Source organism: Vibrio sp. YMD68 (assembly GCF_029958905.1).
Taxonomy (GTDB): domain Bacteria; phylum Pseudomonadota; class Gammaproteobacteria; order Enterobacterales; family Vibrionaceae; genus Vibrio.
This window is the reverse complement of the sequence record NZ_CP124614.1, coordinates 1,150,286-1,207,956: the sequence shown is the minus strand read 5'-3', so window position 1 is coordinate 1,207,956 and position 57,671 is coordinate 1,150,286. Positions and strand designations below refer to the sequence as shown.

Genomic DNA, 57,671 nt, shown 5'->3' with positions numbered 1-57,671 from the left:
ACCTTAATCATGGCAATCGTATCTGGCCCAGTCGGCTCGAGAACTTCTAGCTTTAAATCCAACAGCGTCGAAGCGGTTGTATCTTCGCCTTGGGAGTCACTAATATGTTCTGGTCTTAGCCCAATCACCACTTCTTTTCCGTCTTGCTGACGCATCGATTGAGGTAACTTAATATGATGCTCTTGATCATTTGACCCGGTTACTCGTATGATCGGGTTGTCTTCGTTATCCAGATCGACCATGGTTTTAATAAAGTTCATTGACGGTGACCCCATGAAACCTGCAACAAACATATTGTTCGGTTTGTTGTAGATCTCTTTAGGTGTCCCTAACTGCTGCAACTCACCATCTTTCATGACCGCAATCCGATCCGCCAACGTCATGGCTTCAATCTGATCGTGGGTTACATACACAATGGTGGTGTTGAGCTTTTGGTGTAGGCGCTTAATTTGATGGCGCATTTCAACGCGTAATTTGGCATCCAAATTCGACAACGGCTCATCAAACAGATACAGCTTAGGTCTACGAGCCAGTGCGCGCCCCATGGCCACACGTTGTCGTTGCCCACCCGAAAGCTGAGACGGCTTACGGTCAAGCAGCTGTTCTATTTGCAGCATTTCAGCCACGCGGTTGACTTCTGCATCGATTTTGACTTGCGGCATTTTTCGGATTTTCAAACCAAACGCGATATTCCCCCTTACCGTCATATTTGGGTACAGCGCATAAGACTGAAACACCATCGCAATATCACGGTCTTTTGGCTCTACGCTTGCGACATCAGTACCATCGATAACAATCTCACCTTCATTAATATCTTCGAGTCCAGCGATGGTATTCATCAGCGTTGATTTCCCGCAGCCTGAAGGGCCAACCAAAATCAAAAACTCACCGGATTCGATACTGATATCGATGCCTTTCAATGTTTCTTGGTCCGCTTTTGGGTAGGTTTTGCGGATCTGTTTCAGTTCTAGTGTTGCCATAATAATTATCCTTTTACCGATCCTGCCGTTAGGCCACGAACAAAGTATTTTCCTGCTAATACATAAACCAATAAGGTAGGAAGCGCGGCAATGATAGCGGCAGCCATGTCTACGTTATATTCCTTAATGCCGGTACTGGTGTTGACCAAATTATTCAACGCGACAGTAATGGGTTGTGTTTCAGAGCCTGAGTACACCACACCAAATAAGAAGTCATTCCAAATGGCGGTAAACTGCCAGATGACCGTGACCATAATAATCGGCGTGGAAAGCGGTAATAAAATCTTAAAGAAAATTGTGAAAAAGCCCGCTCCGTCGAGTTTGGCGGCTTTAACCAGCTCATCGGGAATGCCTAAATAAAAGTTTCGGAAAAACAGCGTGGTAAAAGCCATGCCGTATACAACGTGCACAAAGATAAGACCCGTATTTGTATTCGCTAATCCTAGCTTGCCAAGCACCGCCGCCATGGGTAACAACACCACTTGAAATGGAATAAAGCAGCCAAATAGAAGCAGACTGAAAAAGAGGTTAGAGCCTCTAAATTGCCACTTGGTCACCACGTAACCATTGAATGCGCCCAGAAGTGTGGAAATAGCCACCGCTGGAATCACCATTTGAAATGAATTCCAAAAATAGCCTTTCACACCTTCACATTTCACTCCTGTACAAGCGCCATCCCACGCTTTATACCAGGCATCAAACACCCACTCTTTGGGTAAGCTCATCAAATTACCCGCCTTAATATCAGGTAACGTTTTAAATGAGGTAATCACCATGACGAATAAAGGCATTAGATAAACTAAGCAAAAGAAGATCAGAATCGAGTAAATAAACAGTCGACCCACATTAAGCTGATTACTCATGATTTTTTCTCCCTAAGTTCGGAGTAGAGATACGGTACTAAAATCGCGAGTATTCCCGCTAACATCATCATTGCACTCGCCGCACCTAAACCAATTTGTCCGCGTGTAAATGAGTGTGCATACATAAACAAGGCTGGCAGATCCGATGAATAGCCTGGGCCTCCGGCAGTCATGGCGGTCACTAAATCAAAGCTCTTAATAGCAATGTGTGACGTTATGATGATGGCGCTAAAAAAGACCGGGCGTAAACACGGCAGAACAATTTTCATGTAGATGGCTGGTAAACCTGCACCATCGATTTGCGCGGCTTTAATTATCGATGAATCGATGCCACGAAGCCCCGCGAGGAACATCGCCATGACGAATCCAGAGGATTGCCAAACCGCCGCAATCACCAAGGTATAAACCGACATTTCAGAATTGACGAGCCAATCAAATTTGAAATCGACGAACCCCCAATCCTGCATCATTTTTTCAATGCCTAATCCAGGATTAAGAATCCACTTCCATGCCGTACCCGTCACGATGAACGATAACGCCATTGGGTAAAGATAGATGGTACGAATCGCCCCTTCTTGGCGAATGTTTTGGTCAAGAAAAATGGCAAGAAAAACACCAAGCCCAATGGCGACCAACATGAACAGGCCACCAAAAAGACCAAGGTTAGTGATCGAGGTAATCCAACGATCATTGTCTAACAGCTTTTCGTATTGAGCCCAGCCCACAAAGTTAAAACTGGGTAAAAATCGAGAATTTGTGAATGAAAGAGTCGCTGTCCAAAAAATGTAGCCGTATATGCACACCACTGTCATGAGCATCGTTGGGGCAAGTACAATCTTTGGTAGCCAATGCTGTAACCTATCGGTGAATTTAGGCTTCACTGCTGGTTTTTTTGTTGACTGAGTCAAAACATGCTCCATAACGTTTCCTTGTTATATAACCAACCAAAACAAGCAGTGTTGAAAAAGACAGTGCGTGCGTTGGTAAAGTATGAATAGGCCATGACAGCCTATCCACACTGGGGGTCTTTACTAAAGCCTTATTTAACCAAGGCTAAGGGTAAACGTTAGATCGCCGCTTTAACTGCTTTCGCTAGCTTCGCTGCGGCTTCTTTAGGATCGGCTTTCGGGTTATTAAAGAAGTTGGTAACGACATCGTAAATGGCTCCTTGTGCATAGCTAGTGGTTGATAAACCATGCGCCATACTCGGAACAAGATCGCCCGTTGTTGCACTTTCTTTAAAGGTTGCCATAGAGTCCAAAGCACACTGATCAAACTTCGACATATCCATATCTAAACGGACAGGAATTGAACCTTTGTTAAGATTGAAGACCTCTTGGAAGTCCTTAGTAAGAATGGTTTTTGCAAGATCTTGCTGCGCTTGTTGATTCGCTGTTTCACTTAGCTCGAAGAACGCAAAACTATCAATATTGAAGGTGAATTGACCGCTGGTGCCTGGCGCTGGAGCACAGATGTAATCTTTACCCGGCACTTTGCCAGCGGCGGTAAATTCACCTTTCGCCCAATCGCCCATGATTTGCATTGCCGCTTCGCCATTAATGACCATGGAGGTGGCTACGTTCCAATCACGACCTGGGGAGTTTGAGTCGATGTAGTCACGGATCTTCTTAAACTTAGTGAACACTTCCGTCATTTTGTCGCCAGATAACACGCTCATGTCTAAGTCCACGAACGCTTTGTTATAGTCTTCACTGCCTAACACTTCAAGAGCAACAGCCTCGAATACCGTCGCGTCTTGCCAAGGCTGACCACCATGCGCTAAAGGAATAAAGCCAGCGGCCTTAATTTTGTCGCCCGCAATAAAGAACTCGTCAAGCGTAGTCGGAACTTCAACTCCGGATTTTTTAAGCACTTCAGGGTTTGCCCAAAGCCAGTTTACACGGTGAACGTTAACCGGCACGGCAACATATTCACCATCGAATTTCATCACGTTAGTCACAACCAATGGAAGAATGTCATCCCATTTTTCTTGCTTGGCTGTTGCGTCAAGAGAGGTTAAAAAGCCTAATCCACCCCATTCTTGAATATCATGCCCTTTAATTTGAGCCGCCGAAGGAGGATTGCCTGATACCGCGCGGGTTTTCAGAACCGTCATGGCACTTTCACCACCGCCGCCAGCCACCGCAAAATCTTTCCACGTATGACCTTGTTGTTCGATCATGTCTTTTAAAACAGCAGCCGATTTAGCTTCGCCACCAGCGGTCCACCAGTGAAGAACTTCAACTTCACCCGCGTGAGACAGTGAAGAAGCAGACAAAGAGGCAGCAGACAAAAGAGATAAGGTAAGTAGGGTTTTATTCATTTTCATTATTATCTTCCATGTATTGGATTAGTCATTGCTCATTAAGAGCGTTACTTAACTGAACAACAATAAACGAGCGTTCATACTCGAATACTGGAAGTCTAACCAATCACCGCCGAAGTTCTGAAACAAACCGTAACCGCAACGTAACAATCTTGTTACATTACACATCTAGACCTCGTGGAATATAGATTTGCGCTTTTAAGCCACCGCTATCTAGATTACTAATTATGAGATCTCCACCATGTCCGTGAAGAATATTGCGGCAAATTCCTAGCCCTAACCCATGACCATCTTCGTCTGTGGCGATGCGAAAATAAGGTTCAAATACCGCTTCGAGCTTGTCCTCTGGTATCCCTGGGCCATGATCAGTCACAATGATTTTTATCCATTCATCGGTTTGTGTTGTGACCACTTGCACTCGCTCACCATACTTAACCGCGTTATCGATGATATTGGTCAGCACCCTTTTAATCGCGAGAGGCTTGGCCACAATCGTACCCAGATCAATCGGGTAAAATGAGACTTTTTCCTCATATTGGTTATGAGACTCAATAACCGATTGAATCGCATGATTGATGTCGATATACGCATTATTTTCATGCAGGTCAGTATCTCGAACACATTGCAGCGCCCCTTTGACCATGATCTCTAACTCATCAAGATCGTTATTAAACTTGTTTCTTTTCACGTCACTTTCGAGTAATTCCGCCCTTAACCTCAGTCGAGTTATCGGCGTTTTCAAATCGTGAGAAATTGCAGAAAAAAGATGCTCTCTATCAGAAACATAGCGTCGAATACGGCTTTGCATGCGATTAAAAGCACGGGTAGCGGTCACTAACTCGCTGGCCCCTTCTTCTCTCAGCGGAGGCTGATCGATGTCCATACTCATCTCATTGGCCGCTTTGGCTAACCGCTTCAAGGGTTTCACTTGTCGCCTAACCAGCAAGTATGTAAGCAAAAGCAATATGAGAGTCGATAAAACCAAAAATAGGATCTGTTCACGCCCCAAAATCGTGTCATGCAAGGTGACATAAGGAGCAGGAAGAAGCGCAGCGATATAAAGCCATTCATCGGTCGCCAATTCAATCTGGACGACCAGTATCGGTGGGTTAATTGGGCCCAGAGTCAACGTGTGATGGGCCCAAGATTTGGGAAGATCACTCAGGTAAATATCATTTTTTAGCAACCTCAGATTATCTGGGCGAGAAAAATCGACCGAAACCGATTTTACTTTATTGAGCTTATCTTCGAGAACTTGAGTCACCGCACTGACCGAAGCCGCCTTTAGACGAGTATTTGGAATGCCTTCAACCAATAGCTTTTCTTTATTAAACGACACAAAAAAACGGGTTCCACCCATATTACGTATTTGGTCTAGAACAATGTGTCGATAGTTAACAGGAAGGGATTGAAAGAAGGTCACTGTCGATGCAAACATGGTTGCCATACTGGAAGATGCCGAGTGAATGCCTTCCACTTCTTTCTGTTTTGACTCAAAGTACCAAATTGACGTTGCAATACCCTGAGCAATAACCACAGCAAGCAATGTGAGCCAGAGTGTTCTAGCAACTAAAGAATTGGGTTTTAATTGAAGCTGTGGGCTCATTGTCAACCACCACTGGAAACGGGAACGGCCAATAGATAGCCATTACCGCGCATGGTTTTAATGTAATGAGGAAATTTAGCACTGTCTCCCAAACGATTCCGTAACCGGCTTAATTGAACGTCGATACCCCGTTCAAAAGGTAACGATTCTCTGCCTTTGGTTGCAAAAGAAATGGTGTCTCTATCGAGTATCTCGTTGGGCCTGCTTAGAAACAACATCAGTAAGGAAAAATCGCTCCCTGACAAATCATGCGATTGTTGAGTGTCCAGGTTAACAATTCGATGCGCCAAGGTATCTAAGCTCCAATCACCAAACACAATAGTCTTGGGCATAGCATCACTGGGTGGCTCATGAGCGATCTGAGCGCGACGCAATACCGCCTTAATCCTCGCGACAAGCTGCCTTGGATTAAACGGTTTGGCAATATAATCATCTGCCCCTATTTCTAAGCCAATGATTTGATCCGTTTCATCAGACACCGCCGTGAGCATAATAATGGGAACCGTTGAGGTTTTTCTTAACTGTTGGCACAGAGTAAAGCCATCGTCGCCCGGAAGCATGACATCCAATAAAATTAAATCAGGAAAGCCCTGCTTCTCGATATACTCGTGTAAGCAATTGCCATCCTCAACAGTTGAAACACTAAAACCGGATTTATTCAAATACTCATCAAGCAACTCTCGAATTTCTACATCATCATCAACGACTAGGATGTGTGCTTTCGCCTGCATCTATGTTACCTACTACCAACAAATGTTTTACATAGTGTATAGATTAGTCAAGATGAGGCTTATTGATAGCTTTATAAATTTTGAATCTGTCACAGACCATGATCACATCTCGATAAAACGGCGATTGGGGTTCAGATCGTAAATGACGGGCAAGCAGTGATGAGGAAGACATGATGAGGAGCAAAGAACAACAGCGAGAATGGGGCTTGCAAGTAAGAGAACATACCTAAAATGACACCGCATTCATAATAGGCTTCTCCTGGTTTTGATGGTCTTAATTAATTTAAAGATTAACGGATTCACTTATTTTAAGACGTTCACTCTACTCACAATTCAAATCAAATCAATGGTTACGAGATGGCTAAAAGGATGCTCAAAACCGAGAACAATGAAAATAAGCAAGTGCGGCTAACGACGCCGAAGTTCGAGGGTTGAATCATTTCTTGATGTTGTTCCATAAACGCTCCGAGTTTCTATGGCAGTGTCATTACAATATGATGAATTTACGAAAATTTCACAACCACATTAACGTTAACTTTTTATGACAGAAGCTAAATTAACTCGATGTTTAAGCCATCGCGTAGTATCACAAACCGAGTAGATACCCAGTTCATGGCGATGGCTTATTCCGTTCTTAGAGTCGCGTTAACGGATCACTTATATACCAAACGTATCGTTAATATTTCACTTGATAGTTCAGCGTATAAGTACGGCCACGGCCTTGATATTGGTACATATCAGGCCCCCCGCTATACCACTGTGTTGCTCGTTGACTCCACGTTGTCAGATAGTCTTCGTTGAATAAATTTTTAACCCCGAAACCAATCGTGCCGACAGGCAGTTGGTACGTACCTATCATGTCAACAACGGTGTAACCCTCCAGTTTTAGAGCGTTCGCATCTTCATAATCAAAGGCGGTTAAACTTTGTAGTTTCACGCTGTAGTCAGCGTCATACCAACCAATCCAAGTGCTGGCTTTTGATGTACTGGCTTCTCTCGCATCGTCGTCTTCCCAGCCGTTGTCGCCTTTTTCTTCAGAAACGACATAGTGTCCAGACGCACCGAGCTGCAGGTTATCCATCACCCAATATGAGATTTGCGCTTCTGCACCGAAGACTCGAATAGGGTTGGAAATACCTTTAATTGATTGGTCATCCGCGTATTCAACGGAACCATCAGAGTATGAATGGTACGCAGCCGTTTGAAATGAAAGTTTGTCGAAATCATAACGGTAGCCTAGCTCGTAGCTGTCGGTTTTAATGCCTTCTAGTTTAGTGTCATTAACATTAACACTGGCATCTTTACCGTAATATTTCGCAGGGTTCGCCAGGTCAAAACCTTGAGAAAAATTAGCCCACACCTGAGAATTTTCCGTTAGATGGTAGACAGTCCCGACATTGAATAATCCCTCTGAGTAATCTGTTTCTCCACCGGGAACAAAATCTGAATTTGAACTTTTTTGGAAATCCGATACTTCTGTATTCATGTACTGATAACGATAGCCGCCTTGCAGTGTCCAGCTATCTGTTAGCGCATACTCCGCCTGTAAAAAGCCCGCAAACGCTTGAGTATCAATACCAGGATAACGCCCTGCCATAGACTCTATCTGGTTAATCAGCCCGCCCGACCCTTCTGTAACCGATTGGTTATAAAGCGCGTTATCACTGTCAAAGCTGTCCACAAAGCCATCAATACCATAGGTAAGACTGAGTGCATCAAAGGATTTATTCAACGCGGCTTTTAACGAGATAATATCGGTATTTTGACTTGATGAACTGGTTGCTAACGTGGTTCTACCTGCCGATGTGTATGGCATGAATGTGTGTTCTTCCGAACGATAGGACAGCTCCGCAATCAGTTGATGGCTAAGGAAATCACTGTGATTATACGCAGCACTTAGCATAATACGCTCAGTACCTTGCTGGCGATCGGCGGCGTAACCGTCTCTAACATCGACGAATTGATATTTTCCATCCGCGTCTTTTTCGAAATACAAACCGTAAGGGGTGTCTTGCTGGCTATCGTAATACTGTGCCAACAACTGCAAGTTTTGGTTTTCAGCAAGGTTAACCTGTAGACTCCCCATCAAATCAATCGTTTCGTTAAATTGAGTTGAGCCTTGAGTGATGTCAGGAGTGACCATGTCACCGTTTGCATCGTAGTACCCTTGAGTACTGGTATAAGCCACAGACGCACGACCTTGAACTTTCTCATTTCCACCCGCTATTGACTGCGCGAGTTTATAATCAAAATCTTCACTTCCGTTAAAACCAGAGGTACCACCAACGTACGTTTCGAACTCTATCTCGCCACCCAGTGCTTTTTTGGTCACGATGTTAATCACACCACCACTCGCACCTGCGCCATAAATAGAACTCGCACCCGACAGTACTTCGATACGCTCGATATTAAATGGGTCAATAGAATCGAGTTGACGACTGATAGAGCGCACCGATTGCAATGACACACCATCGATCATCACCATGATGCTGCGACCACGTAAGTTTTGACCTGCATGAGTACGACCACCGCTGCTCACATCCAAAGATGGAACCGTTGCGGCTAGAATTTCATCCAGGCTTTTACCACCACGGTATTCTTGTTCAATTTGCTCGGCATCAACGTACCAAACGGTACCTGGGATCTCACTGATCGCTTTCGGTGTACGGCTTGAAACGACGACCATTTTTTCTTGGGTTGTTGTGTACTCTTCAGCTTGGACGACTGAAGGGGCAAAAAAGCCAGTAGCTGACGCTATCGCAACTGAAATGACAGACAGTTGAAACGTTCCTTTGTTAACTTTCATTACTTTTCTCTTGTTATTTAATGTAACCACACATATGGTAATGATAATGATACTCATTAGCCACTTCATTACCACTTATTTATACATTATTTTTATATGATCTCGTGTAAAAACTTTATGCTGTGGGGTATTGGGTGTTAACTGTTAGGTATGAATGACTAAGCCTCAACAAGGTCTTTCACCCGCACCGCGGATAGCCAGTCAATGAGTCCTTTATCCGACTTAATATCGTAGACCTCTCGTCCAGCCAAACTGTTGATGATCTTGGCGCTGCGCCACGCCATCAAACTGAGTTGTGGTTCAGCAATGCCGTGGCTATGCATACCTGCGTTAACCGCAAAGATTTTGTTCTCTGGGCTTCCTTTCCACTTGAGCTCGAAGTTAGAAGTCAGTTGGTATCGTCCTTGTTCATCGAGATCCAACATTGGCATAATGTCTTTAAGGCAAGCCGGATATGGCGCCTCAAACCCAGTAGCAAGAATCACGACATCCGCCTCATGACGTTCAATATGCTCACTTAACGCATTTCCCACACTTAGCGCATACCCCGTTTCTAATGGATGCATTTCAGTCAACGTGCGATGAGGTAACAAGCGAACCCATTTTTCTTCTTTGAGAACATCAAACCGATGATAAAGCTCACGATAAATATCCAATAAGGCCAACTGCGTGATGCCATCAGAAGTCAACTTTTGAGTCGTCACTTCTGAATGTTTGACGCGAGGATTCAGCCCGACGAAGGCTTCCACGTAATTTGGTGTAAAGAATTCGTTGGTAAAGGCCGCTTCATCCAGCGGCTGAAAGTTTGGGCGACGCGACACCCAATCCAGTGACGCCGCTTTTCCCCACTTGCCTCGCAGCACGTTTAAGAAGATATCAGCGCCGGTTTGCCCGCCGCCAACAATCATGACGCGTTTACCGGTGAAGTCTCGATCTCTTAATCCAACTTCGGCCGCGTGAAAGACTTTATCGCTGATAAACTTCTTCGCGCACTCCGGCATCAATGGCACTTTACCTGTGCCAATGCATAGATTTTTTGCTTGGTAAACACCGCTGCTAGTCTGAAGGTGGAAGAGCCCTTCTTTAAAATCCACATGCTCAATGTTGGTTGAGAACTGGACATTATTCATTTGATTGGCCGACCACGCCAAATAGTCAGAAAACTCATGTCGGCTGATACAATTTAATTCAGCCGACAAAAATCGATAGAATTTTTTTGTTTTCACTAAGTAAGAGAGGAAAGAATATTGGCTTTGAGGATCCACCGCCGTGACCAAATCTTTCAGATACATGGTTTGCATATTCGTGTCATCAAGTAACAAACCCGGATGCCAAGAAAAGGAGTCTCGACTCTCAAAAAACGTCGAGCGAATATTTTTGTGTGGATCCAGCAGCGCCGCAACACTCAGATTAAACGGGCCGACACCAATACCGGCAATATCAAGACCAGTAATACCAAGTTTGACGTTGTGTTTATTGTTATCCATTTTATGTATTCCTATTGATTTAAAGCCTTGTAGAGCGGGTTATCTAGCCTGTCATCCATATCCGGTAACATGCGAGACGCACTTGAATCGGTACTGTGTCTAAACTTCGCTAGATTGAGTCCAATTCGAAGAATTCTAGGTTTGAAAAGATCGAGCCGTTCAAAACGCTCTTCCATCTCAGGATCACTTTGAATGCATTTCTGCATGTACTGTTGAATAGAGCGCCCAAGCAGCTCATAAAATGTCATTTCAGGCAGGCCTAACCGAGCAACTAAGGGGGAGATAAAACGCAGTACCGTAACAAAGTGTCCCGTTTGTAAGTCGTGAATGATCAAGTCTTCTGGTAGCTTCACGGTAACGTCTTTAACGCACTGAGCGAGTGATGACTGCTCAGGTAATACCCTATCGACAAGCCTCATGTCTCCTTGGAAGTCTTTCAATAAGATTCGTTTTGGAATCGAGTTTTCAAGCACCAACGTAACGTTTTGTCCGTGCGCGATCAGCGACACTCCGTACTTACACAGCAAGTGATAAAATGGAATAACGACCGCATCAAATAAGCAGGTTAGCCACTCACTGTTGTCGAGGCCTGAACTGGCGATGTACTCCTCAATTATCGGTGCCCCTGATGCATCACATTCCATAAGAGCCGCCATCAAAATCGCGTGTTCGTTCTCCTTTAATTTGGAATAGGCCGATTCTCGCCAAATCACGCCCAATAGCTCGTGATACCGGTAAGGCGCATCAATTAGCCCTTGATAGTCACTTTGCCCAACGAACGCCGCAGCCGGCTCTTGCAATACTTCAGCCTGTTTTTCTATCAGCAACGGATCGGACTTAAATAGTGAATCAATCCAGTCTGATGCAATGGGGCCTGCCAATATGTAACGACCAGGGATACCTCGGTAGCATGAAGTGTTCATAATCGTCAGAGGCAGCTTAATGTCGTAGCTCATCGGCCTATCAACATTGCTTAGCGTTCGAATCGACAATTGTGGTAGAAAGCGATCCCCATGCTCTCCAATATAAATCAGTGATTTTTCCGCGAGTTCACGGGCAAACAACAACGACAATTTTTGATCCCACTGCCATGGATGAACGGGGACATAGGTGTATTCACTGCAATCCACATCAAACGAAGACACGATTCGATCCATTGCCTGATAGTCCACATGATCAAGAGCGGTGTACAGAAGCTGCTGCCAGTTAACGCGCTGATTGGTGGCTTGCTGAATGATAGAATGGTGAACCGCAACCCAAGTCAGCTGAAATGTTTTTTCTGATTCGGGAGCGTATCGATTTAAATCGCTACTTCCCCACCCTCGTCTTCCTTTATTAAAAGCAAATTTGGGATGCCCATCGAATAGGCTTTGCTGCTGTTCGCAAGGAAGATAAGCTAAATCTCTTGCGGTCATATTCGCCTTTCGTAACGCTAATTTACAATCACCCAACAGGGTCGAATTGAGGTCTTCAAAGTGCTCAGCCAGAGCCTCATCGGATATGCCAATCAGTGTTTGGATATCTCTCATGAACGTTGTTGCCAGCACTGTTCCTTGATCTTTGTGCTGTTGGTGATCGGGAGCAAGCCTCACCACAGACTCGGGATCGATGTTGACTTGCCCCCAAATGTTCACTTTCCCTAAAAACTGATAAGTCACTTCCTTGGTCAAGGCTAAGGAAAATACACCTTTGTCTTTATCTATATCTTCACCTTCATCGCCAACAAGATTAAACGCTTGTTCGTAGGCCAGTTCACTGATCAGCTTAGCCACCAAGTGTCGATTCATCGGTAACCAGTACCGCTGTAACGCTATTTGGTCCATTACCACTGCTCCTTAAAAAAAGCGTTTCGCTCTAGCATTAATAGGGATGAACGTTTGTGTGGAAAATCGAATTCAAAACAGGTTTTATAGCCTACCTGCTCAATGCGCTTGAACAGCCTGATGTTGTCTGACCTTGGCTCTAATACAATTCGACGGGTTCGAATATCATCAATAAACAGATAGTGACTGATGGCCTTCATCCAACTCGTGAAGTATTTGGGCCCTCGAAATTGTTGTTCCCCGACAAGTAGATGAATACCACGGTCATAAGGTTCCACTGAGTAATAGGGACTCAACCTGTCTTCACTGACCCAGTACACCTCGACATAGCCAAAAGGTTGGCCGTTAAACTCGCCAATCAAAGGAATAATGTGTGCATCCGCTAAACGTTCTTGCGCAAACTGCCTAAGCTTATCTTCGCTCCAGGCTTGCTCCCAAAAGTCGGCGACTCTCGGATCATTCATCCATTGAGTAAACAGAGGCATGTCTTTATCGATATCAAACACTCTGAATGAAACCGTCACATCGGCCTCATGGTCATAACGCTGATATACCGTTCCCGTAGGCATAGGCGGTCTCAGCGGATGATGTCGAAATTGAGGATTACTCTGAACATCAATGGTTGGAAACGATGATGACGGGGCGTGCTGATGCCACGGATTTTTTCTTTGATAGAACGCCTGACGATTTAGCTTATTTCCCTCAAACATCGGCAAACAGTGACGTAATTCATTGCATAAGGTCGGCGAATTGCATTGAATGTCGATCTCGTCAATGTCTTTGTGAATGGTAAAGAATTGGTCAAGCTCAATCATGACCGAATCCAAGGAAAACACCTCATTTAGGTCTTGTTCTGTCAGGGTTAAAGTCACAACCGGGATGTCGCCCATTTCATACAGGAACGTGGTGTAGTTAGGCATAATTCGTCTCCTTAACAGCAACGATAGGGTTGGATAAATCGAAGTAGATGACGGCAGGATCCGGAATGGAGTTTTCGTTGAAATTTTGTAGATAACAATAAAAATTCCCTTTGCAGCAAAGCGAATCACTGTCCAATACGTAGCTCAGGCATCGGTCATCCTTAACGCCTTGTGTTTTTAGACCTTCTAAATGCTGACGTAAGATTGTAACCAAACTGGATTCATCAATATCAAGGCCTGCCGCAATAGAAGCGATAGCACTGAAGGTAGAATTGATGATGAGATAGTAAGCAAAATAGCGACGCACTTTGTCTTGGTTCCAGTAGTTTTCAGTCTTCTGTTTGGCATTCGTTGAACAGCCAAGAGCGCTAGGAAATAACTCGAACGCTAAATCGGTGTACCCTGTCCCCTGACAATCTCGGTAGTACATGCCAATCGGCAGACCCTCTTCCAGCTGCATAACAATGTTTTGCTGATGAGCCAGAAAGACGATGCCGTAGTTGGCTTGAAGGTTAAACAAAGGAACAACCGCATGCTTACAATACGCATCAAACCAATGCTGTGCGGCCACTTTTGTCGTGAGGGTATGTGTGCGAGCGTAATGCTCAATTCGGCTCACCAGTAAGCTTTGCCCACCAAAAGGGTTTTGTTGAGTCAGTGTCGCGAGAACCACGGCTTCTTCTTCCGGTTTGCTCATCAACGGGTTGTCACGAAATGCCACCAAACTCTCGTCAATAACCAAACCGTTAGAATCCATCAATCCTAAAAACGCGGGCTCTTGCATGAGCTGAAAGCCTCTTTTTTCACCCAGTAACGACTTCAATTCAGTGTCTTCGAATAATTGATTCAACCGCGTGCCACGAACCACTTCTTTAAGAGAGAGATTTCTTACCGAATTGGTGAGTTTGACACTCAGCGAAAACTTGAGCATGTAAGGCAGTTTGGGGCTGTACAAAGAACGAGTAGAGGACGTTGGATACCATTTTTCACCCACAGCGCCCAGATCTCTGATCTGGCCTTCTTTAAGGTAAGCCCTCACCTCTTTTCTTTGTTTAATGCTTTGCCATTGCCATGGATGAACGGGAAACAACATTTCATGATCGGCTGCTAGGCCTGCCACACTGATCTCTAAACTCTCATCCGCCGTCACCAACTCTTCGATGCGTTGACGCACACTTTGGTCACCAGACGAGCCTGAAACCAAAAGGGTTTCATCAACCGCCAACCATTGAAGTTGAAACTTTCCACCAAATTCAGGTGTGTAAACTTGAGCATCTTGAGGGCTAAATTGCTCACGACTTTTAGGAGCGGGGTGAAATGAATGGCCTATTAATAAACCTTGCTCCGATTCTCGAAAGTTGAGCTGCTCTGCAAATAACTTTCGACCATACGGATTGTCCTTCACCGCTGCGTACGTATTTCGATAGCTCTCTTTGACTCGGTCGACAAAAATCGATTTTTGCTCTGGCGTAATCATGCCAACGAGTGCCGGTTGTTCAACGATCAAGTCGACCACTTGATCGAACCCTATTGAGGTCACTTCAGTGCCGTACAAAACCGCTGGGAATTGGTATTCATGCAACCCGATAGGAGAGACGACCCTCAGGGGAATACGAATCTCATGTTCGTTTGAAAGAGGGATGCCATAATAGGCTTCGCATTCTCCTTCAACGATGACGACACTTGAACACTCTCTGGCTAACGAGTTTAAAAAGCAGGCGGCTGGTGCGTCATTACCACGCATCATTGTCTCGGCTAAAGTCTGGGTATTCGTCATAGCAATCTCACTGTTTCATATTAAACAAGATGAGAATGCTAATGATTATCATTTATATATTCAATCGTTTATTTGATTATTTTTTGAAGCAATGCCTCATTCCTAGTGTTGTTGACAAGGAACTAAAAAAAGCCAGCTGAATAAATCAATTCAACTGGCTTTATTGTTTTAATTATCAATTATATAGATGGATTTAGCGTTATTTTTTCATGAGATACAAGAAGTACCCACCACCGATCAATGAGGCTAATAGCCCCGCGGGAAACTGCCAGGGAAACCATAATGTTCTTCCTAGCCAATCGGCTAAAAGCATCAATATTCCGCCCAGTAGGCTTGCCGTAATCAACTGATTAGAGGCTTTATACTGATGCAAGGAACGAGCAAGATGTGGTGCTAAAAGCCCAATAAAACTGAGTGGACCAATCACAATAGTACACAGTGTGGTCATCATCGCGACCAGAAGCAGCAATAACCCTCGCACTTTACGGCAATCAATTCCGACGCTTGTTGCACTCACTTCACCCAATCCAATAAGGTCAAACCAACGATGACAAGCCAATGATATTGAGCCAAGAATCAGAACCCCCACCAACATCAAATACACATCAGACATGGCCACGAGGTACGTTGACCCAGAAAGCCAAGTGATCAATGCGGTTACATTGTCTTGACCCGATGACATCGCAATGCGAAGGAAAGCATCAAGGCCAGCACTCAACGCGATACCGGTTAATAACATTTGAGTCGGTGCAAAATTTTGTTTTCGGCCCATCCACCAAATAATACCCGTGACCAATAGTGCTCCTGCGGTGCCGAGTAGCATTTGCTCGTGTCGCTCGACCGCAATACCTAACACCGCACCTATTACTAACGCCAGGGCCGCTCCTGAGCTGATACCCAAAATCTCAGGGCTTGCCATAGGATTCGTCGACACCCGCTGAATGGCTGTACCTGCAATAGCTAACCCGACCCCTGCCAACATGGCCACTAGCGCTCTAGGAACACGTAACTCCAAGATAGACAGGCTGCGTGCGATATTCCAGCCTTGAGAATCTTTGCCGATGAAAAGCACCCAGACAAAAGCCATAAACAATAAGGGAACAAGCACGCAGGCCGTTTTGGCCAAGTGGCGAGCTTGGTAATGGGTATACGATTCTTCCCTCGCTCTTAGATCAGACTGCATCACTTTACGATTCAATAACCACAATAAAAAAGGCGTACCAATCAAGGCGGTCATTGCGCCCGTTGGCAGCATCTCACCTCCGACACCGGAAAAAGGCTGAATAATCAGATCGGCCAGCAACAGCAGTAATGCCCCAAGTACGCCGCTGACCAAAATTTGCCAACGCAGTGTCCTAACTCGTAACATTCGAGCGATTGCGGGGGCTACAATGCCGATAAACCCGATAAGCCCGACTTCACTGACCACTGATGCGGTCATAGAAATGGCTAAAACCAAGCACACGACCTTGATGGTTTTAACATTGACACCGATGGAAGACGCAACGCTGTCTCCTAATTGCAGAGAGGATAATGGACGCTCTAGAAGCAGTAAAAAGGCCGAAGGGACGATAACCAATGGAAGCAAAGTCGTCACACTCGACCACCCATTTTGGTTCAATGTTCCCGCTCCCCACACAAAAACACGGGTGAGTTGCTGTTCATTGAGCAACAAAAGCATGGTATTGAGTGACCCAAAGAACAAGCTAATCACCATACCGGCTAAAACCATATGGACAGGAGAGAACCCCCGCTTTGCCGATAAGATAAAGACAAGACCCGTTGCCAAGCACCCACCTAGAAAGGCAGGAAAAAAGTGACTGCTCATTAGCATACCGATGGGCATTAGCAAGCCTGTCGTGGCGATATTGGCTGGAATCAGCAAGATCCCCAAAATCATTCCTAGCTCGGCCCCTGAAGCAACACCTAATGTCGTCGGTGAAGCGATCGGGTTTCTTAAAACAAACTGCATGATGCAACCGGCCACGGCGAGTGAAAAACCGCACAGTATTGCGATAACCAAACGAGGAAGATAGGTGAGGTGAACAATCAGGTGCTGATAGTCTGTCATGTCATAGTGAAAAACGGTATTCCACAGTAGCCGTAAGCCTTGTGAATATGGCACCGTCCAGTGAATCAGACATAAAATCAGCCCAATCACAGCGGAAACCATGAGCATGTAAAAGGGAGCCATGGCTTGTCTGTTTTCTATCACGGCTGTATTCATTGAGCTGGCATCAGCTCTTTTGTGATGCTGTCACTGAATCGTTGCGCGGCAATTAAGCCGCCAAATGTCCAAATAGCAGGTAGCTCGTGAACCGAATCGGTGCGAGTGAACTTCATGGCTTGCCACAACGGTGACTGCTCTAGACGTTGACGTTCATCTTCCTTAAGCGGACCAAAAATCAATACGTGGCTCTCTTGATGCTCTGCAAGTTTTTCAATACCCGCAGTCGTAAAACCCCATAAATTGGTTTGCTCTTGCCAAGCATTGCTGAGCCCCATACCTTCAATGGTCGACTGCGCTAATGAGCCTTGGCTATGGACACGGACAGTTTTGTCGTTAATGAAGCGTACAAACAATAATGATGCTTGATCGGATTGATTAGCCTTGATTTTTTGTCCATTCTCTTCAAGTCTCTTTTCCGTTTCCGTAATCACGCTCTGCGCTTGCGCTTGTCTGTCAAACAACACACCAAGCTGTGAAGTTATGTGTTTGGCTGACTCAAGCGGTGTTTTACGGTCACTGTAGATACTATAAACCAATGTCGGTGCTATTTTGCTTAGCTGTCGATAGGCCGGTGCCATATGCGTGCTAATTAAAATAACATCCGGCTTCAACTCAGTTAACAACTCTAAGTTGGGTTCACGTCGTGAGCCCACATTGATAACAGAACCACTGAGTTCCGGCTGACTTACCCATGTCTGATAACCCTCTACATCCGCAACCCCTTGTGGCGTAAGCCCTAAGCTCAGCACCGTTTCCGTCAAAGCCCAATCAAGTGCAACGATCTTTACTGGGGTTTTCTCAAAGGTTTCTTTACCTAATTCGTGTTTTATTTCCATTGCCTGCACAGAAGCAGCACAAATAAAGACAATCATAGCGATGAGTTTTTTCACAAAAATATCCTTGTTGTTCATAATCAGTGGCGGGTTTTCTATCGTCCTAAACATTTATTTCTGGCGTCTTTAAGGAACATAACTAATGGGTAGGCCAGTTTGAGGGTGTTGAAACAGAGCTAGCTCCATCCCGTAGATCTGCTGTAATACGTCAGGGGTCATTAACTCGTTGGGGGTTCCCTGTGCAATAACCTGACCAGAATGCAATGCAATAATCTCATCGCTAAACTTGGCCGCCATGTTGATATCGTGCAACACCATGATCACGGTTAGCCCTAGTGTTTGGTTTAAATCTCGAATTAATGCTAACAATTCATGTTGATGAGCCACATCCAGTGCCGACGTCGGCTCATCAAGTAACAAGCACTGACTTTGTTGTGCTAACAGCATCGCCACCCAAGCTCTTTGCCTTTCACCACCTGATAATGTTGCCACATAACGGCCGGAAAAAGGTTCTAGACCCACTTTTCTAATTGCATCATCCACCAACTGATAATCGGCTTTGCTGTAGCGACCAAATACGCCCTTCCAGGGGTAACGTCCGAAACAAACGAGTTCTCTTACCGTCACACCATCGGTGATGGGTGGATGCTGAGGAAGGTACGCCACATTCAATGCAAACTGCTGGCTCGATAAAAGTTCGACACTTTCACCATTCAGCAGTACTTGACCGCGGGCAGGTTTGTTTTGGCGACTGAGTAGCTTGATCAGCGTCGATTTACCACATCCATTGTGCCCCAATAGGGTGGTGACTTTTCCCGATTGGAAATTCAAGGTTGTCGGCTGAAGAATTTTTTTTTCATCGATTTCAAACGACGTATTGAGTAATTGATACATGAGAAGAAACAATCAGTGGTCACGAGAATGCGTTGAATTTTACCACACAACAATGCAAATGATAATGATTTTCATATCGATTAAACATTGGTAAGATAGCGAACGCCTCAATAAACGAACTCTCCATTCAATGATAAAACCTGTGATAATAGAAAATAAAAACATACAGTTAACCTTCATTGGATTAATCGCATCTTTGATGGGAATTGGTCAGAATGGTCTGCTCGTCTCTTTACCATTTCTTATTGAGCAATCCGCATTTTCTTTACCGGTTTGGTCTATCGTCATTGCCATTGGAAGTTTTCTGTTTCTCCCCGCCGCGCCTTTTTGGGGACGTTTTAGTGACAGAAATGGGCCGAAGACAGTGGTCATTCAAGCTTTAGTTGGCATGAGCGTGAGCTTTTTTCTTCTGTGGTTATTTACCGTCTTGAGTCGTCACCAGCCTTCGCTAGCGATCTACTGTTTGGTCGGGTTAATTGCCGCTCGCGTTGTCTATGGTTGCACGGTCGCGGGGATGGTTCCTGCCAGTCAGCATTGGGCCATTATCTTATGCGGATCAGAAAATCGATTAAAAGCCATTACTTCCGTGAGTATTGGGTTAAGTACTGGCCGATTAGCTGGGCCACTTCTGTCCATTCTTTTACTCAAAGTAAATGTGTACGCACCACTGTTGATTATGATTGTGTTTCCGTTGATTGCTTTGATGTGCTCTCTTTTACTGCCTAAACCCAAGCCAGAATCACAGGTACTCCCCACAAAACACCCCGCGCTCGCATCTAACGAGGCAATCTGCTCACGTTGGCAGCCCTTGTTCTCCCTCTGGCCGTTTCTGCTTTCTGGCCTGTTGCTTTGCGCGGTCATTGCACTTCTACAATACAGTTTCTCACCACTCATTGGTTCCGTGACAAAATGGACTACCGACAAAATCAGTGACTCGATTGGTGTGTTGCTGACCATTAGCGCAGCCGTTACGTTACTGACTCAGGTATTGGTGATTAAGAAGAAAAAACTCGATCTAATGAAGATGTTCAAACTCGGTGCTGTGTGTCTCACCTTCGGATTTGTATTGTTTTTAGGCAGCAGTATTTGGGCGTTCCCTATCGGTATGGCGATCAGTTCATTCGGCGCAGCGTTACTTGTTCCTGCCTATACGTCAATGGCAACTCAAACGAATCAAAGCGCCCCCGGTGTGACGGCTGGCTATATCTCTATGTCGCATACATTAGGGTATGGATTGGCGTCTTTGTTGGCAGTGACCTCCACACTGTCACCCAGCTACCCCATCGCCATTTGCGTGTTTCTGTCTTTCTCTATCGTGATCATTTCTCGGTTGAAAAAAACGACTCAAACCGACACGAACTAGAGCGTAGACTTTTTTCTGTTAGAGACTGTCTTACCGTTAGGAACTCTCTTATTTTCAATCGCTCTCGGGCAGTCGGAACACAGTTTCCGCCCTGCACATTTGTAGACCAAACAACAGCTGGTTCGAACAAACTTCAATTCATTGGTGGCAGGGTCAACGCTTAAAGATTGAGTCAATTGTTCAGGAAGGCGACATGCAGCTAGCCATAATTTCGCTTGTTCAAGCAGGTAATGATTCGTCAGTTCAGGGGAGTACTTATGCAGCTTTATAATGCAGCGTAGTATTCCATCGGCTAACAGATGATGGGTAAATCCCGGTCGAATTCTCGTCCATTCACTCATTTCATGTCGGTAATGCTCAAACAACGTTTGTAAATCTTGGCCTGCTAACGCTATCAATGTACTTTGGTCGCCATGAATGTGATCAGACGTTTCAAATTGGTAACCAGCAACAAAATCATTTTGAGCAAACTGAGCGATACGCTTAAGATCTGGCAGTGCCTGACAAGCATAAACAGAGACAAACGCAAGATACAGTGGCTGCCAACACAGCAAATCCCATGTTCGCGTTAACCAGTACGCATTACCCGCTTCAGGCGTATTTTTTGCGATGTTTTCATAGAGATCTTGAATAAGCAGACTGCTGTTGTGATCAAAATGAATAATGCCGTATTGTTGTGGGTTATTGGGTAGCGATTCTAATTTTCCAGCAAGGTAAGGCGTTATCTGCTTAGAAAATTCAAACAATTGATTCATGGTTAAATCTTGATGCATAAGAAGAAGTCGATAGAGCGAAGAAGTGCCTAGAGTAAATTTAATCCACCTCAAATGCAATTGATTATCATTACCTAAAAATGACAATTATCAGGCATGGCTGCCCCATCGTTCAGAAGAGCAATCCTTACGTATCTTTCCATGCTAAACAATGATGATCATTTATTTGACCACCCGTCATGCCTGGTACCTACTACTCTTACTTACTACCCTTACCTGCTATTCTTACCCACTACTCTAGAGGGATAAAACGGCTTTAAAAGATATATTCAGGACAATATTACTTATCGTTCTGCTGCTTTTAACACCTCAGTTTCTTCATTGGCTTCATCAAGCCAACGTTTCACTGCAGAGCTGTTTAGTACTTTAATTTGGTATTGTTTAGCCTCAGTAGATAACTCAACACCATACGACTGAAAACGGAGGGCGAGAGGAGCAAACATCGCATCGGCAATGGACCACTCACCGAACAGCCACCCACTAGGGTTTTGCGCCATTTGTGCCGACCATAGCTGATCGACCCGAGCTATTTCATTTAACGCCTCACGGCTCAGTTCCACTTTTTTATTGGCTCGGCAATTCATCGGTAGCTCACTACGTAAACTCATGAATCCCGAGTGCATTTCAGCAGAAACGGCGCGGGCTTGAGCTCTCAAATATCTATCTTCAGGCCACGCTTTCCCTTCGAGAAAAGTTTCATTCACGTATTCCAAAATAGCAAGAGAATCCCAAATGGACACCCCATTATCTATCAGCACAGGGACTTTACCTGCAGGAGTGACACCACTAAGCTTTTGATAGAACTCTTCGGTGTAAAGTTTTAGTTTCGAGACTTCAATATCCACATCGTATTGAGCAAATATAAGCCATGCACGTAATGACCAGCTTGAATAATTTTGGTTACCGATAATGAGTTTCATCTAGGCCTCCTGCCTGTACCTTTGGTTAGAAAACTCAGCTTAGGGGATTGTTTTCTGAATAACTAACGGATAGTTTCGATAGAACCTATTTATAAAACCGATGGATAAACATTCAACATGGACTTTGATGCGCTAAAGAGTTTTCTCGCCTTTGGCGACACTGGCAGCTTTACTCGAGCGGCCAAACAGATTAACCGTACTCAATCCGCTTTTAGCGCTCAAATGCGAAAACTGGAAGATGAGCTCAGTGTTAAGTTGTTCGAAAAAGAAGGGCGAAACCTCGTGTTGAGTGAAGCTGGGCTCGCCCTTAGAGGTCATGCAGAGCAGTTGGTTAACATGCATAATACCGCTCTTAAACAAGTGAAACGCTACAAAAACAAACACCCACTTCGCCTTGGGTGTCCTGAAGATTACAACGACAGTATTCTGCCAAAAGTGATTCGTTTACTTCAAGAGTCTGAACCGACTTGTTCCATACAAGTGTTCAGTCAACCCAGTTTAACGCTAAGAGAATGGCTTGATGAAGGAAAGCTAGATGCCGCGATTCTCACTCGGTCAGCCGAGAGCGAAGAAGGGTATTGGCTTGCACGAGATCAAGGGGTTTGGATTTCACATCACGACTTTTCTATCGACGACACCAAACCTATCCCGTTGGCGCTGTTTCAATCAGACTGCAATTACCACGCAGCGGCGGTCGACGGATTAATAAAACGCGGGACTGCCTATCAATTACTGGCGTGCTGCAATACGGCATCCGCTCAACGCGCTATTGTTAGGGAAGGAATGGGGATAGGAGCAATGGGCAAGATAAGCGTGTCCAATGACCTTAAGATCCTAGACGATATGCCTCCGTTGCCATCCGTGGATATTGTGTTGGTATCAGCCGCTTCTATTCATCCGCTACTTGATAACATCGCGCTACAAAAGATCAGCAAGGCGTTCAAGAATCTCATGTAGGCCTTTCTAGCAATGAGCTGACTTGACTACATACTTGGCTACAATTGAGTGCAGACGCCAAATGAGTGTAGGCGCCAGAAACGACAAAGGCCTGACAACTTAATAAGCTGTCAGGCCTTATAGAATATGGCACGCCCTAGAGGATTCGAACCTCTGACCACATCCTTAGAAGGGACGTGCTCTATCCAGCTGAGCTAAGGGCGCGCTACAGGAAAGAATTATACGAATAGAAATGAGTAAAGCAATGGGTTTATTCCACTTTGTTGGTTAAGTGTTTAAAAAAGAGTCATGCGGCTATAAAAACCACAATTCACGCCAGACGCAAACGTTTGCTTATGGATGTTAACCGTAAATTCTGCGACAATAGTTTTATAAGAATTGACTATCAGAATAAAGGAACGTCATGACTGCTCAAAATATCGACGGAACACTTATCTCTCAAACCGTTCGCTCAGAAGTTTCAGCCCGTGTAAAAGCACGAGTGAATGCCGGTTTAAGGGCTCCAGGGCTTGCTGTAGTGCTCGTGGGTGAAGACCCTGCCTCTCAGGTTTATGTAGGCAGCAAACGACGCGCCTGTGAAGAAGTTGGGTTCGTATCTAAGTCTTACGACCTGCCACCGACGGCCTCTGAAAGTGAATTGCTTGCACTGGTTGAACAGCTAAACAATGATCCTGAAATTGATGGTATTCTGGTTCAACTGCCTCTTCCTGCGGGCATCGATGCGACCCATGTTCTTGAAAGCATCATTCCTGAAAAAGACGTCGATGGTTTCCACCCATACAACGTCGGTCGCTTGGCTCAGCGTATTCCTAAACTACGCTCATGCACACCAAAAGGTATTATCACGCTTCTCGATCGTTACAATATCGATCTTCGCGGTAAACATGCCGTTGTTGTTGGGGCATCAAATATTGTTGGCCGACCGATGACATTAGAGCTTTTGTTGGCAGGTTGTACGACAACAACTTGTCATCGTTTTACCAAAGATCTTAAAGGGCATGTACGACAAGCTGATGTCGTCGTCGTGGCGGTGGGTAAACCCAACTTTGTTCCTGGCGCTTGGATTAAGAAAGGCGCGATTGTGGTTGATGTCGGTATTAACCGCTTAGAGTCAGGCAAGCTTGTTGGCGATGTGGAATACGATGCAGCAAAAGAAAACGCTAGCTACATCACTCCAGTACCCGGTGGAGTCGGCCCTATGACCGTTGCCAGCCTTATTGAAAATACGATGATTGCTTGTGAGCAATTCCATACTGAAAAGTAAGCTCAAAAGTAAGCTCATAGCTATTTAGATACATAAGCTATTTAGATACATAAGCTATCTAGAGACATAAACGATAGAAGCAGGGCTCGATAACAAGATGCTCCATATCAATAAAAAGGCTCCTTCATAGGAGCCTTTTCCGTTTGACGTACTTTTAATACTTAATACGGTCTGCTAAGTGGCTCACTGCGAGCGCAAAGTAGTAAGATCGGTTCCACTTCATAAGAACGTTATAATTGTTGTAGACCAGATAAGTACGGCCTTTATAGTCATCAGGCATAATTAACCATGCTTTAATATCGGTATCGAGCTTGGGTAATGGGCTGCCGTCATATCGAGTGATTCCTAGCTCACTCCATTGCTGAATATACTTGCCTTTATCGGCAGATCGGCCTTGCAACTCGATATCCACCGATTCTGGAACCTGAACTTGACGCCCCCAGGTGTAGCTGTCATCCCAACCAGATTGGCTTAAGTAATTAGCTGTTGATGCGAACACATCAGCCTTTGTATTCCAGATGTCTTTCTTTCCATCACCATTACCGTCTGCAGCAAAAGCCAAGAACGAACTTGGCATAAACTGGCACTGACCCATCGCTCCCGCCCACGAGCCTTTCATCGCTTCAGGGGTTATGTGGCCTTCATCTAAAATGGTTAATGCCGCCATTGCTTCTTTACGAAAGAACGCTTCTCTGCGCCCTTCGTACGCCAGTGTGGTTAATGCATCAATGACACTGTAATTACCGGTAAATTTACCGAAGTTACTCTCAACACCCCACAAAGCAACAATGTACTGTGGCTGCACACCATACTCATCTCCAATACGCTTAAGCTCGGCATAGTGTTTGTTGTATAAGTCTTTCGCCTGTTTCACTTTCCAATCAGGAACCGCTCTTGGGATGTATTCGTCCAGCGTGAGTTTTTTCTCTGGTTGGTTTCTATCAGCCGTTACTGCTCGAGGCTTGAAAGCAACCTTTTCAAAAGCGCGAGTGACCATGTCAGGCGAAATGCCCTGCTCTATCGCTTCTTCCTTTAACTTCTCAACGTATTGTTCAAAACTCAATTCATTGGCTATTGCCGAGCATGACAAACCTAAACCTAGTATTACTGATAGAATTTTTTTCAAACTGCCCTCCTTGAGCAATCATCGCACTATTTTTGTTGTGCTTTTTGTTCTTTATATTTATCGAGCAAATTCTCTTGCGGTGGTGGCAGTTGCAAGAAAAAGCCTTCGTCATCCAACGATTTTTGCACCTTTTCTCTGTTCCCTTGAGCCAGTTTATGCTTATCCAGTTTTATCACCATCACAAATATAGGTTTACCGAACATTTGCATCAAGGTGTCAGGAACTTGTGAAAAATCATCCTTCTTCGGGATGTACAGATAAGTCCCTTCTTTTTTAGAACTTTTATATATAGAACAAAGCATAAGTCGCCTTTTGATTAAATGTTGAGTCATTCATTTAAATAACGTTAGAGTTTTGAAAATTAACCGCAACAGCACTTGCCGTCACAAGTCATGAAATATAACATGAGACCCTTAGCTTCAGGCAATGCCGCTTCAGTAAAGGCAGAAAAATATAATGTCCAATACTCCCGATTTAAAAGGCAGCAGCTTCACTTTGTCAGTGTTACATCTTTCTGATAACGAAGTCACTAAAACAGTTACATTTCTTAAAGAAAAAGTGTCGCAAGCCCCTGCTTTCTTCACATCCGCTCCCGTTGTTATCAATATTGCGAAAGTCGAAGGTGATATCGATTTCACCGCATTAAAAATGGGCATTGAAGAGGTTGGAATGATTCCGGTCGGGATCACCGGCAGTAAAGATAAGCGACTTCAAAACCTAGCAACCGATGCTGGGTTTGCGGTCATGTCCGCGACCAATACACGATCGCAAGCACCCGCGCAGATGGCCCCGCCCACTGTAATCCGTACCCCCGTGCGCTCAGGGCAACAGGTGTATGCAAAGGATGGCGACTTAGTCATTTTAAACCATGTAAGTGCCGGTGCAGAAGTTATCGCCGATGGTTCTATCCATATTCACGGCACACTTCGTGGGCGCGCCATTGCTGGTGCGAATGGGCAACAACAAGCAAGAATATTTTGCAACGATTTACAAGCTGAACTGGTGTCCATCTCAGGGAACTATTGGTTGAGCGACAAGATTGAAGAGACGTTTTGGCAGAAGAAAGTTATGATCAGCATGGATAATGATTCACTGACGCTTGAAACACTCACACTATAATTAAAAAGGAAAAACCATGGCTCGCATTATTGTTGTCACGTCAGGTAAAGGTGGCGTAGGTAAAACGACTTCAAGTTCCGCCATCGCATCAGGACTTGCACTTAAAGGACAAAAAACCGCTGTTATCGACTTTGATATTGGTTTAAGAAATCTTGATTTGATCATGGGCTGTGAACGCCGTGTCGTTTATGACTTTGTTAATGTGATCAATGGTGAAGCGACATTAAATCAAGCGTTAATCAAGGATAAAAGAGCGGAAAATCTGTTCATTTTGCCTGCATCACAAACTCGTGATAAAGATGCTTTAACCAAAGAAGGTGTGCGCAGAGTCTTCGATCAGTTAGATGAAATGGGGTTTGATTTCATTATTTGTGACTCACCAGCAGGTATTGAGCAAGGCGCTCTCATGGCGCTGTACTTTGCCGATGAAGCCATTGTTACCACTAACCCAGAGGTGTCTTCGGTTCGAGATTCTGACCGTATTCTTGGCATCCTGGATTCTAAATCTCGTCGCGCAGAAGAAGGCTTGCCACCAGTTAAGCAGCACTTATTGCTCACTCGTTACAATCCAGCGCGTGTTACATTGGGCGAAATGCTCAGTGTGGAAGATGTGGAAGAAATTCTGCACATTCCACTTCTTGGGGTTATCCCTGAGAGCCAAGCCGTTCTCAATGCGTCGAACAAAGGTGTCCCTGTGATTTTTGATGAAGAGTCAGATGCAGGCTGTGCTTATAACGATACAGTAGAGCGCTTACTCGGCGAACAAGTGGAATTCCGCTTTATAGTCGAGGAAAAGAAAGGAATCTTTAAGCGACTATTCGGAGGTTAAGCACATGTCATTGTTAGAATTTTTCCGCCCTCAAAAAAAGAACTCGGCCAATTTAGCCAAAGAGCGCTTACAAATTATTGTGGCCGAACGACGTAGCCACAACGATCCTTCGCCTTCGTACTTACCACAATTAAAAGAAGATATTCTTAAGGTGATTGCAAAGTACGTGGAAGTGGATCCTTCAATGGTTGAGTTAAGCTTTGAGCATAAAGATGATGACATCTCAGTGCTTGAGCTGAATGTAAAGCTTCCAGATGAAGAAAAATAACGGGTAGCTCAGTCGCTTAGTTACTTACTCAGTTACATAGTTACCTAGTTACCTAGTTACCTAGTTACTTAGTTACTTAGTTCAATAGTAAACTAGCCACTTAGCCCGTGATTGTTTCAATGCTGTTGTGTCCTGTTTATGAGCCTCTTTTGTTAGAGGCTTTTATTTATGTATTTTCCGAAACGTCCCCTCGACAGGCTTCATCTTTTATTTTGGAGAGCGAATATTTTGGAGAGCGAACCTTACTCCATGCCTTCACCGACTTGCTGCACAAGGTAGGAGCTGGTTGGCTTAATGGTATCGACGAGTGCTCGGACTCGTTCAATAGACTCAACCACATAACTGTTCTTTCTATAATTCATATAAATAGGGCGCGACCACTCATCGGTCTCTTCAACTCGGTATAACTGCTCAGCCTCAAGGAACGGCTCCGCCAAAGACAACGGTAAATAGGCGCATCCACCTTTCTCTAAAATAAAGTCGAGGGCGATTCTACCTGTCGATGTTCTCAGGTAAGGGGCTGGGATATTGGGGTGTCTGTCAGCGTGTTCGAAAGTAAAACGAGTCCCCCAGTCAACATACACGTATTTATTACTAAAGGCGCTCTCAGCTGATGACGGCTCTGTCGAGACCAAAATCAGGGTCAGCTCTGCTATTTGATGATTACAGAATTCCTCTAATTTAAATGGGTCAAAAGAAAACGCGATATCTAGAGAATGCTCAAGTAAATTTCTATGCAGCTGCTCACGGCCTAAAGATTCTGCCGAAAAACCATAACCATCCAGTGAGCCGGTTAATACACTTAAACCATTTTGTAAGTACGCATCCCAGATATTGGGCGTCCCACCAATGAGCAACTGTTTGGTTTTATTACTCTCAAGTGACAGTTCAAAACTGGCTTGCTTTAAGGTGGAAACCATCGTTTCGGCATAACCCAACAAGCGCTGGCCCGCAGAAGTCAGTTGGATGTTGTTACGGTGACGAATAAACAGTTTAACGTCAAAATACTCTTCGAGCTGTTTAATTCGAGCACTCACTGCTGCCTGAGTGATATATAGGTTTTCAGAAGCTCGCCCAAAATGTTTTTCTTTGGCAACTTCTAAAAAGGTCTGAAATACTTTCACATCCATAGTTTGTTCACACTTAAAATAAAAGAATTATACGGCACGACCACCTGTTTCACTGGGGTGTAAACGGCCAGAAAATCATAAAAAATTTTTATCCATTCGACAAAAACAATTCGTTTTCATCATTAACTTCAATATCCTATTCTTCCTTTGAAGTTAATAGGCGCTTAAATGACAGCGTGTCTTTTAAGCCTCTTTCCATCATTATTTGTTGCTTTCTGAGGTCTCTATGACTGACATTCAATTTCGCCACGGTAAAAAACGGTTTTTCGACATGGTTAAGTTTCCCAGAGGGTTTGCCAAGTCAGGTGATTTCACTTTACTTGAAAACGAACTCTTAATGACGTTTGGTGAAACTATGCTAGCGCTTGAAAGTGGTGAATTACTGCCTGAAAACGCAGACGAAAAACACTTTTTAAAGGTTCTTAAACACCCAGCTAAAGCGAAAACTAAACTTGAACATGTATGGCTAAAATACATTCGATTGGCACGGGATCGAAAGTCATTTCATACCCTTAATAGTCGCACCAAGTTTCAAATGTCATTGATGGAGTCTGATTATTCAATGGATGATGAGGCACTCGACGTCGCCTAACATTTCATTTCGTTAATCCTTCTACCACCTGCACCATGAAGCCCATCTAATGCGCTTAACGTTCCATTGCCCCCACTTTGGAACGTTAACTGCCTTACTGCTTATTTGCTTATTTGCTTATCTGATTATCTGATTATCTGATTATCTGATTATCTGATTATCTGATTATCTGATTATCTGATTATCTGATTATCTGATTATCTGATTATCTGATTATCTGATTATCTGATTATTTACTTATCTACAAAGTAATACAACGCTCCGCTGCATCAGCGATCGGTTGATACTCACGACTTTCGCTACTTAACCAATTTGTTGAGATTTTCTCCCATCAATTCAAGTCGCCAACCTTGCATCACATCCGGTAATCGACTCGGATCCCGGTCATTTCTCCATACCCAACTCAGTAACTGATTCAGCTGTTTTTTAGACGCTAAAAATTCAGTGGCCAGCCCAGATTGAATCGAGGCTTTTTTGACTTCATCTTTTAAATGTTTGAATAGCTGCTTATATCCAGGGTGGTCCATTAAGCGGTCTATAGCTGCTGGATATTCATCTTCTGGGGTTTGCTGAGCCGATTTAACCATGCTCACTAAACGCGCCCCATGTCGACGTACCGAACGAAAATCGATCCCTTCTTGCTCCATCTGCTGTGTGCTGGTTATAGCATCGCGGGCAACCAGCAATAAGTCGGTTTCTTTAAAAACAAAGTTTAACGCCAAATCTCGTTTCTTTGCTTCTTGGTAACGCCATGTCGCTAACGGTTTTAAGATGGCAAGCTGCTTCGGTTTCAACTGCCATGCCCCTTTGATTTCGCGATAAACGTTATTGCTATCAAGGTCTTTAATTCGTTTGCTCACCAGATGGGCAGACTCTTCTAACGCTGCATCCCACCAACAAGCATGCATGGTTTGTTCTTGAAGCTTTTCATACAGAGGTAAGAGATAAAAAACATCAGCGGCCGCGTATTCAAGCTGCTTAACACTCAATGGTCGTGCCATCCAATCCGTACGTGACTCACTTTTATCCAATTCAACACCAATATACTCGTTAACGAGGCTTGCAAACCCCGTTGACAAACCATGCCCCAAGAACGCCGCCATAATCTGAGTATCGACCATTGGAAAAGGCGTGCAACCAAAAGCATTCTGGAACACCTCAAGATCTTCGCCGCAAGCGTGCAGAACTTTAAGTACAGAAGTATCTTTCAACAAGGCAACGAATGGTGACATGTCATCGAAAACCGTGGGATCGATCAGAGACAACTGCTCTCCATCGAACAACTGGATTAAGCCCAATAAAGGGTAAAAAGTTCGAACTCTCACGAACTCTGTATCAAGCATCACAACATCAGACTGCTGTGCTTGTTGGCAGACACGCTCTAAATCGGACGGTTGGGTAATGATTTGATAGTTCACAAAGTACTCGCTAATGTTTTGTAGAGGCAATAAAAATGCCGACAGTAATGTCGGCATTCTAACACTATTCCCAATTAAGTTTCTGACAAGTTATCGCCAGAGATCTGGGTTATTACGCACTTTCTCTTTGAGCTAATTGAGCATCATTTTCTTCGCGTAAAACACGACGCAGTATTTTACCGACGTTCGTTTTCGGTAGTTCTTCTTTAAACTCCACCAACTTAGGGACTTTATAACCTGTCAGCTGTTCACGACAGTGAGCAATCACTTCCTCTTTGGTTAAGCTAGGATCACGCTTCACAACATAGATTTTCACTATTTCGCCTGATACTTCATGCTCTTGGCCTATCGCCGCCACTTCTAATACCTTGCCATGAGACGCGACAACATCTTCAATCTCATTTGGATAGACGTTAAAGCCAGACACCAAAATCATGTCTTTCTTTCGGTCAACAATATGTAGGAAGCCTTGATCATCGAACTTAACGATATCACCGGTTGATAACCAACCTTCAGCGTTAATCACCTCTTTGGTTGCTTCCGGACGCTGCCAGTAGCCTTGCATAACCTGTGGGCCTCGAACTTGCAGTTCCCCAACTTCCGTATTTGCCAGTAGTTTGCCTTCGTCGTCCACAATACGAACTTCCGTCGACGGTACCGGTAGGCCAATAGAACCATTGTACTCAGTCAGGTCGTAAGGGTATGCCGCCACCAGTGGGGCACATTCTGTCAAGCCGTAACCTTCCAGTAAGTAACAACCCGATATCTTCTTCCATTTTTCGGCCACGACGCGTTGAACCGCCATGCCGCCACCAACAGACAATCGTAAATTGCTGAAATCGAGTTCGTTAAAGTCTTCATTATTGACTAACGCATTGAATAACGTGTTTACGCCTGTGATCGCAGTGAACTGATATTTCTGAAGCTCTTTAATAAAGCCCGGAATGTCTCGTGGATTGGTGATAAGAAGGTTGCTTCCACCAATTTCCAAAAATAGTAAACAGTTCACTGTAAGCGCAAAAATATGGTAAAGCGGTAGTGCAGTCACAACCAGTTCACGACCGTCTGCCAATACGGGACCATACGCGCCTTTTGCCTGCATGACATTGGCGATCATATTGCGATGGGTCAAAATCGCCCCTTTAGCAACACCGGTCGTACCACCCGTGTATTGCAAGAATGCGATATCTTCACCCGACATATGAGGCTTCACGTATTGAAGTCTGCGTCCTTTGTGAAGAGCTTGACGCATAGAAATAGCACCCGGCAAATTGTATTTCGGTACCATGCCTTTTACGTACTTAACCACAAAATCAACAATGGTCCCTTTTGCGCGAGGGAGCATTTGACCCAAACTGGTCAATACCACATGCTTCACTGGTGTTTTGTCGACAACCTGCTCTAGGGTATTCGCAAAGTTAGAGACAATCACTATGGCTTTTGCGTCGGCATCATTTAGCTGATGTTCGAGCTCTCGTGGGGTGTAAAGTGGGTTCACATTAACGGCAATCATACCGGCTCTCAATACACCAAATAGCGCGACTGGATATTGAAGCAGGTTTGGCATCATCAGTGCGACACGATCGCCTTTTTTTAGCTTAAGTTCATTTTGTAGGTACGCTGAAAAAGCACGGCTCCGCTCTTCAAGTTTGCGGAATGTCATCACCGAGCCCATATTCATAAAGGCGGGTTGATCGGCAAACTTTTGCACCGACTGTTCAAACATCTCAACGAGAGATGCGTACTGATCAGGGTTAATGTTTTCAGGTACGTCTGTTGGGTAGCGTGTGAGCCAAGGTTTTTCCACGGTATTGTTCCTCATTATCGGCAAGCTGATTGACCGTTATTATTATTCGTCTATTACAGCACAGCCAAAGCACTTGAGCACGTAACACTCAAACACTTGTTTAAATTTTGTTAAGCAAACCAAATATTAGAGCGGTGACACTAGAAGGCGACTGCAAATGACAGTGATGAGCCCCATTGGTGACCTCAACACTCACTTTAGTCATTGCCTCAACGTCGTCCAACGGATTCGAAATGCGCAGTAAGTCTTTTAAATGGGCATATCCTTGATCCCCCAAAATAACCAATTGAGGGCAATGAATCTTCTGAATCACGGCGGCGGCGTGTTCCAGTGACATACGATATAACGAATCACTTTGTAATCGGCTATCGTGTCGCCAATGCCACTCTCCCCGGTGGCAAATCATTCCACGCTCAACCACGGGTCTGATTAAGCGGGTATCGAGCCCATTGAGGGTTGCCCGACGCATGGTCATCTCTTCTAGATTACTTATCGTTCTTTTGGGTTTGCGTCTAAGTCTTTGTCGGCTTAGCACGCCTTGACGTAATCGTTCGACGCTTTTGTCGGCAGATTCAGCAAGAGGGCCAAAGCCTTCAATCTGAACCAATCCTGCAACGTGTTCAGGAAACGCAGCACTATAGCAACTTGCTATCAATGCACCAAGTGAATGTCCCACCAACACCAACCTGTTTGATGACAAAGTAGTCAATATCTGGTGAAGATCATCGATGTAGTCATGAAATGGGTAAAAATTGCCCGCTCCCTTATGGCTAGACAAACCATGCCCGGGAAGATCAATGGCGCAAAGATGCAGTCCGTAATCAAGATTGGCTAGCATAGGTAGGATAGAACTAAAGCTGGCTGCGTTATCAAGCCAACCATGAACAAATACAACGGTGGTATGCGCAGTTTCGGCGCACCCTAACTCCAGAGTGGCGATCTCTCCGTCGGCAATATTGATTGTATTGTGGCGCATGGTTAAGCCCTAAACTAATAATTATGCCCTAAACGAACAGTCATACCCTAAACGAACAGTTATGCCTAAAACGAACCAAGTCAATCCGCTTCTATTTATCCCAATCGACGCTATCTAACTTCTTGGATCACTCTTCCGTGACGAGGAGAAAATTCCACCTGACGACAATAAAGGCTAAAGCATGAATATGGGGAAATCCTCACTTCATCAATAACGACTCTTTCTTGAATTTTCCATAAATGATGCCCAGTGATACTGATAACCGGTACCACTTGTTCAAATTCACCCACCATGATTTTTTCATGGCTATCACTTTGCCCTAAGACGGTAATCAGCTGGCCCTTTTGATACGCCAGTGGCTCTACAAAACCATCGATATACCCAACAAACCGACCGTTAGGCGCTAGATTAATATCTGGCTTCCCTGATGAGTTAATCGGTAAATTCACCACTTCAATGCGTGTTTTATTCGCCAGGTTGGTGGTGCTCGCAATAACGCCACCAAGACGCACTAACTGCCCGGTTTGAGGTTCGGCATTCATCCAAACAGAGTAGTCTGAAATCACCGTTTCCTCAGGGGCAGTACTAAGAGATTCAGGCAACGTTGAACACGCACTCAACAATGACATTGCCACAAAAATGGTGACCACTCTTACTCTTGGTAACAATACAGAGAACAACGCAGAGAACGAGCTTAGGAGCGATCTTGAGAATAATAGATTCATAGTGAGCTCTTTAATGAAGAGAGAAAACAACGTTAGATATAGATATCGACACCAAGCAGCTTGGCAAGTTCATCTCGCTTAGATTGAGTCATCACAGATAAGTATTCTTGCATGGCTTTTCGACTTTGCCCCTCAGGTAAATCGTATTGAACTTGGGCGCGATGGATGTCTGATTCGTTGACATGACGAATTGAATTCGCAACGGCATTCGCGACCTGAGTAGGTTGACCAACCGATGTGTTGACTTGCCCTTTTTTTACCTCATTTTTCTTGTTCGTCTTGTTCGTTTTAGTACTGCCCGGGACAATCGAAGGAGGTAAACCATTTATCGATACCATACTGTTCCTTTTTAAAGGCTAGCACGCTAGCCTTATCTCGGTTGTTGACTGACGAGTGTTTATTCTCTACCCGGTAGCTTTTTCCAAGTGACTTTATCACGTAGGTAAACGGGGCTTGCATTCTCAGCGTCTACCGTATTGCCATTGTTCCATTCAATCTGAGCCAGATAAGCGATATCAACCGCTTCAGGATACAACACCACACCTTTTTCATTATCTCGATCCAAAGGCAGTGCTTGTAATGCTTCTTCATAGGCATCCCAACCAGTGCCCGCGGCATTCCAAATAGCATCATCACTTGGAACCTGTTTGACCAATTCATCCGGTGCAATCACGCATTCGGCATCGGTTTCTAGCCAAGTGCCGTTTTCTTGACGGCTGTATCGCCCCCAATACACTTCACTCATTCGAGCATCAATAGCACAAGCAACCTGGCTATAGCCATACTTGCGGTAACTGCCTTGTGCCATCGCCGCTAAGGTTGAAATACCAATCATCGGTAATTCCGCACCAAATGCTAAACCCTGTGCAATACCAATGCCAATACGCACTCCGGTAAAGCTACCTGGCCCCCTGCCAAAAGCAAGCGCATCAAGTTCTCCCAGGGTAAGGCCTGCTTCTTTTAATACGTCATCAACCATAGGTAAAATCTTCTTGGTATGGTCTCTAGGCGCCACTTCACTTCTTGCGAATACGCGTTCGCCAACAATAAGGGCAACAGAACAGTTTTCGGTTGCGGTATCTAAAGCAAGAATTTTCACACTCATTGATGTCTCTATCTATTTAATTAATGTCACTAGCTTGGTTATTCATATCACTAGGTGTTGGTTGGTCAAGCCCTCGTAAAAAAGCTTGAACACTGTCTAAATCCCGCGTTCTAGGAATTGGCGGTAAGCTGGCTAAAAACAGCCGGCCATACTCTTTGGTGACTAGGCGATTGTCACAGATAATCAACGCACCATGGTCTTTTTTATCTCGTATCAAACGCCCGACGCCCTGCTTCAAAGTAATGACCGCATCTGGCAGTTGGACTTGTGCAAAAGGATCGCCCCCTTTCTCGCGACAATCTTCAATACGTGCCTTTAATAATGGGTCATCAGGGGCAGTAAAGGGTAATTTGTCGATGATAACACAGCTTAATGCGTCTCCTCTAACATCTATCCCCTCCCAAAATGCCCCCGTTGCAACCAGTAATGCATTACCCAATTCCATAAATTCGGCTAACGTTTTTTGCTTGCTGGTTTCACCTTGAAGCAACACCGGCACACTTAATGTTTCTCTGAATCGTTCTCCAAGCTCTCTCATCATGCTGTGTGAGGTACACAAGAAAAAGCAGCGTCCTTGATTCTCTTCAATAACAGGCCCAAGCACTTCAACCAGTTTATCGGCCATCCCTGGGCTATTGGGCTCAGGCAAGTAGCGAGGTACACAAAGTTTAGCTTGAGTTTGGTAATCGAACGGACTTGGCAAGGCCAGTTTTTGCTTGGGTTCGATGCCAAGACGCGAAGTAAAGTGACCGAAGTCTTCGTTAACCGCGAGCGTAGCCGAAGTGAAAATCCAGGCGCCCTGTTTTTGCTCGATTTGTTCTTGGAACTTATCGGCAACCGAAAGCGGCGTAATGTGCAGAGTGAAGTGGCGCGGCGTGGTATCAAACCAGTAGGAATAACCCGTTATCGACACATCACAGACGCGTTCAAGTCTTGCCTTGATGAGATTGGCACGTTCAAAGGCGGTATCAAGCAATTGGCTTCGACCTAATGCGAGTTTTAGCACTTCAATAGCAAAATCTAATGCGTCTTGTAAACGGCGTAATTCGCGAGCTATTATTGGAGAGCCCACCGCTTCACGCCAGTTACCGCGAAAGTTCGCGTCGCCAAGAACAATCCGCATATCCATGGCCGATTGAACGAGACTGTCGCCCACTTTTTGCAGCTGTCGCATATCTTTCGCTTCTGTTCGATACGCGATTTCTATGTCTTTAGCCAACTCTTGAACCTGCCGGCTTGACACTGACTGACCAAAATATTGGCTTGCGATGTCTGGCAATTGGTGCGCTTCATCAAAAATGAACACTTCCGCCTCTGGGATCAGCTCTCCAAAACCTGTCTCTTTGATAGCCAAATCGGCAAGAAACAAGTGATGGTTCACCACCACAACGTCTGAATCCATCGCTCTTTTTCTGGCTTTGAGTACAAAACAATCTGTATAGCTTGGGCACTCTTTTCCAAGGCAATTGTCATTGGTTGATGTGATGGTCGGAATTATCGGGCTGTCTTCAGCGATTTCATCACAATCCCCTAAATCACCACTTTGAGTTTGCGATACCCAGCTGCGCACTTTGATTAATTGAGTGAGTAACGTAGGATCTGCGGTATTGGTGTGGCTTTCGACCATTTGACGACTCAAGCGATCTAAACAGAGATAATTGGAACGACCTTTAAGCAGCGCCACTTGACCATAAAATCCAAGGGCTTCAACCATTAATGGTAAGTCTCGGTGAAAGAGTTGTTCTTGAAGGTTTTTAGATCCAGTACTGATGATCACTTTCTTACCGCTGAGCAATGCGGGAACAAGATACGCAAAAGTTTTGCCTGTCCCCGTACCCGCCTCAACGACCAGTTGACTCTGCTGTGCAATTGCCTCATAGACAGCTTGCGCCATATCGAGTTGGGGTTGCCGTGGTTGAAAACCGGGAATCGCTTTACCCAGCGCACCATCAGCAGAGAAGGTTTTTAGAATCATGTGAATAAACTGGCAAAAAGAGATGGATAGATTATGTCAGTTTTAGTGAGCCGGCGCGAATCAGATTGTGATCCTCGCCGGAGGTGTTTGCTAAATCTTAGGAGGGCTTATTTTCTATTGAGGTATCGAGAGAGCCAAGCTGGCCCATCGAATCCGTTGTCTTCATTCAGCATAGCTTTGGCAGCATCAGCAGGAGACGCTTTGCTTTCCCACATTTCGGTCAAAACTGTTTCGTTGATTTCGCAATCGCCCATAAGGGCATTGACTCGTTCAACATACAATTTACGCGCTAGTAATTCTTTATCCATATACAGCACCTCTATTACTTCTAACGATAGAATCGACAACAACAAAGAATAAACCTAGCTTCTTGGCAACATCTTTTGTTGAAACATAGTCGATAATAGATTAATTATAGCAGGTATATTGAGGGTTACGTCACCGTTCACGGAACCTGAAATTAGTTTTAAGCCCAAAAAAATAATTAATGGAAGCAAACCACAAATGGAAAAAAAAACACTCCTAACCCATAGCAAAGATGCACCTGGGCTGATCTCAAAAATCACCAATATTTGTTACAAACATCAACTCAATATCATCCATAACAATGAGTTTGTAGATAACACCAGTGGGCATTTCTTTATGCGTACTGAATTGGAAGGCTACTTTAACGATCAAACATTGCTCGCCGACCTTGACCAAGCGCTTCCTGAGGGCACAAAACGTCGTTTAGTCAGCTCTACCCGTAAGCGTATTGTTATTCTTGTGACCAAAGAGTCTCACTGCTTGGGTGATATTCTAATGAAGAACTACGATGGCAGTTTAGATGTCGACATTGCGGCGGTAGTCGGTAACTACGACACCCTAAAAACGCTCACTGAACGCTTCGATATCCCTTACCATACTGTCTCTCATGAAGGTCTCAATAGAGAAGAACATGAGCAAGAGATGCTTGAAGTGATTGAGAAATATGATGCTGATTATTTGGTATTGGCCAAATACATGCGTGTATTGACCCCTGGATTTGTGGAAAAATACCACCATAAAATCATTAATATCCACCATAGTTTCTTACCCGCGTTTATCGGTGCGAAGCCATACCAGCAAGCTTACGAACGCGGTGTAAAAATCATTGGTGCAACGGCTCACTTTGTCACCAATGATTTAGATGAAGGGCCCATCATCAAGCAAGATGTTATCCCAGTCGACCACAACTTTAGCGCACAAGACATGGCACGAGCAGGTCGAGATGTAGAGAAAAATGTGCTAAGCAAAGCGCTCAACAAAGTGTTAAATGACCACGTTTTTGTTTACGGAAACAAGACGGTCATTCTTTAATTTTTGACAGATGTAATTTTTGACCGATTCAGTTATTGACGGCTTTAGCGGTTGACTGCCTAAGCTGCAGACAAAGTTAGCAGAATGGTCCCGCAAACCAGATGCTTAAAACTTGAGTATTTGAGTATTTGAGTATTGAATGTGCGGGATACAAAGACAGTGGTGATAAATAGACAATAAAAATGGCGCAATTAATGCGCCATTTTTTGTTTTTGATGAAGCTATCTGTTTGTGGATGACGACAAACATGAGTTACAAATGTGGATTACAAACGTATGGCGAGTTCCACACCCTGTTTAATCGCTCTCACCGCATCCAACTCACCGGCATGGTCCGCGCCGCCAATGACATGCAGTTTCCCTTCCATTTCAGCCCAGCGGTCTTCGAATGGGCGAACCGATTCTTGCCCAGCACAAATGACAATCTTATCGGCATCCAATATTTGGGACTCCCCTTTTAGGGCGATGTGCAATCCATCATCATCGATTTTTTGATACTGAACCCCACCCAGCAAATTGACGCCACGTTTCTCAAGCGTTCTTTTGTGAATCCAACCTGTCGTCTTTCCTGGCCCTTTGCCTACCCGGCCCTGACGTCGCTGCAACACCCAAACCGTTTTATCACTAAAAGAAGCGGGATATGGGAACAAACCGCCTGGATGGGCAATCTCTTTATCGATTCCCCAATCATGCAACCAGTCTTCAAGGCTATTATCTTCTGGCTCTGTAATCATGGTCGCAATATCAATACCAATGCCCCCAGCCCCAACAATCGCGACCTTGTTGCCAACTGGGGATTTTTCGCGAATGAGCGTTTGGTAATCGATAACCTTGTCCGCGTTATCGATACCCGAAATGTTGACCTTTCTAGGTTCAACGCCGGACGCCATCACGACTTCATCATACTCTGCTAAGTCTTCAAATGTCGCGGTGGTATCAAGGAGCAAATTCACACCCGTTGAATCAATTCGATTGGCAAAGTATCGAATGGTTTCTCTGAACTCTTCTTTCCCCGGAATTTGCATCGCCAGCCTAAATTGTCCGCCAATACGATCATTTTTCTCAATCAAATCCACACGGTGTCCGCGCTCTGCAAGGGTTGTAGCACAAGCAAGACCTGCTGGCCCAGCGCCAACGACGGCAATTCTTTTTTTGTCTGTTGCTGGTTTCACAACCATTTCAGTCTCATGACACGCTCGAGGGTTCACTAAGCAACTGGCTCGCTTCCCTTTAAAGACATTATCTAAACACGCTTGATTACAACCAATACAGGTGTTGATGAACTGCGCTTTATTTTGTTCTGCTTTCAATACAAACTCTGGATCGGCCAAAAATGGTCTTGCCATCGAGACCATATCCGCTTGACCAGAGCTTAAGATTCTTTCCGCTTCTTCGGGTGTGTTGATTCGGTTACAAGTGACCACTGGGATGTTTACGTAAGGTTTTACTTTCTCGGTGACCCAAGTAAAGGCGCCTCTAGGCACTTGTGTAGCAATGGTCGGAATTCTTGTTTCATGCCAACCAATCCCCGTATTAATGATGGTTACGCCCGCTTCTTCTAGCTTTTGAGCCAGTAACACCACATCTTCAAACGTGCTGCCTTGCTCAACTAAATCCAACATCGATAATCTAAAGATGATAATAAAGTCATCACCCACTGATTTTCGGATAGAACGAACAATCTCAAGAGGAAAACGCATACGTTTTTCATAGCTCCCTCCCCACTCATCGTATCGCATATTGGTGCGCTTACAGATGAACTGGTTAATAAGGTAGCCTTCGGAACCCATCACTTCGATACCATCGTAACCGGCCAATTTTGCTAGTTCCGCGCTGTTGGCAAAGGCATCGATGGTTTTTTTGATCTGGCGCGGGCTCATTTCACTGGGTGCAAATTTCGCTATCGGCGCTTTCATGCCAGACGCACTTTGTGCGAACGGATGCATCGCGTAACGCCCAGCATGCAAAAGTTGCAGAGCGATTTTTCCGCCATGCTTGTGGACGGCATCCGTCACCACTTTATGAGCTTGCGCATGTTTGGGTTTGCTGAATTCGGCACTAAAAGGCGTTAACCGGCCACGTAAGTTTGGAGAGAATCCACCCGTAACAATAAGTCCTACACCACCTTTTGCTCGCTCTTCGTAAAAAGCAGCCAGTTTATCTAGGCCTTTTTTGTCTTCTTCTAATCCAGTGTGCATTGACCCCATAAGAACGCGGTTTCGCAGTTGAGTAAATCCAAGATCGAGAGGCTGTAGTAAATTTGAATACATGGCTGACATCACTTCATCTATTATTATTCGTGGTCCGACCACAATATTGATAGTTAGACAATAAATCAAACAACTGTTTACATTTTTGCAACACCCATCAACATCGGCTTCGTCATCGCCTGCACACTCTTGCCAGAGTGATAACACTGTTGTTTGAAAAATTGAGATGACGTAGGATATGAAGTTGCATACACAAACACCATCATGGACGCTGTCGGGTCAACTGCAGTGAAGATTCGATGAAAAAACTATTCAAATTTATTGGAATGATTTTTAAAGGATTATGGAAACTCATTACCTTTATTCGTCTTGCATTAACGAACCTGATTTTTATCCTCAGCCTGGCCGTTATCTACTTTTTATTCACGAGTATCGAAACACCTACCCCGACGGTAAAAGAGCAATCAGCGCTTGTACTCAATCTTTCTGGCCCGATTGTCGAGCAAAGAACCTACAACAACCCAATGGATTCATTGACCGGCTCACTCTTTGGTCAGGAACTCCCTAAAGAGAATGTCCTATTTGATATTGTTGAAACCATCAGACATGCTCAAACGGACGACCAAATCCAAGGGATCGTGTTATCGCTGCGTCATCTGCCTGAAACCAATTTAACCAAGTTGAGATACATCGCGAAAGCACTCAATGAGTTTAAAGCGTCCGGAAAACCGATTTATGCGACTGGCGAGATATACAATCAAAGCCAGTACTATCTCGCAAGCTATGCGAACAAAGTGTATATGTCCCCGGATGGCGCCGTATTGTTAAAAGGTTACAGCGCTTATTCTCTTTACTATAAAACCTTGCTGGAAAAACTTGATGTTAATACGCATGTTTTCCGTGTAGGCACGTATAAATCGGCAATTGAACCCTTTGTCCGCGATGATATGTCTGATGAGGCAAAAGAGTCTGCCGCTCGTTGGCTCACTCAACTGTGGGGTGCTTACGTTGAGGACGTAGCGACCAACCGTCAGATTGATGCAAAAACACTGAACCCATCAATGGATGAGTTTCTTGCACAGCTTAAATCCGTTGATGGCAATCTTGCAGAGCTTTCTCTTCAGTTAGAGCTGGTCGATGAACTTGCCACCAGACAACAAATTCGTACACAGCTCGCGGATGTCTTTGGCAGCAATGGCAAAGACAGTTACAAAGCCATGGGGTATTACGAGTACCGCAGCACTATGTCACCTCAATTTAATATCGAAGCCAATGATATTGCGGTTGTAGTTGCCAGTGGCGCGATCATGGATGGCGAGCAGTCACGTAATAATGTTGGTGGTGACACCACAGCGAACCTGCTAAGACAAGCGCGCAATGATAGTAAGGTCAAAGCGGTTGTTTTACGAGTAGACAGCCCAGGTGGCAGTGCGTTTGCTTCTGAGGTTATTCGCAACGAAATCGATGCACTGCGTGCTGCAAACAAACCCGTGGTTGTGTCTATGTCTAGCCTTGCCGCCTCTGGCGGTTATTGGATTTCGATGAGCGCAGATAAAATCGTTGCTCAGCCAACTACGTTAACCGGCTCCATTGGCATCTTTAGTGTCATCACGACCTTTGAGAAAGGGCTAAATAGCCTTGGCGTTTACAGTGATGGTATCGGCACCTCTCCGTTTTCCGGCGTGGGTGTCACAACGGGTATGTCGGAAGGTGCTTCCGATGCATTCCAACTCGGTATTGAACATGGCTATAAACGTTTTGTTGGGCTAGTGAGTACTCACCGTAATCTTTCACTAGACGCACTCGAAACCATTGCTGAAGGGCGAGTGTGGACAGGTAAAGACGCAATGGCACATGGACTCGTCGATAAAATGGGGGATTTCGATGACGCCATATCGCTGGCAGCAGAGTTGGCGGAACTCGAGGCTTACAACGTCTATTGGGTCGAAGAATCTTTATCTCCAGCACAGCAGTTCTTCCAAGAAATGATGAATCAGGTGTCCGTGATGTTGAATATTGACGCTTCTACCTTGATTCCAGCTTCATGGATTCCAGACACATGGAAACCGCTGATGAACCAAGTTACTGCTGACATAACGTTGCTGGACAGTTTTAATGATCCCAAGGGGCAATACGCCTTTTGCTTAACCTGCCAAGTTCAATAACTGTTTCTGTCGAGTTAGATGGTAGACGCATAAGCAGATAGATAAGCAGACCGCAGAGAGATTAAAAACATAGGCTAATGATCATTTGATTGTTAGCCTATTTTATTTTCAGACCGATCATCCGCACGACTCACTGCACAGTTCAATGCTCGCACTCCCTCCCCCTTTAAATAGCAGTGAGAAATAAATTCAGAACAGTAACCGATAAAATGTGCGTCAATAGATAGAATTTATCACGAGCAAGGGTCTATAATCGCCCCCTGTTCCTAATTCACTGTACGACTTTCATGATGACAAGAAAACACATCTATATCGCCTATACTGGCGGTACCATTGGTATGCAAAAGTCTAATCACGGTTACATTCCTGTCGCTGGATTTATGGAAAAACAATTAGCGGGAATGCCAGAATTTCACCGCCCAGAAATGCCAGAGTTCACTATTCATGAGTATGAGCCATTAATTGACTCGTCAGACATGACGCCTATGGACTGGCAACAAATCGCTAATGACATCAGTGATAACTATGATAAATACGATGGCTTTGTGATACTGCATGGAACCGATACCATGGCGTACACAGCATCAGCATTATCGTTTATGCTTGAGAACCTAGGCAAACCCGTCATCGTTACAGGGTCGCAAATTCCCTTAGCCGAACTGCGCTCAGACGGTCAGGCCAACCTTCTTAATGCGCTGCACATTGCAGCCAACTACCCGATCAATGAAGTCACCCTTTTCTTCAATAATCAGTTAATGCGTGGAAATCGCAGTACTAAATCTCACGCCGATGGTTTTAGTGCGTTTACCTCGCCAAACATGCCGCCACTGCTTGAAGCTGGAATCAGTATAAAAGTCAGTAACGGCGTTGTTGTTGACCAAAAACCACAGGGTACCTTCAAGGTTCATAACATCACCCCACAACCGATTGGGGTGATCACCATGTACCCAGGCATTTCACACGAAGTGATCCGAAATACACTGCTTCAACCTGTGAATGCCATGATTTTGCTGACCTTCGGTGTCGGCAACGCCCCACAAAACCCGGAATTGTTAGCGCATTTAAAAGAAGCATCTGAACGAGGTGTTATTGTGGTTAACTTGACACAATGCCTAGCAGGAAAAGTAAACATGGGTGGGTATGCGACGGGATGTGCTCTGCAAGATGCAGGTGTCATTAGTGGTTTCGATATGACTCCAGAAGCCGCGTTAGCGAAGTTACATTATTTGTTGAGCCAGGGGCTATCCTACGAAGAAGTGAAAGAACAAATGCAGAAAGTACTCCATGGCGAAATGAGTTTGTAATCAGCACTCAGAAACGAAAAAGCTATCTTAGTCAGACACTAAGATAGCTTTTGTTTTTTCTACTTCTTTTTTTGTGTTAGATTAACGGCTTATCATGGTGCAAAATCTAAGACTTATCGACTCACTGACAAAGCTTAGAATTATCACTCTTTGTTCGGATTTACTCGCAAAATGTCACTTTCGTTGTTACTAAACTGCTTTTTTAGTTCAGACTTTGACTTAAAGCTTATCTCGCCTCCTGCTGCGACTGTCATATGTGCCGCGTCTACATTATGCTTAGATTGGTAAAGCATGACGGCTTGCATACATGAATCTCGTTGAGATTGAGAAAGACGCGTACCTTCAGGCCACTTTCCAGTTTCAACAGCGTAAGTTAATCGCTGATAAACTTCTGGCGTTATCGCCTCTAATAAACTTTCAGCATCCATGTTCTACCCTTACTTAAAGAAACAGTAACAAAAATATAACGCTATCCTGTTGAGTCAAGGCTAGATAGAAAAATAAGTGTAATTGATCACAAGCGACTTTATGAAATTATCTAAACTATTCACTATTGCCCTAACAGCCCTCGCTTTGACCGGCTGTTTTGAAATCAACAAAAATACCGATCGGCTCTGCAAAGACACGCCAGAACTTCGTTGTGAATTGCTAAACATGGACGATGGGCAGTGCCGAGTTCCGCGAACTGATCTTATCTGGCACCGATTCGAAGTGTTCAAAAACCCATCCGATGAAAACATTATTCAAGAATATGAGCTTGGACGACTGTATCGACGATGTTTAGAACTTGCGGCACAAATACAACCGATCGATCAATCCGCTCTTAAACAGCAACGCTTTAATGCTCTGATGCATTCTGGGGAAGAGCTAGAACGTATTGTTAGCCAACTTAAACAATCAGACTCACCGGAAGCACTTTACTTCTTGTGGAGCCAAATCGGTGATGAACCATCTAGAAGAGCATTTCTTCAGCTTGAAGGAACAAAAAAACTCCAAACCGCTGAGATGCAATACGCCCTCGCCACGTTTTATACCAATCGAAACCAACTCAAGACCCTGGAGCTGCTTAACCGAGCACTGGAGTTGACCAAGACAGACAAGGTGAACACGGAGATTTTAAAAACGCTGGCCAGTACCTATTATCGAGTAGACAAGAAAGAACTCGCCTACATCTGGGCCATGGTCGCAAAGCGCTATGATGTAGATATTGCTTCCGATAAAGAGCTTCAACTTCTATATGGTTTCTCTAAAGAAAAATACAACAGGCTGGATGATATTGCCGATTCAATTGAGGACGCGCTTGGCTCTGCTTCTTTTGATAGCAAGATGATCCCCAAAGACCTGAAGTAAATTGCTTCTTTTCCAGTCTTACATTAAGCAGCCATTAAAAATAGTGTAACTATGAAACAAAAAGCGGTGGCTATTCACCGCTTTTATTACTTTTGTTGAAAATTAACGACACAGAATTGACACAATAGCGTTCGCCTGTTGTCGCCGGTCCATCAGGAAAAACATGACCTAAATGGCTATCACATTGGTTACATTTTATCTCTACCCGCTTCATACCGTGACTCAGGTCTTCAATGTAACGAATGGCGTCGTCATTAATGGGGGCATCGAAGCTTGGCCAACCGCAGCCTGAATCGTATTTATTCTCTGAGTTAAATAACGGAGCTTGACAACAAGTGCACTGGTACATTCCAGTCTCTTTATTATGCAGTAACGTACCGCTAAACGGCGCTTCTGTAGCACTCAGTCTACACACCTCAAACTCTACGTCAGAGAGCTGCTCACGCCAGTCCTCATCAGACTTTCTCAAAAATTCCTGATTGCCTTTTTCCATAAAAAAACTCACTCACTCTCATATCTAGTACAAATTTTTATTTCTAAATACTTGCGAAAACCACTTGTTGTAGCACATACTTTCTCGCAATAACAAGGACGTTACAAAGCAATAGAACACTTTGTTATTTTAAAGCATTTTTCGATAGCTGAGTGACATACTCTCCAGTATTGAGTACAAAAAAACATCATTTGCGGCATAATGTGAAAAAAAGCGACAGTTTTTTTTGACATTAAACAAGTAAACCCCGATTATCAGTTGCAGATGCAAACTGGATTTTGTAATTTTACTACCAGTTATCTTTATTCAGAAATTAAGTTGTGGAGCAACATAATGACTATCAAAGTAGGTATTAACGGTTTTGGCCGTATCGGTCGTTTCGTATTTCGTGCAGCGCAGGAGCGCAACGATATCGAAGTAGTAGGTATTAACGATCTAATCGACGTAGAGTACATGGCTTACATGCTTAAGTACGACTCAACTCACGGCCGTTTCAACGGTACTGTTGAAGTTGAAGGCGGAAACCTAATCGTTAACGGTAAAACTGTACGTGTAACAGCTGAGCGCAACCCTGAAGATCTTAAATGGGATGCTATCGATGTAGACGTAGTTGCTGAAGCAACGGGTCTTTTCCTAACAGACGAGACTGCACGTAAGCACATCACTGCTGGTGCTAAGAAAGTTGTTCTTACTGGTCCTTCTAAAGACGCAACTCCAATGATCGTTATGGGTGTTAACCAAAACACTTACGCTGGTGAAGATGTTGTTTCTAACGCTTCTTGTACGACTAACTGTCTAGCGCCTGTAGCTAAAGTTCTTAACGACAAGTTCGGTATCGAATCTGGTCTTATGACAACAGTTCACGCTACTACAGCAACTCAAAAAACTGTAGATGGTCCTTCAGCTAAAGACTGGCGCGGTGGCCGTGGTGCTTCTCAAAACATCATCCCATCATCAACTGGTGCTGCTAAAGCAGTAGGCGTTGTTCTTCCTGAGCTTAACGGCAAACTAACTGGTATGGCTTTCCGCGTACCAACAGCTAACGTTTCTGTAGTTGACCTAACTGTTAACCTTAAGACTCCAGCTTCTTACGAAGCAATCTGTGCTGCTATGAAAGAAGCATCTGAAGGCGAGCTTAAAGGTGTTCTAGGTTACACTGAAGACCAAGTTGTATCACAAGATTTCATCGGTGAAGTTCAAACTTCAGTATTCGATGCTAAAGCTGGTGTTGCACTGACTGACACATTCGTTAAAGTTGTATCTTGGTACGACAACGAAATCGGTTACTCAAACAAAGTTCTTGACCTAATTGCACACATCTCTAAGTAATTAGATTTGTAAGTAACTAGTAAAGCTTGTTTGTGAAAATAAGATTTTAAAAAGGCGGCTCTTGAGTCGCCTTTTTGTTATCTGTATTTTGTGAATAGATTGCAGTCCCATATCTCGTTCTAGAGCCTCTCTACGATTCGATATCAGACTGTCATTTTCTCTAGTTGAGGACAAATCAATGGATTTATTATCTCTACCCACTCTTACCGTACTCTCCGATAACATCACTGTTGTTGAAATAGAAGGCATCAAAGTACTGCGTGTCATTCACGATAAAGCAACAGCAGGCATTGCGCTGCACGGCGGACACGTCATTTCATTCAAACCAAATGGTCAAGAAGATCTTATTTGGATGAGTGACAACGCCATTTTCGATGGCAAAGCCGCACTACGAGGCGGTATCCCTGTTTGTTGGCCATGGTTTGGCCGAGTCGCCGCACCGGCTCATGGTTTTGCTCGAACCTCTGAATGGTCTTTGATTGAACACCGAGAAAACGACCGAGGCGTGATCATTGAACTGGGTCTTTTTACTAGTGAAGCGACTCAAAAGATATGGCCATACCTTTTTGAAGCTCGACTGCGCGTGGAAATCAGTGATGAACTGACCGTTACCCTACAGGTCGACAATGTTGATGATAAAGCCTGGCGCTTTTCTGGGGCACTGCACACTTACTTAAACGTGGGTGATATCGAGAAAGTTCAGACAACGGGCATGGGCAAATCTTATATTGACGGGCTTAAGCAAGATCAAACCTGCCAAGGTGACGACGTGCTGCAACTGATCGACACGATTGATCGTGTATACACTCAGCCTGAAACTGAGATCTTGGTAAAAGACCCGATACTTAACCGCACATTAAGCATCGAAAACAACGGCCACAACTCCGCAGTACTATGGAATCCTTGGGCCGAAGGTGCGCAAGCCATGGGTGATATGCAAGATGACGGCTACAAAACCTTCCTGTGTGTTGAATCAACCTTACACGCACCAAGTTTGGATGAAGGAAAAACACTGGCACCGGGTGAGTCACATCAACTTTGTACCAGGATTCGTGCTCAGTAACTGACCATAAATGGGGTAGTAAAGTTGACGCACTTGCTGCCCATTATTGCCCTCCTTCTTGAACAACACTCGCCCTATTTTTCGCCCCCCATTAAAGACGCCTTAAGCGAATCAACATTCGAGCAGACCTCAGCTGGCCTTGAATCCTGAGCCTTGAGCCGTAAGTCCGTTATCTCCATTAGCGTTCTTGGTTCACCGCATAGCGACCTTTTCACCCTCACCTTTTCTGTCGCCAATCTCACAAGTTTGCAACATTGTTACAATGTTAGCGCTATTGGTCCGAGAACGCTATTTGTTATATTCCCCGGCTAGGCGTATCGACTCTGCCACAGACTGAAGGACAAAAGGATGCAACCAAAGCGAAAATTGCCCGCAGCCTGGCGCACGACGGCCATTATGTTTATGCGACAAAATCATTGCCTATTCTCGACTGGGAAAGTGCGAAGAAAGTACCTTGGGGTATCTTGCTACTGTTTGGTAGTGGTCTAGCACTCGGCAGCTAAGATTAAGTCATCCGGCTTGGCAGAGTTCATTGCTCTACAAATCCAATCTGCTGATACCGTGTCGTTAGTAGTGAGGATTTTAATTGTGACCACTCTGATCTACTTTCTTGACAGAAATAACCAGTAATACAGCAACCGCGGCTGGCTTCCTGCCTCTTGCTTGGTCTTTTCGCGGAATCCATCACAGGAACACCGATGGTTTGGGTCATCCCTGCGGCTATTGCTGCAAGTTGCGCATTTATGATACCAGTCGAGCGCTTGCAGAATGTGCCAATAGAACGAGCTTAACATTTGGAGCCGTGTTACCACCACTGGGGGAGAGCAAAACAATCAGCCGTGACATCGCTTTTGCCGTGGCTAAACAGGCCATGCAAGAAGGGCTGGCTACCCCTATCTCTGACGAGGCACTTCAGCAGCGTATCGATTCAACGTTCTGGCACCCTGAATATCGTGAGTACAGAAGAACGTCCTTCTAATTCTACGAGCTACGTTCAGCGTGCTGACACAAAGAGCCATTTCTATTGGCTCTTTGTGTCGTGCCTCATCAGAACTAGGATTATTCTGGCAACCGATACTAAACCTCTGTATCCTTGTAGCTCTTTATCTGCTCTATTTTAGAATCTCTTATGGCTTACACTTGCCCCCTTTGCCACCGTCCGCTTCATCAAGATCAGCGTACTTTCGCCTGTGACAACAACCACCGTTTCGATTTGGCCAAAGAAGGTTATGTCAACCTCATGCCCGCTCACCATAAGCGTTCTAAAGATCCTGGCGACAATAAAGAAATGATGCAGGCTCGTCGTTCATTCCTGCAAGCTGGGTATTATGAACCAATGCGCCAAGCAGTCGCGGCATTATGTCAGGATCAAGTAGAGTCAGAGCACGCTCATTTACTTGATATTGGATGTGGTGAGGGCTATTACACCGATCAAGTTGCCACGTCACTCAAACAGATACACCCGCAGGCGCACATCTACGGCTTAGATATTTCAAAAGTGGCCATTCGCTACGCGGCAAAACAGTATCCGCAGTGCGACTTCAGTGTTGCATCCAGTCATCGACTACCTTTTGCCGACCATTCACTAGACGCTATTTTAAGAATCTACGCACCTTGCAAAGCCGAAGAACTGTCGCGTTGCTTGGTCGATTCAGGAAAAGTGATCACCGTTACGCCAGCGGCGAGGCACCTGTACCAGCTCAGAAAAAAGATCTATACCGATGTTCACCTTCATAGTGAGGAAGAAGAGCATTTAGAAGGGTTTGATTTAGTGCACCAACAGAAACTGAATTACACCATGGAACTCGCAAAAGGCGATGGATTACCACTACTGCAAATGACACCGTTCGCATGGAAAGCCACGGAAGAATTAAAAGCAGAACTGGCTGAACTTGATGTTTTTCAGTGTGAAGCCGATTTCATTTTTCGTGTGTATAAAAAACGATAGCCACATCGCAAAGTTCACTCAATATTCAGATATTACGTAAAAGGCCAATAAACACTCAAAAATAGGCTTGGTTTTTGCTTAACTGATAGTCATACAAATTATGGATAATTTTACACAAGTTTTTCATACCTTGGTCGATATACTGATTGTAGGCGTGTAAAGGAGAGATGTATGACACCAGTAGGAATGGAGCCAGCCAAGCTGACCCAAGCCCAACAGGTCAAGCCTCAAAATAGCCAGGCAACCGAAAACAAGGGCCCTGCCCCACTAAAAGTCGAACAAAATAAAGTTACGTTGTCTGAAGAGGGCAAGGCTTTGCTCGCGGCGCTTAAGGAGCTAGAAAAAGAAGGCACTGAGTCTGAAAAGACAACAACGTCAAAGGTCGAGTCTTTTGCTCACGGCGCTTTGGGGATGGATCACCCGGATAAAATCAAAGAAGAAGATGACGGTTCTTATTCAGCGGGGCAATACCTTTCCGCAGCGGCAACCATTGGCGGCATTCTTTTAGCTATATTATAACGTTTTGCCTTGATAGAGCGTTTTACATGGATAGAGCGTTCGCTTCGTTACAATCGGACATCTCACCATAGAGAGTCTGTGAATCAGATTTGTCATCACGACAAAGGACCTGATTTGTCCTCAAAATAGAGTTCCCTCCATAATCTTTTCCTTAATTTTTATGGAGCAACACTCGTGAAACACGCTTTTGAGCTTATCGATAAGCCCACTTTCTTTGGTGCCATTGCACTTCTACTCTCAATAGTCTTCCCGCTAATACTGTTTCCTGATCAAGGCGCGGATTGGATAGCGATCGCTAAAACATTTATGACCGATCAACTCGGTTTTCTGTACCTTGCTCTTGGCTTAGCAGCGTGTGCTTTTATGGTCTACGTTATCTTCAGCGATATGGGGCAAATCAAATTAGGTGACGCTGACGAAAAGCCAGAGTTTGCCACCGCTTCATGGGCAGCCATGCTATTTTGTGGAGGTATAGGCGCGAGCATTCTTTATTGGGGTTGTATTGAGTGGGCCTACTACTACCAATCGCCTCCTTTTCAATTAGAACCAGGAAGTGAAGAAGCCGTTCGCTGGGCGGTCACCTACGGGTTGTTCCATTGGGGGCCAATTGCTTGGTCTATCTACCTTATTCCTGCCATTCCCATCGCTTACTTCTTCTATGTTCGTAAACAAACAGTACTCAAAATCTCTAGTGCATTAATGCCTGTTTTGGGGGAACACCGGAGCCGTGGCGCTGCTGGGAAAATAGTTGATGTCTTATTTATCTTTGGTTTACTTGGCGGCGCAGCAACAACGTTAGGGTTAGCAGCACCTCTTATTACAGAAGGGCTTAGCCACCTGTTTGGGTTGCCAAAAAATAATGTCACCCAGGTCAGTGTGCTGTTACTTTGTACTGCGATTTTTGCGTATTCTTCTTACGCGGGTCTCGAAAAAGGCATCAAAATTTTAAGTAACATCAATTTCTGGGGTGCGATGGGCTTACTCGCTTTTGTGCTGGCTGCCGGGCCCACTATCTTCATGCTTGAAACGGGTTTAGATTCCATCGGACGACTGATGTCTAACTTCTTTGTTATGGCAACATGGGCAGAACCGTTTGGTGGTTACGGTACTTTTGAAAATACCCACTTCCCACAAGATTGGACTATTTTCTACTGGGCATGGTGGCTGGTGTTTGCTCCAAGTATGGGATTATTTGTTGCGCGGATATCACGCGGAAGAACCATAAAACAGATGGTCGCAGGTTCAATTTTCTTCGGTTCGATGGGCTGTTTCTTGTTTTTCATGATTCTGGGTAATTATGGGTTGTCACTGCAACTTTCAGGACAGCTCGACGTAGTCGCCATTCTCAATGAGGAGGGAGCAACTAAAGCCATCTTTTCTATGCTTGCCGAGTTACCAATGAGCACATTAGTTATCGCGGTATTTACGCTGCTATGTATCATTTTCACAGCGACAACTTTCGATTCCATCTCTTACATTTTGGCTTCTGTCGTTCAAAATAATGTCACCGAAGAGCCAATGCGTTGGAACCGTATGTTTTGGGCGTTTACCCTGTCATTCTTGCCAACGACGCTGATGTTTTTAGGTGGGCTAAGTACGCTGCAAACCGCGGCAATAGTCGGTGGTTTACCGCTGTTGGTTATTTCTGTCATGTTGATGGTTTCTGCGGTTCGAGCGACCAGCCTAGACTTGCGCCACCAAGATGATTACATGGAACCTACGATTAATATTGAAGAACTGCCAGATATGGATCCTTGGTCTTCGGAAGGTATCGCACTGGCTCGGTTTGAAAAAGAGAAAGATGCGGCACAACAAGCGGCAGAGCTTGAACGTGAGGCTTACAGCGTGCTCATGAATGTGAAAAAAGAGATCCGCGCCTATGTTCTTGAACAAGGTGCCCAAATGGATGAGCATGAACTTCCGGAACGGCTCCAACAAACACTTGAAGCGGCGCAAAGTAACCTAAGTGCCGCTCAAGCGAAAAAGATTGAGTTGTCTGAACAAGCACAAAAAGCTCGAATTGCGTTCGATCAAGTGGTCGCAGATCTGCCACTCGTTTGAGCATCGCCATGACGAGATCCATTCATTTAGATTGATGTTAACTATCTAAAACTTGGCACTTACCCTAACGCCAAAAGGCTCACATTGCTGTGAGCCTTTTTTAGTGCCACCCCTCTAGAGTAGAATGCGCTTATACGCACTTTTACTACAGTCGCTCAAAAAACGAACATCACTTGCTGACGTCAATCATATCGTTAAAGTAATCTACTTGCTCAGACATCGATAGCCCTTGATTACTTGCACCAAGCGTCCACATGAAGAAGCCGCCATAGCCGTTGTCTTTCTGCCATGCTGCTCGCTCTAGGTTGTTTTCACGAGTTTCCACGAAATTGCCATCAGGTCCCCATTGGCTGTTGATCGTATTGCCTAAAACAATTTTCGATTTATCTCCAATGTGTCTCGCATAGTTCTCCATAGCCACTTTATAGAGGAAGTTTTCACCTGCGTCGTAAGTCATTACGTTAAAGAAATCAAAGTCATGCTTCGTGTCTTCCAACAGTTCAATCACTTCGCCGTGGTGAGAGGAACGACCAGATGGTTCCACATAAGAACAATGTTCAAATACACTGTCATCCTCGCACTCAACTGGATCGGCGCCTACGTGGTAAGTGGTTAAAGACAACACTTTTCTATCGCCTACCTTTTGACGGACCCGTTTTATCAGCGCCGCGAGATCTTGGTTCTCTTTGTCGGTGATTCGAGCCGCTTTTTCGAAGTCGAAATCCAAACCATCAATTTGAACATAACCCGCTAATTGGTATTTACTGTAATCACAGTCACCACTCCAATCTGTTGCCAAACATTCGCCCACGACCTCTTCAGGCTTCAGGTTTTTCTTGTAAACAGGGAATGGGGTATTGGCTAACTCTACCAGACCGTTGGCGACCGCTTCTCGGCTTTGCTCTGTACTGATTGCCGACCAAATGCTTTCATACGTTTGACCACCGAATGCAACCATCATAGTAGCATTGCTATGCTCATGTTTTAAGGTCGTCCACGACAAGTACTGGGAAGGCATCCAATCTGAGTTATAATTGGGCACTGAGACCATACCATCTGAGATAGTAATATTACCGCTGGCATCCCACTGACCAAATGACAACAAGTAGCCATCACCTTTCGAATTAAACAGTTCTTCATAGTCGTTTAATCCCCATGATGTGAGGTAACTGATTGAACGGTCTGGATTACCCACTAGGCTACCGCCACCGCCGCCACTGGTACTTTCTTCCACTGTAATGTTCGATTGTGCAGAAGTCTGCTCTTGATTCGCAGTGTTCACCGCTTTAGCTGAAATAGCGTAACTGCCCGACTGAGCGCCTAACCATTCGTATTCGTAAGGGGCCTCTGTGTCTTTAAATAGCGTGTTGCCATTTGACATAAAGGTTACCGACGCAATATCACCTTCGTAGCTCTTTGCATCCGCTTTTATTGAAATAGCACGCCCTTCAACGAAGCTTGAACCATCTGCTGGTGAAGAGAGTGAGACCGTCAGATCTTTGTCGGTAATTGCAATAGACATCGGCGCGGTTTCTGCGCTTGCCTCTTGATCATCATAAGCGACAACCGTGAGTGTGTATTGGCCTTCTTTTTGTGCTGGTATCGTAATGGTATACACATCATCATCCGAAGGGGTTGTCGACGTTTTCACCACTTTACCGTTCAGCTTTACTTCAACACGCTCTACTTGGGTATCGTCTGTCGCTTCGACAACCACATCAAATGGCTGATTAGGCGATAATTTGTTACCACTTTGTGGCGATTGTACACGCACTTCTGGGACAGGGTTATGGTCGCATTGGCCGACTTCATTCCAAGCATCTTTCCATGCATCTGGGTAATTAGGATCGCCAGTGCCTGGAGTCCAAACCGAGTTACCACACCACCCCGCGACATCACAAGAGTAAATATTGCCAATGTTAGTGACTTCATCACCCACTTGATAAGCCACACCATTTTCGTACTGGGGAACATCGCCACAACTGTTGCTCGTGTCCGTTACTGTGATGGTTAAACTTTCACGAGTGACATGTTGTTCATCGTCCTCTGCTTCAACTCGAATTGACGCTGTACCTGCCGTTTGAGGCGTCCAATCACAAGACAAATCGTGGTTGGTTTGCCCATTTAGGTGACAGACTTCGACATCGTTCGCAAAAAATTTAACACTGGCCAGGTCATTATCGTCATCCACGACATTCGCTTCGATCGTGACGGTTTCTCCTTTTTGATGAGTAGATCCCGCTTCCGGAGAAATAAAATCCACGATTGGAGGGTTAGCGGCTGTCGACTCAGTCTCAACCGACAGTTCTACCGTTTCCTCGGTCAGTTTCTCACCGTCATCATCAAAGGCCATCACAGAAATAGTGGCCGCCCCAACTTCGGTTGGTTGCCATGCTTGCAGGTACTCGTTTGTCCCTTCTGTAACAAACTGCTGCCCGATCTTGGTGTTATTCGCCCAAAACTCGAGTTTATCTGCCCCTTCCTCTTTAATTCGCGTAACAATATCGACATACGATCCAGTATAAACAACGGAGTTGGAAGCCGGAGAAAGGATGTCTAGAGAGAATTCAGGGGAAGGAGTAACTTCACCACTCCCGCCATCACCCGTGCCTTGGGTTTTCACCACAACAGAATCTTCGAAGGCGTTCAAGTCTGTCAATGAACCACCAAACGCGATGGTCAATTGAGCCGATTCACCTGGTGCCAACGCGTTGTCTACCCACGAGCCATCTGAAAACTTGAGTTTCACTGAGTTAAGCACGCCGTTTGATTGTGGCGTGTGTGATATTTGCCATGAAGGATAAGACAAATCAGAAGATGACCACCCGATGTCGTTAATCGCAACCGGTAATACAAACTCAATCACGGCCTCATGCATATTCGCCGCATCAGAACCGGTGTTTTTCACCTCGAGTTGATAACTACTCCACCACTCACTCTCAGACTGGGAATCCACTCCCGTACTAAATTCGGATGCCATCGCTTGAGAAATTGGGCTTAACAAAAATCCTGAAAAAAGTACCGCTAGCCCGACAGCTCGAAAGGCGTGGGTACTTTTTTCTGAAACACTTTTCTTATTCTGGTTCATCATGGTTGTACATACTCATGTCTAATTTAAATATTTATCATTTATAATCAATAGGTTGTGAGAGTGCATCCATGAAGAAAAACTAGATTCATTACTAGAGGAAAGCAGTATCACTTTCTGTCATCCAGTTAACCTCAACACTCAGCAATCTCACGTCCGCTGCAGAACTCAAGTGAATGGCTCTACATATAGCGGATGAGCATTTAGCCTTATTGAACCAATAAATAAAACGGAACAACATGTTCAGTTGCCTTTGCTCTAGAGATCAGCAGTCACTTTTTTTAGTAAGGAGGGTAAATGGAATGAAAAATAGTGGGAATAGAAACAGCGCTATTGCGACCATCATTTAAAGAAGAAAAACAATGTCAATTACTGGTTCCACGCCTTTGATACACTCACTGACTGAGTACATTCAAATTCAACCAATTGAGCTTGAAGTGAGTGTTTTACACTTTAAAAACATGAGCCAACCCATTACACTCACTACTTATCAACCACTACTTATCAATCACTTGCATTCAACATAAAGAAAGGTGAGTAAACCCAATTCATTAAGGGAGAGTAAAATGGAACTGTTTGGATTTGTCGGTATTCTGGTACTGTACATTTTGTATAAGATGCAACAAAAGAAGTTTCGTGAACGGCTTGTTGAGCCTAAGTATTGGCAACAGCTCGTCGCAGAAGGCAATTTGTCTGAAGAGAAACAAAGAGCCCTTTGTAAACGCTATAAACTTCCCCACTTTGACAATGAACCAAGTACGACGGAAAGTGTCGATAAATAGGCAGAAAAGCCCACTACGATTTGGAGTGGTGAAGCCCACTAACTAGACTGTGTACCCCACTCGTTTAAAGGTTAGGGGTACGTAAAACAATCTCATTGCGACGAAAGAGAACGACCAGAGCCAGACGTTTTCGTTCAAACGCTTTCGTTCAAACGCTTTCGTTCAAAACGATTTCGTTCAAAACAACATAGATACTACGCTCGGCACCAAAGGCCACAAAGAACCGCCTTTTGATGATTGGGGTTGGGGTGTTGTTGGGTGAATACTTGGGCGTATTTTTAATTCCTAGCATTTTAAGCAACCTAAAACTTTGAGTGTCGAAAGCCGAAGGAAGCTATGTAGGATGCTATGCAGGAAATGATAAGGACACATCATTACAAACTTGTCTTCCGACAATCT

Annotated in this window: 49 protein-coding genes and 1 tRNA gene (1 of these 50 cut by a window edge); 18 read left to right on the top strand and 32 right to left on the bottom strand. The window is 44.7% G+C overall.

Annotated features, from left to right (window positions below; all coding sequences use genetic code 11):
• The 14 genes from ugpC to QF117_RS11650 form a co-directional block, all read right to left on the bottom strand.
• Positions 1-980: the 5' portion of a sn-glycerol-3-phosphate ABC transporter ATP-binding protein UgpC gene (gene ugpC / locus QF117_RS11715; RefSeq protein WP_017033961.1), read on the bottom strand. It extends 133 nt beyond the left edge of the window; the window shows 980 of its 1,113 coding nt (coding positions 1-980); its start codon is at positions 978-980; its stop codon lies off the left edge, out of view.
• A gap of 5 nt (positions 981-985) precedes the next feature.
• Positions 986-1,843 (bottom strand): carbohydrate ABC transporter permease, encoded by an 858-nt coding sequence (locus QF117_RS11710; protein ID WP_017033962.1) that lies wholly within the window; start codon positions 1,841-1,843, stop codon positions 986-988.
• A complete protein-coding gene (locus QF117_RS11705) occupies positions 1,840-2,763 on the bottom strand; it encodes a sugar ABC transporter permease (protein WP_282389085.1) in 924 nt (307 codons plus the stop codon). The genes QF117_RS11710 and QF117_RS11705 overlap by 4 nt, the downstream gene beginning before the upstream one ends.
• A 146-nt stretch (positions 2,764-2,909) precedes the next feature.
• Positions 2,910-4,172, bottom strand: a complete 1,263-nt coding sequence (locus QF117_RS11700; RefSeq protein WP_282389084.1) for an ABC transporter substrate-binding protein — start codon at positions 4,170-4,172, stop codon at positions 2,910-2,912.
• Between the two features lie 157 nt (positions 4,173-4,329).
• Positions 4,330-5,775, bottom strand: a complete 1,446-nt coding sequence (locus QF117_RS11695) for an ATP-binding protein (protein ID WP_282389083.1) — start codon at positions 5,773-5,775, stop codon at positions 4,330-4,332.
• 2 nt (positions 5,776-5,777) lie between these two features.
• Positions 5,778-6,506 carry a response regulator gene (locus QF117_RS11690; RefSeq protein WP_282389082.1) on the bottom strand — a complete coding sequence of 243 codons (729 nt, stop codon included), beginning with the start codon at positions 6,504-6,506 and terminating at the stop codon, positions 5,778-5,780.
• Between the two features lie 676 nt (positions 6,507-7,182).
• Complete coding sequence (locus QF117_RS11685; protein WP_282389081.1) at positions 7,183-9,312, bottom strand: TonB-dependent receptor; 2,130 nt, start codon at positions 9,310-9,312, stop codon at positions 7,183-7,185.
• A gap of 158 nt (positions 9,313-9,470) precedes the next feature.
• Entirely contained in the window at positions 9,471-10,799 is a 1,329-nt protein-coding gene (locus QF117_RS11680; RefSeq protein ID WP_282389080.1) for a SidA/IucD/PvdA family monooxygenase, read from the bottom strand.
• Positions 10,800-10,810: 11 nt separating this feature from the next.
• Positions 10,811-12,622, bottom strand: coding sequence for an IucA/IucC family protein (locus QF117_RS11675; protein WP_282389079.1), 1,812 nt, complete (start codon positions 12,620-12,622; stop codon positions 10,811-10,813).
• A complete protein-coding gene (locus QF117_RS11670) occupies positions 12,622-13,542 on the bottom strand; it encodes a GNAT family N-acetyltransferase (RefSeq protein WP_282389078.1) in 921 nt (306 codons plus the stop codon). The genes QF117_RS11675 and QF117_RS11670 overlap by 1 nt, the downstream gene beginning before the upstream one ends.
• The gene (locus tag QF117_RS11665) at positions 13,535-15,319 is read right to left on the bottom strand and encodes an IucA/IucC family protein (RefSeq protein ID WP_282389077.1); all 1,785 of its coding nucleotides are present in this window, start codon (positions 15,317-15,319) and stop codon (positions 13,535-13,537) included. The genes QF117_RS11670 and QF117_RS11665 overlap by 8 nt, the downstream gene beginning before the upstream one ends.
• A 199-nt stretch (positions 15,320-15,518) precedes the next feature.
• Positions 15,519-17,546 (bottom strand): Fe(3+)-hydroxamate ABC transporter permease FhuB, encoded by a 2,028-nt coding sequence (fhuB, locus tag QF117_RS11660; protein ID WP_282389076.1) that lies wholly within the window; start codon positions 17,544-17,546, stop codon positions 15,519-15,521.
• Positions 17,543-18,421 (bottom strand): ABC transporter substrate-binding protein, encoded by an 879-nt coding sequence (locus tag QF117_RS11655; RefSeq protein ID WP_282389470.1) that lies wholly within the window; start codon positions 18,419-18,421, stop codon positions 17,543-17,545. Before QF117_RS11655 ends, fhuB begins: the two co-directional genes overlap by 4 nt.
• Before the next feature lie 87 nt (positions 18,422-18,508).
• Entirely contained in the window at positions 18,509-19,276 is a 768-nt protein-coding gene (locus QF117_RS11650; RefSeq protein ID WP_282389075.1) for an ATP-binding cassette domain-containing protein, read from the bottom strand.
• A gap of 130 nt (positions 19,277-19,406) precedes the next feature.
• Here QF117_RS11650 and QF117_RS11645 point away from each other — a divergent pair, with 130 nt between their 5' ends.
• Positions 19,407-20,639 carry an MFS transporter gene (locus QF117_RS11645; RefSeq protein WP_282389074.1) on the top strand — a complete coding sequence of 411 codons (1,233 nt, stop codon included), beginning with the start codon at positions 19,407-19,409 and terminating at the stop codon, positions 20,637-20,639.
• Here the strand turns inward: QF117_RS11645 and QF117_RS11640 are convergent.
• A complete protein-coding gene (locus QF117_RS11640) occupies positions 20,636-21,412 on the bottom strand; it encodes a siderophore ferric iron reductase (protein WP_282389073.1) in 777 nt (258 codons plus the stop codon). The two genes, QF117_RS11645 and QF117_RS11640, sit on opposite strands and share 4 nt — an antisense overlap.
• Before the next feature lie 284 nt (positions 21,413-21,696).
• The gene (locus QF117_RS11635; RefSeq protein WP_282389072.1) at positions 21,697-22,332 is read right to left on the bottom strand and encodes a glutathione S-transferase family protein; all 636 of its coding nucleotides are present in this window, start codon (positions 22,330-22,332) and stop codon (positions 21,697-21,699) included.
• A gap of 117 nt (positions 22,333-22,449) precedes the next feature.
• Between QF117_RS11635 and QF117_RS11630 the strand changes: the two genes are divergently transcribed.
• Complete coding sequence (locus QF117_RS11630) at positions 22,450-23,289, top strand: LysR family transcriptional regulator (RefSeq protein ID WP_282389071.1); 840 nt, start codon at positions 22,450-22,452, stop codon at positions 23,287-23,289.
• A gap of 127 nt (positions 23,290-23,416) precedes the next feature.
• Here the strand turns inward: QF117_RS11630 and QF117_RS11625 are convergent.
• Positions 23,417-23,493 (bottom strand) — tRNA-Arg (locus tag QF117_RS11625).
• Between the two features lie 199 nt (positions 23,494-23,692).
• On the opposite strand from QF117_RS11625, the gene folD reads away from it, so the two are divergent.
• On the top strand, positions 23,693-24,553 hold the full coding sequence (gene folD / locus QF117_RS11620) for a bifunctional methylenetetrahydrofolate dehydrogenase/methenyltetrahydrofolate cyclohydrolase FolD (RefSeq protein ID WP_282389070.1): 861 nt from the start codon (positions 23,693-23,695) through the stop codon (positions 24,551-24,553).
• A gap of 154 nt (positions 24,554-24,707) precedes the next feature.
• Here the strand turns inward: folD and QF117_RS11615 are convergent, their stop codons facing one another.
• Positions 24,708-25,679 (bottom strand): lytic murein transglycosylase, encoded by a 972-nt coding sequence (locus QF117_RS11615; RefSeq protein WP_282389069.1) that lies wholly within the window; start codon positions 25,677-25,679, stop codon positions 24,708-24,710.
• 26 nt (positions 25,680-25,705) lie between these two features.
• Complete coding sequence (locus QF117_RS11610; protein ID WP_017036927.1) at positions 25,706-25,981, bottom strand: YcgL domain-containing protein; 276 nt, start codon at positions 25,979-25,981, stop codon at positions 25,706-25,708.
• A 154-nt stretch (positions 25,982-26,135) separates the two neighbouring features.
• Between QF117_RS11610 and minC the strand changes: the two genes are divergently transcribed.
• The 3 genes from minC to minE are packed head-to-tail and all read left to right on the top strand — an operon-like array spanning position 26,136 to position 27,895.
• Positions 26,136-26,798, top strand: a complete 663-nt coding sequence (gene minC / locus QF117_RS11605; protein ID WP_282389068.1) for a septum site-determining protein MinC — start codon at positions 26,136-26,138, stop codon at positions 26,796-26,798.
• A 16-nt stretch (positions 26,799-26,814) separates the two neighbouring features.
• Entirely contained in the window at positions 26,815-27,627 is an 813-nt protein-coding gene (gene minD, locus QF117_RS11600; protein WP_017033985.1) for a septum site-determining protein MinD, read from the top strand.
• 4 nt (positions 27,628-27,631) lie between these two features.
• Positions 27,632-27,895 carry a cell division topological specificity factor MinE gene (minE, locus tag QF117_RS11595; RefSeq protein ID WP_017033986.1) on the top strand — a complete coding sequence of 88 codons (264 nt, stop codon included), beginning with the start codon at positions 27,632-27,634 and terminating at the stop codon, positions 27,893-27,895.
• 242 nt (positions 27,896-28,137) lie between these two features.
• On the opposite strand, the gene QF117_RS11590 is transcribed toward minE, so the two are convergent.
• Positions 28,138-29,025, bottom strand: a complete 888-nt coding sequence (locus tag QF117_RS11590; RefSeq protein ID WP_282389067.1) for a LysR family transcriptional regulator — start codon at positions 29,023-29,025, stop codon at positions 28,138-28,140.
• Positions 29,026-29,251: 226 nt separating this feature from the next.
• On the opposite strand from QF117_RS11590, the gene QF117_RS11585 reads away from it, so the two are divergent.
• A complete protein-coding gene (locus tag QF117_RS11585; RefSeq protein WP_282389066.1) occupies positions 29,252-29,617 on the top strand; it encodes a DUF413 domain-containing protein in 366 nt (121 codons plus the stop codon).
• A 299-nt stretch (positions 29,618-29,916) separates the two neighbouring features.
• On the opposite strand, the gene rnd is transcribed toward QF117_RS11585, so the two are convergent.
• From rnd to QF117_RS11545, 8 genes are all read right to left on the bottom strand, one after another.
• The gene (rnd, locus tag QF117_RS11580) at positions 29,917-31,035 is read right to left on the bottom strand and encodes a ribonuclease D (protein ID WP_282389469.1); all 1,119 of its coding nucleotides are present in this window, start codon (positions 31,033-31,035) and stop codon (positions 29,917-29,919) included.
• A gap of 112 nt (positions 31,036-31,147) precedes the next feature.
• On the bottom strand, positions 31,148-32,842 hold the full coding sequence (gene fadD, locus QF117_RS11575; protein ID WP_282389065.1) for a long-chain-fatty-acid--CoA ligase FadD: 1,695 nt from the start codon (positions 32,840-32,842) through the stop codon (positions 31,148-31,150).
• 100 nt (positions 32,843-32,942) lie between these two features.
• Positions 32,943-33,818, bottom strand: a complete 876-nt coding sequence (locus tag QF117_RS11570) for an alpha/beta hydrolase (protein ID WP_282389064.1) — start codon at positions 33,816-33,818, stop codon at positions 32,943-32,945.
• A 110-nt stretch (positions 33,819-33,928) separates the two neighbouring features.
• The gene (locus tag QF117_RS11565; protein ID WP_282389063.1) at positions 33,929-34,543 is read right to left on the bottom strand and encodes a Slp family lipoprotein; all 615 of its coding nucleotides are present in this window, start codon (positions 34,541-34,543) and stop codon (positions 33,929-33,931) included.
• Positions 34,544-34,575: 32 nt separating this feature from the next.
• Positions 34,576-34,881 (bottom strand): chromosome partitioning protein ParA, encoded by a 306-nt coding sequence (locus QF117_RS11560; protein WP_282389062.1) that lies wholly within the window; start codon positions 34,879-34,881, stop codon positions 34,576-34,578.
• A 59-nt stretch (positions 34,882-34,940) separates the two neighbouring features.
• Positions 34,941-35,648, bottom strand: coding sequence for a tRNA (adenosine(37)-N6)-threonylcarbamoyltransferase complex dimerization subunit type 1 TsaB (gene tsaB, locus QF117_RS11555; protein ID WP_282389061.1), 708 nt, complete (start codon positions 35,646-35,648; stop codon positions 34,941-34,943).
• Between the two features lie 16 nt (positions 35,649-35,664).
• On the bottom strand, positions 35,665-37,623 hold the full coding sequence (locus QF117_RS11550; protein WP_282389060.1) for an ATP-dependent DNA helicase: 1,959 nt from the start codon (positions 37,621-37,623) through the stop codon (positions 35,665-35,667).
• Between the two features lie 107 nt (positions 37,624-37,730).
• Positions 37,731-37,931: a hypothetical protein gene (locus QF117_RS11545; protein ID WP_282389059.1), complete on the bottom strand. Its 201-nt coding sequence runs from the start codon at positions 37,929-37,931 to the stop codon at positions 37,731-37,733.
• 196 nt (positions 37,932-38,127) lie between these two features.
• On the opposite strand from QF117_RS11545, the gene purU reads away from it, so the two are divergent.
• Positions 38,128-38,961, top strand: a complete 834-nt coding sequence (gene purU, locus QF117_RS11540; RefSeq protein ID WP_017033998.1) for a formyltetrahydrofolate deformylase — start codon at positions 38,128-38,130, stop codon at positions 38,959-38,961.
• Between the two features lie 265 nt (positions 38,962-39,226).
• Here the strand turns inward: purU and QF117_RS11535 are convergent, their stop codons facing one another.
• On the bottom strand, positions 39,227-41,239 hold the full coding sequence (locus tag QF117_RS11535) for an NADPH-dependent 2,4-dienoyl-CoA reductase (RefSeq protein WP_282389058.1): 2,013 nt from the start codon (positions 41,237-41,239) through the stop codon (positions 39,227-39,229).
• A gap of 230 nt (positions 41,240-41,469) precedes the next feature.
• Between QF117_RS11535 and sppA the strand changes: the two genes are divergently transcribed.
• A complete protein-coding gene (gene sppA, locus QF117_RS11530; RefSeq protein WP_282389057.1) occupies positions 41,470-43,335 on the top strand; it encodes a signal peptide peptidase SppA in 1,866 nt (621 codons plus the stop codon).
• A gap of 290 nt (positions 43,336-43,625) precedes the next feature.
• Positions 43,626-44,639 (top strand): asparaginase, encoded by a 1,014-nt coding sequence (gene ansA / locus QF117_RS11525; RefSeq protein WP_017034001.1) that lies wholly within the window; start codon positions 43,626-43,628, stop codon positions 44,637-44,639.
• A gap of 143 nt (positions 44,640-44,782) precedes the next feature.
• Here the strand turns inward: ansA and QF117_RS11520 are convergent, their stop codons facing one another.
• Positions 44,783-45,067: a DUF1315 family protein gene (locus QF117_RS11520; RefSeq protein WP_282389056.1), complete on the bottom strand. Its 285-nt coding sequence runs from the start codon at positions 45,065-45,067 to the stop codon at positions 44,783-44,785.
• A gap of 100 nt (positions 45,068-45,167) precedes the next feature.
• Here QF117_RS11520 and QF117_RS11515 point away from each other — a divergent pair, with 100 nt between their 5' ends.
• The gene (locus QF117_RS11515) at positions 45,168-45,989 is read left to right on the top strand and encodes a DUF2989 domain-containing protein (RefSeq protein ID WP_282389055.1); all 822 of its coding nucleotides are present in this window, start codon (positions 45,168-45,170) and stop codon (positions 45,987-45,989) included.
• 70 nt (positions 45,990-46,059) lie between these two features.
• Here the strand turns inward: QF117_RS11515 and msrB are convergent, their stop codons facing one another.
• Positions 46,060-46,482: a peptide-methionine (R)-S-oxide reductase MsrB gene (gene msrB / locus QF117_RS11510; RefSeq protein WP_282389054.1), complete on the bottom strand. Its 423-nt coding sequence runs from the start codon at positions 46,480-46,482 to the stop codon at positions 46,060-46,062.
• A gap of 333 nt (positions 46,483-46,815) precedes the next feature.
• Between msrB and gap the strand changes: the two genes are divergently transcribed.
• The 6 genes from gap to QF117_RS11480 all read left to right on the top strand — a co-directional run bounded on the left by gap (position 46,816) and on the right by QF117_RS11480 (position 53,402).
• A complete protein-coding gene (gap, locus tag QF117_RS11505) occupies positions 46,816-47,811 on the top strand; it encodes a type I glyceraldehyde-3-phosphate dehydrogenase (RefSeq protein WP_017034005.1) in 996 nt (331 codons plus the stop codon).
• A gap of 178 nt (positions 47,812-47,989) precedes the next feature.
• Positions 47,990-48,874, top strand: coding sequence for a D-hexose-6-phosphate mutarotase (locus QF117_RS11500; protein WP_282389053.1), 885 nt, complete (start codon positions 47,990-47,992; stop codon positions 48,872-48,874).
• A gap of 610 nt (positions 48,875-49,484) precedes the next feature.
• The gene (locus QF117_RS11495) at positions 49,485-49,853 is read left to right on the top strand and encodes a hypothetical protein (protein ID WP_282389052.1); all 369 of its coding nucleotides are present in this window, start codon (positions 49,485-49,487) and stop codon (positions 49,851-49,853) included.
• Positions 49,854-50,003: 150 nt separating this feature from the next.
• Positions 50,004-50,822, top strand: a complete 819-nt coding sequence (gene rlmA, locus QF117_RS11490; RefSeq protein WP_282389051.1) for a 23S rRNA (guanine(745)-N(1))-methyltransferase — start codon at positions 50,004-50,006, stop codon at positions 50,820-50,822.
• Positions 50,823-50,993: 171 nt separating this feature from the next.
• Entirely contained in the window at positions 50,994-51,341 is a 348-nt protein-coding gene (locus QF117_RS11485; RefSeq protein ID WP_017034008.1) for a hypothetical protein, read from the top strand.
• Positions 51,342-51,515: 174 nt separating this feature from the next.
• Positions 51,516-53,402 carry a BCCT family transporter gene (locus tag QF117_RS11480; protein ID WP_282389050.1) on the top strand — a complete coding sequence of 629 codons (1,887 nt, stop codon included), beginning with the start codon at positions 51,516-51,518 and terminating at the stop codon, positions 53,400-53,402.
• 169 nt (positions 53,403-53,571) lie between these two features.
• Here QF117_RS11480 and QF117_RS11475 read toward each other — a convergent pair whose 3' ends face one another.
• On the bottom strand, positions 53,572-56,490 hold the full coding sequence (locus QF117_RS11475; RefSeq protein ID WP_282389468.1) for an Ig-like domain-containing protein: 2,919 nt from the start codon (positions 56,488-56,490) through the stop codon (positions 53,572-53,574).
• A 566-nt stretch (positions 56,491-57,056) separates the two neighbouring features.
• On the opposite strand from QF117_RS11475, the gene QF117_RS11470 reads away from it, so the two are divergent.
• Complete coding sequence (locus QF117_RS11470) at positions 57,057-57,272, top strand: hypothetical protein (RefSeq protein WP_282389049.1); 216 nt, start codon at positions 57,057-57,059, stop codon at positions 57,270-57,272.
• Positions 57,273-57,671: the final 399 nt, after the last annotated feature.

What these genes read in the sequence shown, in the direction of transcription:
- tsaB (WP_282389061.1), bottom strand. Translation starts at nt 35,648, where the DNA reads ATGAGTGTGAAAATTCTTGCTTTAGATACCGCAACCGAAAACTGTTCT.
- QF117_RS11515 (WP_282389055.1), top strand. Translation starts at nt 45,168, where the DNA reads ATGAAATTATCTAAACTATTCACTATTGCCCTAACAGCCCTCGCTTTG.
- purU (WP_017033998.1), top strand. Translation starts at nt 38,128, where the DNA reads ATGGAAAAAAAAACACTCCTAACCCATAGCAAAGATGCACCTGGGCTG.
- QF117_RS11550 (WP_282389060.1), bottom strand. Translation starts at nt 37,623, where the DNA reads ATGATTCTAAAAACCTTCTCTGCTGATGGTGCGCTGGGTAAAGCGATT.
- QF117_RS11590 (WP_282389067.1), bottom strand. Translation starts at nt 29,025, where the DNA reads ATGGATGTGAAAGTATTTCAGACCTTTTTAGAAGTTGCCAAAGAAAAA.
- QF117_RS11695 (WP_282389083.1), bottom strand. Translation starts at nt 5,775, where the DNA reads ATGAGCCCACAGCTTCAATTAAAACCCAATTCTTTAGTTGCTAGAACA.
- QF117_RS11470 (WP_282389049.1), top strand. Translation starts at nt 57,057, where the DNA reads ATGGAACTGTTTGGATTTGTCGGTATTCTGGTACTGTACATTTTGTAT.
- QF117_RS11535 (WP_282389058.1), bottom strand. Translation starts at nt 41,239, where the DNA reads ATGTCAGCCATGTATTCAAATTTACTACAGCCTCTCGATCTTGGATTT.
- folD (WP_282389070.1), top strand. Translation starts at nt 23,693, where the DNA reads ATGACTGCTCAAAATATCGACGGAACACTTATCTCTCAAACCGTTCGC.
- QF117_RS11475 (WP_282389468.1), bottom strand. Translation starts at nt 56,490, where the DNA reads ATGAACCAGAATAAGAAAAGTGTTTCAGAAAAAAGTACCCACGCCTTT.
- ansA (WP_017034001.1), top strand. Translation starts at nt 43,626, where the DNA reads ATGACAAGAAAACACATCTATATCGCCTATACTGGCGGTACCATTGGT.
- gap (WP_017034005.1), top strand. Translation starts at nt 46,816, where the DNA reads ATGACTATCAAAGTAGGTATTAACGGTTTTGGCCGTATCGGTCGTTTC.
- minC (WP_282389068.1), top strand. Translation starts at nt 26,136, where the DNA reads ATGTCCAATACTCCCGATTTAAAAGGCAGCAGCTTCACTTTGTCAGTG.
- QF117_RS11645 (WP_282389074.1), top strand. Translation starts at nt 19,407, where the DNA reads ATGATAAAACCTGTGATAATAGAAAATAAAAACATACAGTTAACCTTC.
- QF117_RS11680 (WP_282389080.1), bottom strand. Translation starts at nt 10,799, where the DNA reads ATGGATAACAATAAACACAACGTCAAACTTGGTATTACTGGTCTTGAT.
- QF117_RS11565 (WP_282389063.1), bottom strand. Translation starts at nt 34,543, where the DNA reads ATGAATCTATTATTCTCAAGATCGCTCCTAAGCTCGTTCTCTGCGTTG.
- QF117_RS11640 (WP_282389073.1), bottom strand. Translation starts at nt 21,412, where the DNA reads ATGCATCAAGATTTAACCATGAATCAATTGTTTGAATTTTCTAAGCAG.
- minE (WP_017033986.1), top strand. Translation starts at nt 27,632, where the DNA reads ATGTCATTGTTAGAATTTTTCCGCCCTCAAAAAAAGAACTCGGCCAAT.
- minD (WP_017033985.1), top strand. Translation starts at nt 26,815, where the DNA reads ATGGCTCGCATTATTGTTGTCACGTCAGGTAAAGGTGGCGTAGGTAAA.
- sppA (WP_282389057.1), top strand. Translation starts at nt 41,470, where the DNA reads ATGAAAAAACTATTCAAATTTATTGGAATGATTTTTAAAGGATTATGG.
- QF117_RS11560 (WP_282389062.1), bottom strand. Translation starts at nt 34,881, where the DNA reads ATGGTATCGATAAATGGTTTACCTCCTTCGATTGTCCCGGGCAGTACT.
- QF117_RS11570 (WP_282389064.1), bottom strand. Translation starts at nt 33,818, where the DNA reads ATGCGCCACAATACAATCAATATTGCCGACGGAGAGATCGCCACTCTG.
- fhuB (WP_282389076.1), bottom strand. Translation starts at nt 17,546, where the DNA reads ATGAATACAGCCGTGATAGAAAACAGACAAGCCATGGCTCCCTTTTAC.
- QF117_RS11585 (WP_282389066.1), top strand. Translation starts at nt 29,252, where the DNA reads ATGACTGACATTCAATTTCGCCACGGTAAAAAACGGTTTTTCGACATG.
- QF117_RS11675 (WP_282389079.1), bottom strand. Translation starts at nt 12,622, where the DNA reads ATGGACCAAATAGCGTTACAGCGGTACTGGTTACCGATGAATCGACAC.
- QF117_RS11705 (WP_282389085.1), bottom strand. Translation starts at nt 2,763, where the DNA reads ATGGAGCATGTTTTGACTCAGTCAACAAAAAAACCAGCAGTGAAGCCT.
- QF117_RS11545 (WP_282389059.1), bottom strand. Translation starts at nt 37,931, where the DNA reads ATGGATAAAGAATTACTAGCGCGTAAATTGTATGTTGAACGAGTCAAT.
- QF117_RS11610 (WP_017036927.1), bottom strand. Translation starts at nt 25,981, where the DNA reads ATGCTTTGTTCTATATATAAAAGTTCTAAAAAAGAAGGGACTTATCTG.
- QF117_RS11655 (WP_282389470.1), bottom strand. Translation starts at nt 18,421, where the DNA reads ATGATTGTCTTTATTTGTGCTGCTTCTGTGCAGGCAATGGAAATAAAA.
- QF117_RS11710 (WP_017033962.1), bottom strand. Translation starts at nt 1,843, where the DNA reads ATGAGTAATCAGCTTAATGTGGGTCGACTGTTTATTTACTCGATTCTG.
- QF117_RS11635 (WP_282389072.1), bottom strand. Translation starts at nt 22,332, where the DNA reads ATGAAACTCATTATCGGTAACCAAAATTATTCAAGCTGGTCATTACGT.
- msrB (WP_282389054.1), bottom strand. Translation starts at nt 46,482, where the DNA reads ATGGAAAAAGGCAATCAGGAATTTTTGAGAAAGTCTGATGAGGACTGG.
- QF117_RS11485 (WP_017034008.1), top strand. Translation starts at nt 50,994, where the DNA reads ATGACACCAGTAGGAATGGAGCCAGCCAAGCTGACCCAAGCCCAACAG.
- QF117_RS11520 (WP_282389056.1), bottom strand. Translation starts at nt 45,067, where the DNA reads ATGGATGCTGAAAGTTTATTAGAGGCGATAACGCCAGAAGTTTATCAG.
- QF117_RS11670 (WP_282389078.1), bottom strand. Translation starts at nt 13,542, where the DNA reads ATGCCTAACTACACCACGTTCCTGTATGAAATGGGCGACATCCCGGTT.
- rlmA (WP_282389051.1), top strand. Translation starts at nt 50,004, where the DNA reads ATGGCTTACACTTGCCCCCTTTGCCACCGTCCGCTTCATCAAGATCAG.
- QF117_RS11665 (WP_282389077.1), bottom strand. Translation starts at nt 15,319, where the DNA reads ATGACGAATACCCAGACTTTAGCCGAGACAATGATGCGTGGTAATGAC.
- QF117_RS11700 (WP_282389084.1), bottom strand. Translation starts at nt 4,172, where the DNA reads ATGAAAATGAATAAAACCCTACTTACCTTATCTCTTTTGTCTGCTGCC.
- QF117_RS11500 (WP_282389053.1), top strand. Translation starts at nt 47,990, where the DNA reads ATGGATTTATTATCTCTACCCACTCTTACCGTACTCTCCGATAACATC.
- QF117_RS11630 (WP_282389071.1), top strand. Translation starts at nt 22,450, where the DNA reads ATGGACTTTGATGCGCTAAAGAGTTTTCTCGCCTTTGGCGACACTGGC.
- QF117_RS11685 (WP_282389081.1), bottom strand. Translation starts at nt 9,312, where the DNA reads ATGAAAGTTAACAAAGGAACGTTTCAACTGTCTGTCATTTCAGTTGCG.
- QF117_RS11690 (WP_282389082.1), bottom strand. Translation starts at nt 6,506, where the DNA reads ATGCAGGCGAAAGCACACATCCTAGTCGTTGATGATGATGTAGAAATT.
- QF117_RS11650 (WP_282389075.1), bottom strand. Translation starts at nt 19,276, where the DNA reads ATGTATCAATTACTCAATACGTCGTTTGAAATCGATGAAAAAAAAATT.